Origin of the sequence: Dietzia sp. IN118, assembly GCF_032905965.1 — a bacterium.
GTDB classification, from domain to species: domain Bacteria; phylum Actinomycetota; class Actinomycetes; order Mycobacteriales; family Mycobacteriaceae; genus Dietzia; species Dietzia kunjamensis.
This window is the reverse complement of record NZ_JAUMSR010000001.1, coordinates 921,716-977,552: the sequence shown is the minus strand read 5'-3', so window position 1 is coordinate 977,552 and position 55,837 is coordinate 921,716. Positions and strand designations below refer to the sequence as shown.

Here is a 55,837-nt window from a genome sequence, read left to right as displayed (position 1 = left end):
GGCCGGCTGCGGGATGCCGTAGCTCGAGAACTGCTCGGCCACCCGGCTCAGGCCGAGGGTGAAGAACTTCTGCCACCCGTGGGCCGCGAACACCACCCCGAGCCCGACACGGGCCAGGAGGATCGCGGCGTCCCGGAGGGTCTCCATCCCCCTCACGGGAGGATGCCCCGGCCGGCCTTGGCGAGCCGACGGTGGAGGGCCATCATCGCGAGCCGGTACAACGGCGGGGCGAACTTCTGCGCCGCGAAGCCGATGCGGACGTCCGGGGAGGTGTAGACGAGGTAGCGCCCCTTGCGCACGCCCTCGAGCATCTTCTCGGCGGCTTGATCCGGGGTCACCGCGTGGCGCCGGAACTGGTCGACGGTCCTGACCACCTCGGGATCGGACCTGTCGACGCCCGCGATCTCGACGGTCTCCACGAGCGGGGTGTCGACGCCGCCGGGGCAGACGAGGTGCACGCCGATGTCGTACGGCGCCAGGTCGAAGCGCAGGACCTCGGCGATGCCGCGGATCCCGAACTTGGCGGCACTGTAGGCGGCGTGCCACGGCAGTCCGAGCAGACCGGCGGCGGACGAGACCAGGACGAGCGCGGCGGGCTTGCGGGCGGTCATCATCGCGGGCACGAACGCCTCGACCACGTGGATGGTGCCCATGAGATTGACCTCGACCATCGACCGCCAGATCCGGTGCTCGAGCAGATCCGGGCGGCCCCAGGCCGAGTTGCCGGCCACGTGGAAGATCGCGTCGGGCGCACCACTGTCGGCCACGACGCGCTCCCCGAACGCCATCACGGCCTCGTGATCGGTGAGATCGAGCGCCTCGGCCACGAGCACGGGCGCACCGGCGTCCCGGCAGGCCTGCTCGGCGGAGGCCAGCCCCTCGGCGTTGAGGTCGGTGAGCACCAAGCGGGCGCCCTCATCCGCGAGCCGGAGGGCCGCCGCGCGACCGATCCCGCTGGCCGCGCCGGTCACCACGCAGACCCTGCCCCGGTAGTTCTTGATCCGTCGCCTCGACATCTACTCCCCCACGTCCGGGCCCGGATCGAAAAGCGGCGGGCCACCCGATGTGATCACCGTAGCGGCCCGACGGGGCAGGTGAGGCGGGGACAGGCGGGCGCGTCCGCTCTACACGGGTGGCGTGGGGCTCGTCGCCTGGAGGGTGTCGTGGCCGCCGCGGGCGGGGATCGGCGGGACGTACTCGCGCAGCACGCAGCGGCTGCCGCTGTAGATGGTGGCCATACAACGGTTGCAGTGCACGCAGAGCGACCGGCGTCGGTCGTCCTCCTTGAGCTTGTTGGGCAGGTCGGGCTCACGCAGCAGGCCACGGCCCATGGCGACGAACTCGAAACCGGCCCCCATCGCCTTGTCGATGGACGGCCGGTCGACGATCCCGCCGAGCAGCATCATCGGCAGGTCCACGGCCTCGCGGATCTGCCGGGCGTCGTCGAACATGTACGCGTCGGTGTACGGGTACTCCTTGAACATCTTCGGACCCACGACCTTCATGCCCATCTTGATCACCGCGGGCTGGGTGGCGGCGAACTCCTCCAGGGGCGCGGCGCCCTTGAACAGGTAGATGGGGTTGAGCAGGGAGCTGCCGACGGTCATCACCAGCGCGTCGGCGGAGCCGTCCTGCTCGAGCCACTGGGCGACCTGGCGGGCCTCGTCGATCCAGAACCCGCCGGGCACGCCGTCGTCCATGTTGAGCTTGATGGTCACCGCGATCTTGTCGCCCATGGCGTCGCGGATGGCGCGGCCGATGCGGCGGGCGAAGCGGGCTCGGTTCTCCAGCGATCCGCCGTAGGAGTCCTTGCGCCGGTTGAGCTTGGGGCTGAGGAACTCGCTGACGAGGTAGTTGTGGCCGAAGTGCACCTCGATGGCGTCGAAACCGGCCTCATACGCACCGCGGGCGGCGCGGACGTGGTCGGACACGATCCGGTCGATGTCCGCCTCCGTGCAGGCCTTGGTGATCGCCAGGCCGGTGGGGGCCGGGATCCGGGACGGCCCGAGCGGGGGAAGCCCGTTGGAGGAACCGTTGGCGACGGCCCCGGCGTGACCGACCTGGGCGGAGATCGCGGCGCCCTCGGCGTGCACGGCGTCGGTGAGCTTGCGCAGCATGCCGCCGTCGTCCATGCCCCAGTGGTACTGGTGCTTGTCGGTGCGGCCCTCGGGGGAGGTCGCGAGGTAGGCCACCGTCGTCATGCCCACGCCGCCGCGGGCGTACTCGGCGTGGAACTCGATGAGCTCGTCGGTGATGCGCCCCTTGGGACAGCGCCCCTCGAAGGTCGCGGCCTTGACGATGCGGTTGCGCAGCGTCACGTTGCCGATCTTGCCGGGGCTGAAGACATCGGGTGCGGGTGTTCCGGGCGCGAGACTCATGAGCAGAACTATAACCTGTTCCACCCGCCCCGTCCCCTGTCTGGCCAGCGCATTTGTCGTGATTCGCCGCAGGCACCCTACGCCGGGCGGCGCTACCGCCCGCCACCTGCAGACCATAGGTTGGCCTTACCCGCTTCAGACGCCCGCACCGATCTCCACGAGCGATACGCCGCAGGCGGTCGTCACGATCCCCGATCCCATCAGTCCTCCCGTCGGGGATCCGAGGCACCGCCGACCGCGCTCCCGATGTGGACCGCGAGCACGGCCAGCGCTGAGGCGCCCTCCGGGGTGCCCGCCACGACCGGAAAGCAATGGATCATCCCGGGCCAGACCCTCAGGTCGATCGTCGCGCCACGCGAGCGACTGGCCTCGACGAAGCGGCGGACGTCGTCGACCACGAAGTCGTCGCCGCCGCACACGATCGCGGTCGGTGGCGCCGACGCGTCGAGGGGGCGCCGGGCGGGTGAGACCCCCGGGTCGTCGACCGGGACGTTCCCGGCATAGGCGTCGCGACAGGCGCGGGCCAGCCTCGGCGGCGTGCGCGGGTCGAACGCGCCACTCCACCGGGCCGCGCCGGCCTGCCGCCCCGGGCCGGTGCGCCCGGCCAGGTCGACCCAGGGGCTGACCAACGCCAGGGCGGCCGGACGCTCCCCACTGCGGCGGAGGCGGTCGAGCAGCCCGAGGGCGAGGGCGCCGCCCGCGGAGTCCCCGGCGACGGCGACGCGCGCTGCGCCACCGACACGCTCGGCGAGATGACGGAACGCCACCTCGGCGTCGTCGAGGGCGGCCGGGTACCGGTGCTCGGGCGCGAGTCGGTAGTCGGGGACGTAGGCGGTCGATCCGGACAGCCGGGCGAGCGTGGTCGCCATGGTGGCGTGCGTGTCCGCTGAGCCGGCGACATAGCCACCACCGTGCAACACGAGCAGCCCCGGGGCATCCGCCGGCCCGTCGATCCAGAGCCCGGGGACGGGAGCACCGTCGGCCGGTCGGGCCACCCGGCGGGATCCCGTGGCCCGCGACGCGCCCGTGGCCACCGCGCGCATCGCCCGGATCCACCTCCGGTCGAACGGTGCGACGGTCAGCACGGGGCGGATGACCAGCTGCAGGCCGAGGCGTTGGAGGCGTGCCGGGAGGCTCGGCCGGCGGGTGAGCGTGATCCGACGGTCGGCCTCGGTGACCAGACGACGCGCCAGCAGGGCGACGAGCGCCGCGATGACACGGGCGACGACCGTGCCGACGACCCGATCGGACGTCCGGATGGAGCACTCCCACTCGAGCTCGCCACCACCGCCTGGCAGGGCGCGCACGGTGACGGCGCCGGGGTGACGTCGGCCGAGCCCGCGCAACAGCGCAGGCGCCCACTCCTGCCACCGCGCGGCGTCGGAGGCGAGGGAGAGCACGTCACCGGGCTCGGCCGAGAAGCGCTCGACGATCGTGAAGGAGTGAACGGCCACTGCCCCAGCTCACCACAGCGCCAACTCACCACAGCGCCAACTCACCACAGCGCCAACTCACCACAAAGCGGAAAGGCCGTCCCCGCTTGCGCGGAAACGGCCTTGAGAACTCGTAGTCCTTGGGTGGAGCTAAGGGGAATCGAACCCCTGACCTTCTCGATGCGAACGAGACGCGCTACCAACTGCGCTATAGCCCCTCGCCGCCCTGGCGGGCGACGATGTCACCCTCGCGGGCGACGCTGCCGCCCTCTCGAGCAGCGTGGAATACCTTACCAGGATGGTCGGTCCCCCGACCAAACCGGGCCGCCGATCAGCCCACCGCGCGCCGCAGCGGTGCGTGCTGCCGACGCCGGTGATCGTGGTGCCCGGGGTCGGAGTCCAGATGATCGTCGAACGTATCGAGGACGTCGAACGCCGGGTCCTCGTCGTCGATCTCCAGCACGACCGCACCGGGACGCCGCAGGCGGGGCGGCACCACGGACAGCTCGTCGTCCTCGCGGGACTCCACACCGAGCCGGGCGCGACGCATCCTCTCCACGCGGCGCCGGCGCAGGCTCTCCTCGAGCTTGACCTGGCGGCGCAGGTAGGTCAGGTAGGCGGCGAGCAGCAGTACCGAGCCACCCGCGAACCACCAGACGGCGGGCACGGTGAGCAGCGCGGCGATCACGGTGACGACGGACAACGCCACGAGGATGAGCACGGTGCGCTGGCGCGCGTGGGCCCGCTGCTCGGCGGCCTCGCGGTCCGCCATCGGGTCGTAGGCCCCGCGCCCGCGACGCCGCTCGGCGAAGCTCAGATCGGCGTCGGTGAGCTCGACCTCGGGCTCGGCCGGGCGTCGGCGCCCACGATGGGTGAGCACGGCCTCCTCGTCGATGCCCGCGGCGTCCTCGGCGTGATCGGTCCGAGCCGCGGTCCGCCCCCCCGCCGTGCCCTCGACGAGCTCGCCGTCGACGACCACCGGTCGCCGGGTCTCGTCGTCCGCCTCTGCGCCCGACACGTCCGAGTCCGCGGCCGCCGCGCCCACGCCGTTCGAGCGGAGGTCGCCGACCCGGGCGCCCACGGCCGAGGCGGACCGCTCGTCCACCCCTGCGACCGCCCTGGCCGGGTCGTGCTCGTCGACAACGGGGACAGCCGGGATCTCGGAGGTGACCTCCTCGGCGGCCGGGTCCCCGGCCACCGCGGCGAGCCGCTCCTCCATCGCCCGGCGGACGGCCTCGCCCCGACGGCCGGCGGCCTCACGGCGCAGGGTCTGCTCGAGCAGGTGCTCCCACGTCTCGGTGTCGAGCAACTCGGCGTCCGTCGCGCCCGCCCCGGAGGGCAGACCGAAAAGGGAGTCCTCGTCCTCGGCCTGGACCGGGTCGGCGGCGGCACGGCCACGACTGGGTACCAGTCGGCCGGAACCGCCGGAGTAGAGCGTGCGCGTCTGGGCCAGTGCGTCACCGGTGCGGCGGATGGGATTCCGCGACCGGATGAGCATCGGCGCGAGGACGAACAGCCAGACCACCACCAGCAGGATGATCAGCAGCGAGCTCGACATCGATCAGGCCTCCTCGAGCGTCTACCCCGACACGGGACGTCGTGGTGAGGTCCCAACCGTATCGGGGCCCGAGCCCCGTCCGGTGACGGCGCGCCGCAGGTCACGATGCTCAGGACATACTCAGACGCGCGGTCACGCGCGTCGCGCCAGACCCGCCTGCACCAGAGCCGCGACGGCGCCCCGGCCGTGCTCCTCGCGGGTCCGTGCCACCAGGAGATGATCGCGCCACGCCCCGTCGACGTGGAGGTAGCGCCGCAGCAGCCCCTCCTCGCGGAAACCGCACCGGTCCAGCACCACGCGGCTGGCGGTGTTCTCCGGCCGGACGGTGGCGTCGACCCGGTGCAGTGCTCCCGGACCCAACGCGTGGTCGACACCCAGCGCCAGGGCGGCGGTGGCCACCCCGCCACCGAGGAAGGGTCGCCCCACCCAGTAGCCGATCCAGCCGGAGTGCAGCGCGCCGCGGACGATCCCGCCCACGGTGAGCTGCCCGCAGAAGCGGCCGTCCAACTCGATGGCGGCGGGCAGGCTAGCGCCGGCGCGGGCGTAACGCTTGAGCTGGGCGTGGATGGGGGGCCAGGCGCGCGCGGAGTTGTTCTCGTGCCAGCTCCCCTCAACGGTGGGCTCCCACGGTTCGAGGTGGTCCCGCTCGAACAACCGCAGCGCCGCCCAGTCCCGGGCGTCGCGGCGGCGGACCGGGCGCAGGGTCACGACCCCTGCGCGCACCCGCACCGGCCCGGCCTCGATCGGCCACCCGGGGCGGGTCACCGTGTCGGCGGCGAACGCGCTCCACGGTCCGCTCACGTCGCCGGCCCGGTCACCCGCGCTGGGCGAGGAACATCACGTCGACCTCGTCACCCGTACGCACCGCGGTGACGCCGGGGTCGATCACGACGAGGCAGTTCGCCTCCGCCAGCGAGGCCAGCAGGTGGGTGGACGACCCCTGGGCGCCGCCGAGGGCGCGGACCAGGTACTCGCCGGTGTCGGTGTCGCGCATCAGTTGTCCGCGCAGGTAGCCGCGCCGACCCTCGACCGACGAGATCGGCGCGACGGTCCGTGCGCGGACGGTGCGGCGCATGGGCTGGCGCTTGCCGAGGGCGATCCGGATGAGTGGGCGGACCATGATCTCGAAGACCACCAGGGCGCTCACCGGGTTGGACGGCAGGAGGAAGGTGGGGACCTCGTCGCGTCCGAGCCGCCCGAACCCCTGGACCGACCCGGGATGCATCGCCACCCGGTTGACCTCGATCTGGCCGAGCTCGGCCATGACCTGGCGGATGCGGGTGGTCGCCTCACCGCCGGCGGCGCCCGAGACCACGACGAGCTCGCTGCGCACGAGTTGACCCTCGAGGACCTCGCGCAGGCGGGACGGTTCGGTACTGGCGATGCCCACGCGGTGGACGTCGGCGCCGGCGTCCCGGCCGGCCGCGGTGAGGGCGTAGGAGTTGACGTCGTAGACCTGTCCGGTGCCGGGCCGGCCGTCGACGTCGACGAGTTCGTCGCCGACGGAGATGACCGCCATCCGTGGCTTGGGGTGCACCAATACCTTCGCGCGCCCGACCGAGGCGAGCAGGCCGACCTGCGCCGGTCCGATGATGCTGCCCGCGCGCACCGCCACGTCCCCGGGCTGCACGTCGTCGCCGACCCGTCGGACGTAGTCCCCGGTGCGGACGGCGCGGGAGGGGGTGATGTGACGCCCGTCGGCGGTGGCCCATCCGATCGGCAGGACCGCGTCCGCGAGCGTGGGCAGCGGCGCGCCGGTGTCCACCCGGACGGTCTGGCCGGGCTGGAGGCGGGTCGGCTGGCGGGATCCGGCGGTGATCTGACCGACCACGGGCAGTGTCGCCGGTCCGGCCGGACCGTCCCCGCCCTGGGCGGTGGACCCGCCGGCGCGCACGTCGACGCTGCGCACCGCGTACCCGTCGATGGCGGCCTGGTCGAACGCCGGCAGCGGCCGTTCCGCCACGACCTCCTCGGCGCACAACAAGCCTTGCGCCTCGGAGATCGCCACACGGACCGGGCGCGGGGCGACCGCGGCCGCCGTCACCAGCGCCAGCTGTTCCTCGACGGAGCGCACCCAGTGTCCCCTTCCCGTACCAGTCACCGCCCGCCGAGCGGGCCCGCCTCACCTACGGTGCTCGTCAGGAACCCAGTCGGTCCGAGAGCCACTCGCGGAGATCGTCCGCGTACGCCGGGTTGTCCAGCGCGAAGTCCACGCAGGCCTTGATGTAGCCGCCCGGGTTGCCCAGGTCGTGCCGCGTACCGTCGTGGACCACCACGTGCACGGGGTGTCCCTCGCCGATGAGCAGGTCGATCGCGTCGGTGAGCTGGAGCTCGCCTCCGGCACCCGGCTCGATCCGGCGCAGCGCGTCGAAGATCGCCCGGTCGAGCACGTACCGCCCGGCCGCGGCGAGGTTGGACGGAGCGTCCTCGGCGGCGGGCTTCTCGACCATGCCGAGCACCTTCTTCACCGACGGGTCATCGGTGTCCTCGACCCGGAACACGCCGTAGGACGACACGTCCTCCGGATCCACCTCGAACGCGCACAGCACGCTGCCGCCGCGGGCCGCGCGGACCGCCGACATCCGGCCGAGGATCCCGAACGGCAGGACGAGGTCGTCCGGCAGCAGCACGGCCACCGCCTTCTCCTCGTCGCCGAGCACCGACTCCACCTGCGCGACCGCGTGACCGAGCCCCAGCGGCTGGTCCTGGCGCACGTCCACGACCTCGATGAGCCCGGGGGCGCGCTGGACCTTGTGCAGCAGGACGTCCTTGCCGCGGTCGGACAGCGTGTCCTCGAGGACCTGGTCCTCGGAGAAGTGCGCCATCACGCCGACCTTGCGCTCGGAGGTGACGATCGCGAGTCGGCCGGCGCCGGCCTCGGTGGCCTCCTCGGCGATGAGCTCGATGCCCGGGGTGTCCACGACCGGTAGCAGTTCCTTGGGCACCGTCTTGGTGGCGGGCAGGAACCTGGTCCCCAGGCCGGCCGCCGGCACGACGGCGGTCCGGAACTGCGGGTCGACAGAGGTACTGGACGTCATGGCGACCACCTTAGACCTCGCACCCGCCCCCTCGGGGTGGCGCCACGCGCGGCAGACTGGGGTCATGCAGTCCGACCGGCCCGATCGTACCGACGAGACCGTCGCCCTCTCGGTCGCCAAGACGCGGTTGCGCCGCGAGGCCCTCGATCGCCGGGCCGCGGTGCCGGCGCCGGTGCGCGCCGAACGCGACCGGAGGATCCTCGGGCGCCTGGGGGGCGTCGTCACCGCCGGGATGGTGGTCTGCGCGTACGTCCCCGACGACGACGAGGCCGGCGGACGGGGTCTGGCCGAGGAACTCACCCGGTACGGTGCGCGGGTGTTCCTGCCGGTTTCGCCGGTGGTCGGCCCGTTGCAGTGGGCGGCGTACGCGGGGCCGGCGGACCTGGTCCCGGGACGGTTCGGCATCCCCGTCCCGTCGGCCCCGCCCGCCGGGCCGGAGTTCATCTCGGGTGCCGATCTCGTCCTCGTCCCCGCCGTCGCCGTGGACCGGTCCGGGAACCGGCTCGGCCGGGGCGGTGGCTACTACGATCGGTCCCTCGCGTTGACCGGCCCGCGCACGAGGATGCTCGCGCTGCTGGACTCCGAGAACGTCGTCGACCACGTCCCCGCCGAGCCACACGACCGGCCGGTCGACGGCGTCATCACCCCGGAGGCGGTTCTCGACTTCGGAACTTGGCACTCGCCGGAGTAGAGTGCCAAGGCGTTATCCGATACTCCTCGGGAGGCCCGATGCCCACCTACTCCTACCGGTGCCGCGACTGCGACGTCGCCTTCGACATCCAGCAGTCCTTCGACGAGGACTCGCTGACGGTCTGCCCCCGGTGCGACGGCACGCTGCGCAAGCTCTTCAACACGGTCGGCGTCGTCTTCAAGGGCTCCGGCTTCTACCGCACCGACAGCCGGGCCTCCGGCGACAGCGGCTCGGCCGGCAAGGGATCGGCCGGCAAGGGATCGGGCGGCAGTTCGTCCGGCAGCGGTTCCTCGGGCTCCGGCTCGTCGGACAGTAGCTCCTCGACGTCCGGCTCCTCGGGATCCGGCTCCTCGGGATCCGGCTCGGGCTCCGGCTCCGGCGCATCCACCGGCTCGGGCTCCTCCTCGGGGTCGTCGACCTCGTCGTCGTAACCGGCACCGTCGTCACCGGCACCGTCGTCACCGGCACCGCCGTCGTCACCGGCCGCGTCACCGCCGCCCACGGCCGGGGCACCGCCCGCCAGTTCTCCCCGCGCGGTTATCCACACCCCCGGCCGTCTCCACAGGCGTCGCACCTCCGCGCGCCCGGAGCGGCATGGCCGCCCCGCCGCGCCGCTACGGTCTGATCGAACGGCACCGGCCCGCCCGGCGCCCACCGACCCGGCGCTCGAGTCGAGCGCACCGACCGACGGGGGACCCCATGCGCCGCACCATCGCCTCGGTGACCACACCCGGGCGGTGGCGGCGGCGCCGCGCGGTTCGGATCGGGCTCGCGGCCGCGCTAGTGGTGGCCGCACCGTTCGTGGACCGATCCGGTGCCCCGGACCCGGCGGACCCCACCGCCCCGGCCGCCGCCGCGGGACCCGGCGACGATCCCGCTCGCGGGCCGGTCCGGGTGGTGCCCGTCCCGCTCGCCGACCCGACCGTGGCCGATCTGCTCCGGCCCGGCGACCTGGTCGATCTCGTCGGCACCACCGAACTCGCCCCGGGGCAACCGCCCGCGCTCGTCGCCCACGCCGCCCGGGTACGGGACGCCCCCGTGGGACGGTCGGGCGCGCGATCCCTCCTCGTCGAGGTCCCCGCGGCCGACGCCGCCCGCCTCGCCGCGACGGCCGCCGGGACCCCGCTGGCGGTCGTGGTCCACGGTTGAGATGCCCTGAAGCGGCACGGCCGGCTGGTATCGTCACCGGATCCGGTGAGAAGACCCGTCTGGGAAAGGGGCGCCACGAATGCTCAAGGGTTTCAAGGAATTCATCATGCAGGGCAACGTGATCGATCTGGCGGTCGCCGTCGTGATCGGCACCGCGTTCGCCTCCATCGTCGACGCGTTCACCAGCGCGATCATCAACCCGCTGATCGCGCTGCTCGGTGGGGACCGCGAGATCGGGTTCGCCGTCCAGCTCCTGGACGGCAATCCCGAGACGGTCATGGACTTCGGGATGCTCATCACCGCGATCATCAACTTCCTGCTGATCGCGGCCATCATCTACTTCGTCCTGGTCGGGCCGATGAACAAGATGAAGGAGGCCGCCGCCAAGCGCAAGGGCATCGAGGCCCCCGCATCGGACAACGACCTCCTCGTGGAGATCCGCGACCTGCTCGCCGGCCGCCCGCTCACGCACCCGTCCGAGCCGGACAGCCCGTCGAGCAACGCCTGATCGACTCCGGTCCGCGTTCCACGGTCTACGTCCCCCGCCCCGTCGGCGCCGTCATGGCCGGCGGGGCGTCGGCGTCTGCCGGAGGTGGCGCTGCGTCGCCGTGGAGTCAGCCGTGATGCGGCGGACGCTGATCGCGCCACCAGTCGTCGTCGATCCGACTGTCCGCGGTGCGCGCCTCGTCCGAGGTCGTCTCGGGCAGGATCTCCCCGAACACCTCGTCGAGTCGCGCCCGGTCCACCGGCCGCGGATCCGTCACAGTTCGTCGAAGGCGGACAACTGCGCCACCACGTACGAGACGAGCGGGCACAGGGTCGCCATCCCGTCGCGGATGGCCGCGCGGCTCGGCGCGAGGTTGGCGACCACCGTGCTTCCGGACACCCCCACGTAACCGCGCGAGACGATCGAGTCCACCGCGCCGGCCGTGAGACCCGACGACCGGATGGCCTCGGCGATGCCGGGCAGTCGCTGGTCGAGGATCTCCTCGGTGACCTCGGGCGTGATGTCCCGGGGACCGACCCCGGTGCCCCCCACCGTCACGACGAAGTCGAATCCACCGACCACCGCCGTCTCGAGGGCCTTGCGCACCTCCGCCTCGTCCGACGCCACGCCCACGACACCACCGACGAGGAACCCCTCCTCCTCGAGGAGCTCCGTGACCAGCGGACCGATGGAGTCCTCCCGCTCGTTGAGGCGGTCGGTCACCACCACGACCATGGCGCGTCCGGCGATCTGCGGCTCGACCGGCTCGACGGCCGCGGGGTCGAAGTCCATACCGGTGGGGAGCTTGCGGCCTCCGGGCAGAGCCCGCGGGTCAAATCTGGTGCTCATCTGGCCTCTCCCAGCATCACGTCTACGGTGTTCGGCGAATCGCCCTCACGAGAAGCATAGGTGACGGTCACGGTGTCCCCCGGCGCCTGGGACCGGATGGCCGCGACGAGCGCGTCGCCGCCCTCGATGAGCCGTTCCCCCACCCCGGTGATGACCGCGCCCTGCTCGATCCCCGCACGCTCGGCGGGTCCCCCCGGCTCGACGGCACGCACCAGCGCGCCGTCGCCCTCCGGCGAGTCGCTGACCGAGACCCCGAGCACCGCGCGGGTCGCGTACTGCTGCTTGATCAGCTGGTCGGCGATCCGCCTGGCCTGGTCCACCGGGATGGCGAAGCCCAGGCCGATCGATCCCGAATTGCCCGATCCCAACGACGCGATGGCCGAGTTGATCCCGACCAGTTCGCCGTTCATGTTGACCAGCGCACCGCCCGAGTTGCCCGGGTTCACGGCGGCGTCGGTCTGGATGGCGTCGATCACCGTGCTCTGGTCCGACTGGGCGCCGCCGGCCCGCACCGGGCGGTTCAGCGCGGAGACGATGCCGGTCGTGACGGTACCCGACAACCCCAGTGGCGACCCCACCGCGGCCACGGCCTGTCCCTCGGTCAACGTCGCCGAGGTGCCCAGGGCGATGGGGGTGAGCGGGCGGGAGGTCTCCGCCTTGATGACCGCGATGTCGGTGGCCGGGTCCGTGCCGACGACGCTCGCGGGAGCCTTGGAGCCGTCGTCGAAACGCACCTGGATCTGGCCCCCGGCGAGAGCTGCGCCGATGACGTGGCTGTTGGTGATGATGAGGCCGTCGGCGGTCAGCACCACCCCGGACCCCTCGCCGCGGCCCGTCTGGGAACGCACGTCAATCGACACGACGCTCGGCAGCACCTTGTCCGCCACCGCCTCGACGGTGCCGTCGGGCGCCGTCCCCTCGGGCTGGGTCGCGCTGATGGGCGAGGACAACCCCGCCGCGGACCCACCGGCGACCGTCGCACCGATCCACCCACCGAGCCCACCGGAGACGAGCATGGCGGCCACGATGCCGGCCGCGAGCAGGCCCCGGCCCGACTTCCGTTGGCCCTGCGGCGTCCCGGGCTCCACACCCGGCCCGGCCCCGGGGTGGGGCGACGGGCCCGAGGGGGGCATGGCGTCCGCGGGTCGCCACGGTCCGGCCTGCCCCTGCCCCTGCCCCTGTGCGGGGTGCTGCCCCTGCCCCTGCGCCTGTGCGGGGTGCTGCCCCTGCCCCTGCGCCTGTGCGGGGTGCTGTGCGGGGTGCTGTGCGGGGAAGGCCGTGGTGGGCCGATCGGTTCCACCCCACCCCTGGGCCATGCCGTAGGGATTCTCGGCGGCGTAGGGGTTCTGGCCGGAGGGTCCGTGTGCGGGTCCTTCGAGACCGGCACCCGATCTGCCGGCCCACTCGTCCGGGGACCCGGGTTCGCCCCTGCCCCGGCCGTTCTCGTTCTCGTTCTCCATGAGTCCCATGGTTCCCGATGGCGCTGTGTGCCCGCTGAGACGGTGCGCGCCACCCCGGGACTCACCCGGGCGGCTGCTCGCTTCCGGGGATGGTCACCCGCACCAGTGCGCCGCCGCCCTCGGCGTCGCTGATCTCGACGGTTCCGCCGTGTCGGGTCGTGACCTGTCGGACGATGGCCAGCCCCAGACCCGACCCCGGCATCGCGCGCGCCTCGTGCGAGCGATGGAAGCGTTCGAAGACCAGCTCGCGGTCCTGTTCGGGGATGCCGGGCCCCTGGTCGGCGACCGTCAGTTCCATGACCGCGTCGGAGACGGGCCGCATCCGCACCGTCACCGTCCCGCCGGTGGGACTCCACTTGGCCGCGTTGTCGCACACGTTCAGCACCGCACGCTCGATCCCGGCCGAGTCGCCGAAGGAGTACCAGGGCATCAACTCGACGTCGAAGTCCACGTCGTGCCGGCGACGCCGGACCCGCTCGAGGGCCCGTTCGACCGCGTCGGAGACGGCCACCGGCTCCAGCTCGACCTCCCCGGAGTCCTCCCGGGCGAGCTCGACCAGATCCCCGACGAGCTGACTGAGTTCCGAGATCTGCCCCACGACGTCTGCCTCGAGTTCGTTCCGGTCGGCGTCGGGGATCGTCCGCGCGCCGGGGCGACTGGCCGCGATGAGCAACTCGACGTTCGTCCGCAGACTCGTCAGTGGCGTCTTGAGTTCGTGCCCGGCGTCCGCGACGAGCCGCGCCTGTCTCTCCCGGCTCTCCCCCAGCGCGACGAGCATCTGGTTGAAACTGCTCGTCAGGCGGGCGATCTCGTCGTCACCGGCCACGGGGATCGGCCGCAGATCATCGGTGCGGGCGATGCGTTCCACGGCCCTGGTCAGCCGGGCCACCGGCGCCAACCCGGTGCGGCCGACGGCCGTCCCGGCCACCGCGGCCAGGGCGATGCCCGCTGCCCCGACGAGCGTGAGCACGATCGCCAGACGGTTCAACGCAGCACGGGTGGGGCTGAGGTCCTGGGCCAGGATGAGGGTCGAGCCGTCTCGGACCCCGACCGCGTAGATCTGCTTGCCCCCGGAGGTACGCAGGCTCGACTCGGCCTCGCCGCGCACGACCGCGATCTCCGGGCCACCGATCTGGAAGGGCTCCCCGGTCGCGGTGCGCACCCCGGAGGGAGCGACGATCTGCGCGTCCAGGTTCGGGTTGAACGCCCGCAGTGCGATCAGCGTGCTGCGCGACTGCAGGGCGAACTCGGAGGCGAGTTGGCTGTTGACCAGCTGGTCGGCCTGCTGCTGCAGGCGGTTGTTGACATCGCTGTACATCGACCCCGACACGACGAAGTACGCCGCGACGGCCATGAGGGCCACCGCGACACCCACCGAGCTCGCCGCCAGCAGCGTCACCCGCTGGTGCAGGGAGATCGGTGCGGACCCCGTCCGCATCGTGCGGGCGGGCACTACGGCGTCTCGCGCAGCACGTAACCCACACCGCGCACGGTGTGGATCAACCGGCTCTCACCCTCCCCTTCCGTCTTACGCCGTAGGTAGCCGATGTAGACCTCGAGAGCGTTACCCGAGGTCGGGAAGTCGTAGCCCCACACCTCCTCGAGGATGTGGCTCCGGGTGAGGACCCGGCGTGGGTGGTGCATGAGGAGCTCGAGCAGGGAGAACTCGGTGCGGGTCAGCTGGATCCGGCGCTCGCCGCGGGTGACCTCGCGGGTCGCGATATCCATCCGCAGGTCCTCGAACTCCAGCACCTCGTCGACCTCCTCGGCGTCCGTGCCGCGACGACGCAGCAGAGCCCGCAGGCGGGCGAGGAGTTCCTCCAACGCGAAGGGTTTGGGCAGGTAGTCGTCGGCCCCCGCGTCCAGACCCGCGACCCGCTCGGAGACGGCGTCCCTCGCGGTGAGCATGAGCACCGGCAGGTCGTCCCCCCTGCTGCGCAGGATCCGGCACACCTCGAGCCCGTCCCGACGGGGCATCATCACGTCGAGGATGACCGCGTCGGGCCGGTTGGTGTCGACCCTCTCGATCGCCTCGATGCCATCGCCGGCGAGCTCCACGTCGTAGCCGTTGAAAGTCAGGGAGCGCCGGAGCGATTCGCGCACGGCCTGGTCGTCGTCGACAACGAGAATCTTCATGACGGGATTCTCGCCCACCCGACTGAAGCGCGGCTGAGGATCCGCCCCGGAGGGCCGCCGCCACGCGCGCCACAGACGCCGACGAGCCCGACGGGTCCGTGTGGACCCGCCGGGCTCGTGACCGGGCGTGTGCGTGCGGCGCCCGCGGCGCCGCCGTGCTCAGCTGCGCCCCGGGGGCGGCAGCCGACGCGGCTCAGCGGTCGAGGTTGACCAGGCCGAGCTGAGCGGCCTTGACCAGACGACGCGGCAGCGCCACGGGGCGGCCGTCGATCTTGGTCTCCTGGAGGGCGACGTTGTCGGCCTTCCACTGGGACCGGCGGGAGTGGGTGTTGGCACGCGAGAGGCGGCGCTTCGGAACTGCCATGATTATCGTCCTCGGGGTCTAGGAGGGTGGTCGGGGCGCGGACGCCCCGCTGCTCACTTGCGGCGGGTGCGGTTGCCGTAGCGACGCTGGAACTTCTCGACGCGGCCGGCGGTGTCCATGACGCGCTGCGCGCCGGTCCAGAACGGGTGCGACTCGCTGGTCACGTCCACGACGATGAGCGGGTACGTCTGACCGTCCTCCCACTCGACCGTGCGGCTGCTGGTCGCGGTGGAACGGGTGAGGAACTTGGTGCCCGTGCCCGAGTCCTGGAAGACCACCGGGTGGTAGTCGGGGTGAATGTCGTTCTTCATACTGGATCCCTCTAGCTCGGTAGAAGTCTGTGGGTCTGGCGCTCGCTCCTGCAAGAGCGCGCAATTGCCAGTGGCCGAACCGGGGATCCCGGTGTCAGCACACGCATCGGTAGATCGTACCCGTAGGATGGCCGGGCACCCAATTCGTGCGGCGCGGACATCCGGCCGCCGGAGCCGGTCCGGCCGCCTTTATGCCCACTGACGTGCCGATTACCGTTTCACGCGGTCGGGCCGTAAACTAGACCATCGCTGTTGTCTGCACGTTTGCTATCGCCTCTCACGGTGCTCGCGACGTGGCGGTAAGCCCCCCGTACGGCCCAGGCCGACCGAGGGCGCCCCCTCCGCCGCGCGCCACCGCAGGACGGGGCGGAAGGAGAACCACGCCATGTCGGCGCATTGCCAGGTAACGGGACGGAAGCCGGGTTTCGGCAAGTCCGTCTCGCACTCACACCGCAGGACCAACCGTCGCTGGAACCCGAACATCCAGCGCCGTAGCTACTTCGTGCCCTCCGAGGGTCGTCGCGTCACGCTGACGGTCTCTACCAAGGGCATCAAGACCATCGACCGCGATGGCATCGAGGCCGTCGTGGCCCGCATCCGCGCCCGTGGGGAGAAGATCTGAGATGGCCCGTAACGACATCCGCCCCATCATCAAGCTGAAGTCCACGGCCGGTACCGGGTTCACGTACGTGACCCGCAAGAACCGTCGCAACAATCCGGACCGCATCGTCCTCAAGAAGTTCGACCCGGTCGTCCGTAAGCACGTCGAATTCCGAGAGGAGCGCTGACTCGTGGCCAAGAAGTCCAAGATCGCGCGCAACGAGCAGCGCAAGGCCAAGGTCGCCCGGTTCGCCGAGCGTCGCGCCGAGCTCAAGGCAATCATCAAGAACCCCGAGAGCACGGACGAGGCACGTATGGATGCCCAGACCGCTCTCAACAAGATGCCGCGTGACGCCTCGCCCGTGCGGGTGCGTAACCGCGACGTCGCCGACGGTCGCCCCCGCGGCTACCTCCGCAAGTTCGGCCTCTCCCGCGTCCGCATGCGCGAGATGGCCCACCGTGGCGAGCTGCCCGGTGTCACGAAGTCGAGTTGGTGAGTAGGTAACCATGGCTAAAGCACGTAGCACCCCGTCCAAGAAGATCCGCGCCCAGGAGGGCCGTCGACCCAAGAAGAACCCGTTGAAGGTGGCGGGTATCGAGACGGTCGACTACAAGGACGTCAACACCCTCCGTACGTTCATCTCCGATCGCGGCAAGATCCGTTCGCGTCGGGTCACCGGCCTCACGCCGCAGCAGCAGCGTCAGGTCGCCGTCGCGGTCAAGAACGCCCGCGAGATGGCCCTGCTGCCGTTCACCAGCCGCTGAGTCACCACTCGGCGCGGGTGAACCGGACCGCCCGTCCCGCCTGCGGCCTCTAGCCGCCGACTCAGGCAACAGCAACCCGATCGGGGTCGTGCCTCCTCACGCAGGAGTGCGCGACCCCGATCGGCGTTACCGCGTCTACCTCTCCCCCTCCCCTCCCCGACACCAGGAGTCCACCCGTGGCCGGCGTCCTCAACGGCTTCGCCGTCATCGTCGCGCTGGTCGCGCTGGGCTGGATACTCGCCCGCACCCTGGTCCTCGGCACGGACGCGCACCTGGTGCTCAACCGGCTCGTCTTCTACGTCGCCACCCCGGCACTGCTGTTCGACTCCCTCGCCCGCACCACCCTCGACCAGGTCTTCACCGGCGTGTTCGTGGTGTCCGCGGTGTCGGCGATCATCGTCGCGGTCCTGTACGTGGCGATCGCCCGGCTGTGGCTCAAGCGCCCGGCGGCGGACCTCGTGGTGGGTGCCCTGTCCGCCGGCTACGTCAACTCCGCCAACCTCGGCATCCCCATCGCGCTGTACGTCCTCGGGGACCTCGGGTTCGTCATGCCGCTGCTGCTCTTCCAGGTGGTGGTCCTCCAACCGGTCGCAATCGCCGTGCTGGAGCGGGCCGCGCGGGCCGAGGGGTCGGACGGCGGCGGGGACGGGGGCGCGCTCGGTGCGCTACTGCAGTCGGTCCGCACCCCGATCGTCCTCGCTGCGCTCGCGGGCGTCGTCGTCGCCGCCCTGCCCTGGACGCCGCCCGAGACTCTCCTGGAGCCCGTGCACCTGGTCGGCCAGATCTCCGTCCCCGGCGCCCTGCTGGTGTTCGGCATGTCGCTCTACGGAGTCAAGGTGCTCGAGGCCGGCGCCTCGCCCCGCCGGGAGATCTTCCTCGCGAGCGCACTCAAGCTCGTCGCCCACCCCGTGCTCGCGTACGCCATCGGCGCCGGGCTGATGGGCATGCAGGGTCACGAGCTTCTCACGGTGGTGGTCGCCGCCGCGTTGCCCACCGCGCAGAACGTCCTCGTGGTCGCGACCCGGTACGGACACGGGACACTGCTGGCCCGGGACTCCGCCGTCCTCACGACCCTCGGCGCGCTGCCGGTCCTCTTGCTGGTCTCGGCGCTACTGGCCTGACCCGGCGGCGATCACGCCGGTGAACACGATCGCGTTGTTGACGCCGTGGAGCACGATGCCGGGCACGATCGACCGGTACCACTCGGCCATCGCGCACAGTGAGATCCCCACCACCAGCAGGTACGGCAACGCCGGGGGCAGCAGGTGCACGGCGGCGAACACCGCTCCCGCGAGCGTGATCCCCGCGACGGCCCGCAGCCGCGCCCGCAGGGCCGGCAGCACGATGCCGCGGAACACGACCTCCTCCGCCACCGGGATGAGCACGGCGACGGTCAGCAGCCCGAGGGCGGCGAACACCGGCCCGCCGGCCGCCAGGTCCGCGATCGCCGCAGCGGCCTCATCCCCCGTCGACTCGGCGCCCGCCCCCAGGGGGATGAGCACGATCATCGAGGCGGTGACGCCGGCCGCCATCACCGCGGGGATCTGCCACGCCAGGTGCCAGGGTGAGCGGTCCGGTGGCCGGAGGCCGACGTCCGCCCACCCGAGACCGCGCCGGCGCAGGAGGTGGATCCGCACCGCGAGCAGCGCGGCCACGGCGGTGCCGGCGAGGACGACCAGGGCGAGGAGCGCGGTGTCGGGGCGGCCGGGCCCGAGGGTCCGTGCCGTGACCAGGCCGAGGAGGACGACGACGACGAGGGAGGCCCCGTACGCGAGGACCCACGCCAACGCCGACAGCGCCGCCCGGCCCCGGACCGGTGTGGTCCAAAGGCCGGGCGGCGCCGGCGGCGGGGTCACCTGAGGTGCTCGGCCACGCGGAACGGCGCGTCGGTGGCGGCCTCGATCTGTTCGAGGGTCACCCCGTCGACGAGCTCGATCAGGGTCAGGCCGTCGGCGTCGCGGTCGAACACGCCCAGTTCGGTGATGATCCGGTTGACGCAGCCCAACCCGGTCAGCGGCAGAGAGATCTCGGAGACGATCTTGGAGGACCCGTCCTTGGCGACCTGGTCCATGACCACGACGATCCGGCGGGCGCCCACCACGAGGTCCATGGCCCCGCCCATGCCCTTGACCATCGCTCCCGGCACCATCCAGTTGGCGATGTCGCCCGCGGGGTTGACCTCCATGGCGCCCAGAATGGCCACGTCGATCTTGCCCGAGCGGATCATGCCGAAGCTCATCGCCGAGTCGAAGATCGCCGACCCCGGGAGGGTCGTGACGGTCTCCTTGCCGGCGTTGATCAGGTCCGGGTCGACGTCGTCGGGGTGCGGGTACGGGCCGATTCCCAGCAGCCCGTTCTCGGACTGCAGGGTGACGTTGACGCCCTCGGGGACGTAGTTGGGGACCAGGGTCGGCAGGCCGATCCCGAGGTTGACGTACTGGCCGTCCTCCAGCTCCAGGGCCGCGCGGGCGGCCATGGCCTTGCGGTCGCGTCCGATCCTGCTCATCAGCGCTGTCCTTCCGAGGGCGGGTTGGTGGTGGTCTTCTCGATCCACTTGGTCTGGGCGACCTGCTCCGGGGTCAGTTCCACCAGGCGGTGGACGAAGATGCCCGGGAGGTGGATGTCGTCGGGGGCGAGCTCTCCGACCTCGACGATCTTCTCGGCCTCGACGATGCACACCCGGCCGGCCATCGCCGCGAGCGGCGAGAAGTTGCGGGCCGTGAGGTTGAAGCGGAGATTGCCGTTGCGGTCGGCCACGGCGGCGCGTACCAGCGAGTAGTCGGCCTCGATGGCCTGCTCCAGCACGTAGGTCTCGCCGCGGATCTCGCGGGTCTCCTTGGGCGGGGAGGCCACCGCGATCCCGCCGGCCGAGTCGTACTTCCACGGCATGCCGCCGTCGGCGACGAACGTGCCGACGCCAGTGCGGGTGAAGAACGCCCCGATCCCCGAGCCGCCGGCACGCATCCGCTCGGCGAGGGTGCCCTGCGGGGTGAGCTCCACCTCGAGCTCACCGGACAGGTACTGGCGGGCGAACTCCTTGTTCTCCCCGACGTAGGAGGAGACGATGCGCCGGAGTTTGCCGCTCTCCAGCAGGATGCCGAGGCCCTTGCCGTCGACGCCGGCGTTGTTGGAGAACACCTCGAAGTCCCCGACGTCGCGGGCGGCGAGGGCCTCGATGACGATCTGCGGGATCCCGCTCAGGCCGAATCCGCCGGCGGCGATGGACGCCCCGTCGGGGATGTCCGCGACGGCCTCGGCCGCGGTCATGATCTTGCTGGACATACACGCACTCCTTGGGTGTGGGGGCGGTCAGGCGATGCCGAGGATCTCGATCGCGCGCTTGCGCATGTCGACCTTGCGGACCTTGCCGGTGACGGTCATGGGGAACTCGTCGACCACGTGGACGTACTTCGGGATCTTGTGGCGGGCGAGCTTGCCGGTGGCGAACTCGCGGACCTCCTCGGCCGTGAGATCGTCGCGTCCCGGCTTGAGCCGGACCCAGGCCATGAGCTCCTCGCCGTACTTGGGGTCGGGCACGCCGATCACCTGGGCGTCGAGGATGTCCGGGTGGGTGTAGAGGAACTCCTCGACCTCCCGCGGGTAGATGTTCTCGCCACCGCGGATGACCATGTCCTTGATGCGGCCGGTGATGCGGACGTAACCGGCGTCGTCCATCTCCCCGATGTCGCCGGTGTGCATCCAGCCCTCGGGGTCGATCGCCTCGGCGGTCTTGTCCGGCTGGTCCCAGTAGCCCAGCATGACGCTGTAGCCCTTCGTGCAGAACTCGCCGGCCTCGCCGCGCGGCAGGGTGGCACCGGTCGACGGGTCGACGATCTTGATCTCGAGGTGCGGCCCGACCCGGCCGACCGTGGACACGCGCCGGTCCAGCGAATCGTCCCGACGGGTCTGGGTGGACACCGGCGAGGTCTCCGTCATGCCGTAGCAGATGGAGACCTCCTCCATGTTCATCCTGTCGATCACCTGACGCATGGTGGATTCGGGGCACGGCGAGCCGGCCATGATCCCGGTGCGCAGCGTGGACAGGTCGTAGGAGTCGAAATCCTCCAGCGCGAGCTCGGCGATGAACATCGTGGGCACGCCGTAGAGACTCGTGCACTTCTCCTGCTCCACCGCGCGCAGCGAGGCCGCGGGGTCGAACGCGGGCGCGGGGATGACCATGGCCGATCCGTGGCTGGTGCACGCGAGGTTGCCCATCACCATGCCGAAGCAGTGGTAGAAGGGCACCGGGATGCACACCCGGTCGACCTCCGTGTAGTTGACGAGCTCGCCGACGAAGTACCCGTTGTTGAGGATGTTCGAGTGCGAGAGCGTGGCGCCCTTGGGGAAGCCCGTGGTGCCGGAGGTGTACTGGATGTTGATCGGGTCGCCCGGCTGCAGTGCGGCGCGGATCGACGCCAGTTCCTCGGCGTGGGTGGGGCCCGAGACCAGCGACTCCCACTCCTCGTCGCCGAAGAGCACGACCAGTTCGAGGTCGGGGCAGTTCGGCTGGACCTGCGCGAGCATCCCGGTGTAGTCGGAATCCTTGAACTGGGGGGCGGCGACGACGGCCTTGATCCCCGCCTGCTTGAGCACGTACTCCAGCTCGTGGACCCGGTAGGACGGGTTGATGTTGACCAGTACGGCGCCGATCTCGGCGGTGGCGTACTGGACCATCACCCACTCCCACCGGTTGGGCGACCAGATGCCCACCCGGTCGCCCGCACGGATGCCGAGGCGGTGCAGTCCGGAGGCGAGGCGGCGGACGTCGGCGAGGAACTCGGCGTAGGTCCACCGCCGGTCGGCCTGCACGTCGACGAGCGCGTCGCGGTCGCCGAACCTCTCGACGGTCGCCGCGAGGTTCTCGGGGATCGTCTGGGTGAGCAGGGGGACGTCGGTCTCCCCGCGCGTGTGGGACCCGGCGGGGTCGAGGGGTGTGGAATCGAGATCGGTGGTGGTCATCTCGGTACTCCTTGGGGGTGGGGCCGGACGGCCCGCGACAGGGGGGCGCGACACGGGGATTGCGGTATCAGGTGGCGGCGGCCGCGGCGCGACGCATCGTCGCCTCGGCCTGACGGAAGACGGGACCGTCGACCATGCGACCGTCCAGCCGGAACACGCCCTGGTTGTGTTCCGCGGCGGCGAGGACCTTCCGGGCCCAGGCCACCTCGTCGTCATCGGGGGCGTAGGCCTCGCGGACCACCGCCACCTGGGACGGGTGGATACACGCGGTGGCCACGAACCCCAGCGCGACGGCGTCGAGCGCCTCGGCGCGCTGACCGGAGGAGTCGGCGATGTCCAGGTGCACGGAGTCGACCGCCCACCGACCGAACGCGGCCGCGGCGAGCGCGACCCGCGCCCGGGCGTGACGGGGCACGTCGCGGTACTCCCCCGCCTCGCGGGGGCCACCGGCCTCGGCGGAGGAGAACCGGCTGGTCGATCCGCCCATCGCGGCCAGGAGGTCCTCGGCGCCCCACATCATCCCGGCGCACCCGGGCGCGGCGGCGATCTCCTCCGCGCGGACGACCCCGAGCGGGGTCTCGACCAACGCCAGCACAGCGGCGCCGGTCGTCGAGTGCAGATCCGTGACCTGCGCGGCGGACTCGGTCTTGGCCAGCATCACGCAGCGGTAGTCCGTGTCGGCCAGGGCCTCGAGGTCGGCCACGTGGTCGTCGGTGCCGGTCGGGTTGACCCGCACGATCGTCCGGTCCGGATCGAGTGTCGAGGCCCGCAGCGCCTCACGGGCCGCGGGGCGGTCCGCCGGTGCGACGGCGTCCTCGAGGTCGACGATCACGACGTCCGCGCGGTCCGCCGCCTTGCCGTAGCGCTCCGGCCGGTCGGCCGGGCAGAACAACAGTGCCGGGCCGGGCGGGATCCAGGCGGGTGCGGGGGTCATGCCGTGGCCTCCCCGCCCGGGCCCGACTCCGTCGGCCGCTTGCGGACCAGCGTCTTGCGGACCGCCCTGGCCACGATGTCGCCGTGCTGGTTGCGGCCGATGTGCTCGAGGGTCACGATGCCCTCGCCCGGACGCGACTTCGACTCGCGCTTGTCGGTGCACACGGTCTCCGCGTACAGCGTGTCACCGTGCAGGACCGGCTTGGGGAAGCTGACCTCGGAGAAGCCGAGGTTCGCCACGATCGTGCCCTGGGTGAGCTGGGCGACCGACAGTCCCACGAGCGTCGAGAGCGTGTGCATCGAGTTCATGAGTCGCTCGCCGCCGAAGCCCGGCTGCTCGGCCGACCACGCCGCGTCCAGGTGCAGGGCCTGCGTGTTCATCGTCAGCGTGGTGAACAGGACGTTGTCCGTCTCGGTCATCGTGCGCCCGGGGCGGTGGAGGTAGGCGGTCCCCACCTCGTACTCCTCGAACCACAGGCCACGCTGGACGACCTCTCTGCGCTGCTCGGACATCGTTACAGCCTGATCACTCATAATCCGAGACCACGTGCGATGAGCATGAGCTGCACCTCGGTGGTGCCCTCGCCGATCTCGAGGATCTTGGAGTCGCGGTAGTGCCGCGCCACCGGGTACTCGTTCATGAAGCCGTAGCCACCGTGGATCTGGGTGGCGTCGCGGGCGTTGTCCATGGCCGCCTCGGAGGCGATCATCTTGGCGATGGCGGCCTCCTTCTTGAACTCCTTGCCGGCCAGCATGAGGCGCGCGGCCTCGTAGTAGGCGCAACGCGCCGTATGGGCACGGGCCTCCATGCGGGCGATCTTGAACGCGATGGCCTGGAACTCGCCGATCTTGCGGCCCATGGACTCGCGCTCACGGGCGTACTTCACGGACTCGTCGACGCACCCCTGCGCGGCACCGGTGGCTACGGCGGCGATCGCGATGCGTCCCTCGTCGAGGATCGACAGGAAGTTCGCGTACCCGCGCCCCTCCTCGCCGAGGAGGTTCTCCGCCGGCACCCGGGCGTCGGCGAAGGTCAGCGGGTGCGTGTCGGAGGAGTTCCACCCGACCTTGTCGTACGCGGGCTCCGCGGTGAATCCGGGGGTGTCGGCCGGGACAATGATCGTCGAGATGGCCTTCTTCACAGAACCGTCCGCGGCCCGCCGCTCTCCCGTCACCGCGGTCACGGTGACCAGCGAGGTGATGTCGGTGCCGGAGTTGGTGATGAACTGCTTGTTGCCGTTGACCACCCACTCGTCGCCGTCACGCTTCGCGGTGGTCTTGGTGGCGCCGGCGTCCGAGCCCGCACCGGGCTCGGTCAGGCCGAAGCCGGCGAGCGTGCGGCCGGCGGCCAGGTCCGGGAGCCACGTGGCGCGCTGCTCGTCGTTGCCGAAGTGGTAGATGGGCATGGCGCCCAGGCCCACGCCGGCCTCGAGGGTCATGGCGGTCGACTGGTCGACGCGGCCGAGCTCCTCCAGGGCGAGCGACAGCGCGAAGTAGTCGCCGCCCATCCCGCCGAACTCCTCGGGGAACGGCAGACCGAACAGGCCCATGTCGCCCATCTGGGCGACGACCTCGTAGGGGAAGGTGTGGTTGCGATCGTGCTCGGCCGAGGCCGGGGCGACCACCTTGTCGGCGAAGTCCGCGACCGTCGACTTGAGGTCGGCGTAGTGCTCTTCCAACTCAGGCATTGCCTTCTCCTTCGGATTCCTCGGTGGAGGGGTGGGGCTCGACGGTCGCGAGCAGGTGGTCGGCGGGCACCTGCTCGCCGGTGGTGACGTGCACGCGGACCACACCGTCGATCGGCGCGGGCAGTGCGTGTTCCATCTTCATGGCCTCGACGGCCAGGATGTTCTGTCCGGCGGTGACCTCGTCGCCGTCGGCGACGAAGCACGCGATCACCGAACCGGGCATGGGGCTGACGATCTGGCCGTCCGACATCCCGGCGTCGTGGATCCGGGAGTCGATGAGCGGGAGCATCCGCAGGTCCCAGGTCCCGCCGTCGCCGGCCACCCAGAAGGTGTCGGCGGCCTTGGGGTCCGCCGAGCGCACGACGGTCCAGCGCTGCTGGGTGCCGTCGACGGTCAGCCGGAGGGAGGCGCCGTCCCGGGCGACCCGCGCACGATGCCGGGAGGAGACCTCGGGCGCCTCGGTGGATCCGATCGTGGCGTCGGTGATGGTCACCTCGGCGTCGTCGGGGGTCCCCCGCAGTCCCACGGTGACCGCGTCGGACCCGGCGCCGGCGTCCAGGCGGGTCCACACCTCGGCGCGCCCGCCGATCCGCCACCCGTTGGGAACGTCCCACGGGCCGCGGCGTTGCGCGGGCACCCGGGCCCAGCGCTCCTCGGTGCGGTGCATGGCCACGGCGATCAGTCCGCCCTCGGGGGCGGGCGTCGCGGTGTAGTCGTCGACGGACCGGTCGAGCAGGCCCGTGTCCAGCTCGCCGGAGACGACCTCCGGCCGCGAGAGCAGGAACCGGCAGAAGTCGACGTTCGTGCGCAGACCCAGCACGTGGGTGCCGGCGAGCGCGGCGTCGAGCCGGGCCAGTGCCTCGGCGCGGTCGGCGCCGTGCGCGATGACCTTGCCGAGCATCGGGTCGTAGTCGCTGCCGACGACCGTGCCCACACGGAGGCCGGAGTCCACGCGGATGCCGTCGCCGGAGGGCTCCTCGAGCCCGACCACGGTGCCGCCGGTGGGCAGGAAGCCCTTGGCCGGGTCCTCGGCATAGACGCGGGCCTCGATCGCGTGGCCGGTGAGGGTGATGTCCTCCTGGCGCAGGGTGAGCTCCTGGCCCGCGGCGATGCGGACCTGCCAGTCGACCAGGTCGACACCGGTGACCATCTCGGTGACCGGGTGCTCGACCTGCAGGCGGGTGTTCATCTCCATGAAGAAGAACTCGTCCGGGGCGTGCGCGGAGACGATGAACTCCACCGTGCCCGCGCCCACGTACCCCACCGACCGGGCGGCGTCGCACGCCGCCTGACCGATGCGCTGACGGGTGACCTCGTCGAGCAGTGCGCTGGGCGCCTCCTCGATGACCTTCTGATGGCGGCGCTGCAGTGAGCACTCCCGCTCACCCAGGTGGATGACGTTGCCGTGGGTGTCGGCCAGGACCTGCACCTCGATGTGGCGCGGGGTGTCGACGAACCGCTCGAGGAACAGGGTGTCGTCGCCGAAGGCGCCTGCCGACTCCCGTCGCGAGGACTCCAGTGCCGCCGGCAGATCGGCGGGATCGGTGACGCGGCGCATCCCCTTGCCGCCACCACCGGCCGAGGGCTTGACGAGGACCGGGTAGCCGACCTCGGCGGCACCGGCGATCAGTTCGTCGTCGGTCAGTCCCGGACGCGAGATCCCGGGCACGGTGGGGACGTCACGTGCGGACACCGCCGCCTTGGCGGTGATCTTGTCGCCCATGGTCTCGATCGCCGAGGCCGGCGGTCCGACGAAGATCAGGCCGGCCTCGTCGAGTGCCCGCGCGAACCGCGAGTTCTCGGACAGGAAACCGTAACCCGGGTGCACGGCCTGCGCCCCGGTCTGGCGGCACGCGTCGATCACCTTGTCGATGTCGAGGTACGACTGCGAGGCCTGGGCCGGGCCGAGACGGACGGCGGCGTCGGCCACGCGCACGTGCAGCGCGTCGGCGTCCGCGTCGGAGTAGACGGCGACCGAGCGGATACCCGCTGCCCGCAGCGAGCGGATCACGCGGCACGCGATCTCCCCGCGGTTGGCCACCAGGACGGTGTGGAGTTTCTGTGACAGTTGTTCTGACATGGAGCTGCTCACATCCTGAAGACGCCGTTGTTGACCGGCTCGAGGGGGGCGTTGGCCGCGGCCGCCAGGGCCAGACCGAGGACAGTGCGGGTGTCTGCGGGGTCGATGATCCCGTCGTCCCACAGGCGGGCAGTGGAGTAGTACGCGGTGGACTGCTCCTCGAACTGCTCACGGATCGGCGCGGTGAACTCGGACTGCTGCTCGTCGGTCCACTCCCCGCCCGACTTGGTGACCTGGGCGGCACGGACCGACGCGAGGGTGTCGGCTGCCTGGGGCCCGCCCATCACGGCGATCTTGGCATTGGGCCACATCCAGAGGAACCGCGGCGAATAGGCACGGCCGCACATGGAGTAGTTGCCGGCACCGAAGGACCCGCCCACGACGATGGTGAACTTGGGGACCCGGGCGCACGCCACGGCGGTGACCATCTTGGCGCCGTTCTTGGCGATGCCGCCCGCCTCGTACTGCCGGCCCACCATGAAGCCGGTGATGTTCTGCAGGAAGACCAGCGGGATCTTGCGGCGGTCACACAGCTCGATGAAGTGGGCGCCCTTAAGCGCGGACTCGGAGAAGATGACGCCGTTGTTGCCGATGATGCCCACCGGGTGCCCGTGGATGTGGGCGAACGCGGTCACCATGGAGGTGCCGTAGTTCTCCTTGAACTCGGTGTACTCGCCGCCGTCGGCGATCGTGCCGATGATGTCGCGCACGTCGTAGGGCTGGCGCGAGTCGACCGGGACGAGGTCGTACAGGTCGGACTGCGCGCGGACGGGCTCGCGGGGCTCGAGCACCTCCCAGTCCGGCGCGGGCGCCGGCGGGCAGGTCGCCACGATCCGGCGGACCTTCATCAGCGCGTCATAGTCGTCGTCGGCAAGGTGGTCCACCACACCGGAGGTCTTGGCGTGCAGGTCGCCGCCACCGAGTTCCTCGGCCGTGACCTCCTCGCCCGTCGCGGCCTTCACCAGCGGCGGGCCGGCGAGGAAGATCGTGCCCTGGTTCCGGACGATCACGGCCTCGTCGCTCATCGCGGGGACGTACGCGCCACCGGCGGTGCACGAGCCCATGACCGCGGCGATCTGCGGGATGCCCTTGGCGGACATGTTCGCCTGGTTGTAGAAGATCCGGCCGAAGTGGTCGCGGTCGGGGAAGACCTCGTCCTGCTGCAGCAGCATCGCGCCGCCGGAGTCCACGAGGTAGATGCACGGCAGGTGGTTGGCCAGCGCCACCTCCTGACCGCGCAGGTGCTTCTTCACCGTCATCGGGTAGTAGGTGCCGCCGGAGACGGTCGCGTCGTTGGCGATGATCAGGCACTCGCGGCCCGACACCCGGCCGATCCCGGCGACGACGCCGGCGGCGGGGGCCTTGCCCCCGTACATCTCCTCCGCGGCGAGCGGCGAGAGCTCGAGGAACGGGCTGCCCGGGTCGAGCAGCACGTCCACGCGCTGGCGGGCGAGCAGCTTGCCGCGCTCGAGGTGGCGCGCACGGGCCTTCTCGCCGCCGCCCAGCGCGGCCCGCTCAAGGCGCTCGCGGAGGTCGGCGAGAAGTTCCTCGTGGGCCTGGCGATTGGTGGTCGCGGAAGTCATCGGTGCCGCTCCCTTTCAGTTAAGTCGGATTAACTGAAATCGACGATAGTGCTGCGCCTCACAAATGTCCAGACTGGATTCGGGATCACCCACCGGGACCCGGACCCGCGCTCCTCCACTCCGCGGACCCGACGACGCGCACGGCCGGCGACCCGACGGGGGACTACAACTCCCGGTCGTCGCGCAGCCGATCCGGCCGAGAACCCCGCGGGGGACGCCGACATTCCCGCCATCCGCGCAGGTAGACAGCCTAGGCTGGCCTGATTTAGCACAGCCTCAACTTGCTTGCAAGCCGGGGGGATCCGGTGTTGACTCTGGGGCACACCACGCCACCGTCATACGAGGAGCGATCATCATGGCCACACTCACCGGAATCAGCGCCTGCACCGTCACGGCGTGCTCGTTCAACAGCGAGCAGAGCTGCAACGCGGGCGCCATCACCGTCGCCGGAACCCCGGATCACGCCGAGTGCGGCACCTTCATCTCGCTGGACGTCCGCGGCGGCCTGCCCACCGCCAGCGCACACGTGGGCGCCTGCCAACGGGTGGAGTGCACCCACAACAAGGACCTGCTCTGCTCGGCGGATTCCGTCGAGATCGGTTCCGGCGCCGATACCGCCGACTGCCTCACCTACAGCCCGGCCTGATCGGCCCGGTCCGCGCTACCGCGGGAGGCTAGCTGGCGCGGGCCACGTACTGACCCATCTCGCGGACGACGTCGTTGACGCACTCCGCGCGGGTCAGGAACGGCAGGTGGATGACATCGGCGTGGGCACCGAGCGCCGTCAGCAGATGCAGGCCGTCGGGATCGACGCCCAGGACATACGGCGGCTGCGCCGGGTCTGCGGACCCGGCCAGCATGGCCAGGTCCGAGCCGAAGCGCGCCCGGATCTCGTCTGCGAGGCCCGGCGCCTCGCATGCCAGGGGATCCGACGGCACCGCGTCCAGGCAGCCCGCGTGGACGGTGCCCTCGTGCCCCAGCCGGCGGATGTCGAGGTCGCCGAGTTCGATCTCGATCTCGACCACCCAGCCCTCACCCTGCCGTGCCGCACGCGCCACGCCGAAGCCGTACAGGCTCGCGACGTGGACCTTGGCCTCGACGATCGGGGCGAACTCGTCGATCATGACGACCACCTCGACCGACTCTCCCGGCGCGACCATCAGTGCGGACCAGGGGGCCGGGGTCCCGGTGACGATGATCGCCCCCTCCCCGACCCAGCGATGGCCGGCGGAGACCATGACATCCGACCGGTTCTTGGTCCCGCGTACGGCGACCGTCGCGATGCCGGCTCCGTCGAGCAGACGGCGCGCGCCGGTGGTGATCGGATCCGACACGACCGGGTGCGCTGCCATCGATTGCCTCCAGAGACGGGCCCCGCCCGCCGATGCGTTAGGTGACCCTCGCCTTACTTAGGTACCCCTAAAGTGCCCGACGATGCGCAACCTGTCAAGAGGGCCACCGATTTTCACACCCCCTCGCCCTACAGTGGGGGGGGTGACCGACGCCACAACCGATGCCACAACCGATGACACCGCCCCTGCCCGGCCCCACCCCGACACCGCGCGGGTCCACGCCTTCCGTGACGACGCACTCGGGTACGACGACGCCACCGCCCTCGCCGAGCGGGTCCGCGGCGGCGAGGTGTCACCGACCGAGCTCGTCGAGGCCGCCATCGAACGATGCCAGCAGGTGGATCCGGCGCTCGGCGCCCTGGTCTTCACCGCCTTCGACAGGGCCCGCGAGCACGCACGCCGGACCGCGGACTCGCGCCTGTCCTCGCCGTTCGCCGGCGTGCCGTCGGCTTTCAAGGACGCGGTGCAGGTCGAGGGCGCCCCGATGCGGCTCGGCTCCCCCGCCGTTCCCGACTCCCCCGCCCTCCACGACGGCGACTACGCACGTGCGTTCCGCGCCACCGGCCTGATCCCGTTGGGCATCACCGCCATGCCCCCGTTCGGCTGGACCGCCGCAACCGAACGGCAGGGCGGCCTGGTGACCCGCAACCCGTGGAACACCGGCCGCACCAGTGGCGGCTCCTCGGGTGGTTCCGCGGCCCTCGTGGCCGCGGGGGCGTTGCCGATCGCGCACGCCAACGACGGCGGGGGGTCGATCCGGATACCCGCGGCGGTCACCGGGCTGGTCGGGTTCAAGCCGAGCCGGGGTAGGCACACCGACGAGAAGTTCTCCCGGGGCATGCCGATCCCCATCGTGTCGCAGTCGGTGGTCTCCCGGTCCGTCCGGGACACCGCCACGTTCCTCACCGCGTTCGAGGCGAGCCACCTCCCGGTCGGCGTCCCCCCGGTGGGCCCCGTCGCCCCCGCCCCGGCACGGCGCCTGCGCATCGGACTCGTGGAGCAGAGCCCGGCGGGCGGTGCGACCGATGCCGCGACCCTGGCGGTCCTCCGCGAGACCGCCGTGCGGCTGGCCGGACTGGGCCACGAGGTGGTGCCGACCGAGGCTCCCGTCCCGACGGGGTTCCGGGACGACTTCATCGCTTACTGGGGGCTGCTCGCGCTGAGCACGTCATCGTCCGGGCGCAGGCTCTTCGACCCCGATTTCGACCCGGCCGAACTCGACCCCTTCACGATCGGGCTCGCGCGGATGGCCCGACGGAACATCGCCTCGCTTCCCCTGCACCTACTGCGGTTGGCGAGGACCCGGCGGCAGTTCGACGCGAGGTTCGGCGACCTCGACGTGTACATCAACCCGGTGGTCGCCCACGAGACCCCGGAGGTCGGGTACCTGGACGCGGACCTGCCGTTCGAGACCCACCTGGAGCGGGTCTCCAACTGGGTCACCTTCACCCCGCTGCAGAACATCGCGGGGTCGCCGGCCGTCTCGCTGCCCACCGGTCACGCGCCGGACGGGATGCCCGTCGGCGTGCACTTCTCCGCCCGCAGGGGGCAGGACCGGCTCTTGCTGGAGCTGGCCTCGGAGTACGAGGCCGCCCATCCGTTCGCCCGGATCTGGGAGTGAGGCTCACTCCCCCAGCAGCTGGGTGACGCGCGGCCCGACCCGCTGACGCAGGATCACCTCGGTGCGGGTGCGCAGGACGCCGGGCGTGGAGATGATGGCGCTGAACACCTCCTCGAGGTGGGCGTGGTCCCGCGCGACGACCCGGCAGACGACGTCGAACTCGCCGGCGATGCTCACCACCTCGAGCACCTCGCGCACCTGCGCCAGCCCCGCACACGTCTCGTCGAGCCTGGCCTGCGCCACCTGGATGTGCACGAGCGCGCCCAGCGGGTACCCGAGGGCGGCGGGGTCGAGCCTCGGCGCCCACGAGGCGAGCACACCGCGCGCCTCCAACTTGTCGAGCCGGGCCTGGGCGGTGCCCCTGGCCACCCCGAGTCGTCGCGAGAACTCGCGGACCCCGACGCGCGGGTCGGACAGGACGATGTCAAGGAGCCGCCGGTCGGTGTCGTCCAGGTTGGGTGAAGGGTCCATGTGTCCACGGTATACGACGACGAGGTGGACAGATGGTCCAGTCATGACGCACACACGGGACCCCGAATGTGCAGACTGTTCGATCTCGGACTGGCCGCGTGACGCGCCTCACAGTTCGTCCTAGCCTGGGGGGACATCGTTCGTCTCGCGAAGGCCAGGTGTTGATCATGACCTCTCTCCTCCACCCCACGGACGGCACGCATGACGACCTGCCGCGGACCGGGCAAGCGGACGCCGGATCGTTCTCCCTCTCCGATCGCTACACGCGCGAGAGCGGCACGGTCTTCCTCTCCGGGATCCAGGCACTGGTCCGGACGGTCCGCGACCGGGCACGGCTCGACCGCAGGCAGAATCTGCTCACCGCGAGCCTGGTCAGCGGTTACGAGGGATCGCCGCTCGCGGGGTACGACCTCGAACTGGCCAGGCGTCGCGAGTTCCTCGGGCCGTTCGACATCGTGCACCGCCCCGCCCTCAACGAGGAGGCGGGCGCCACGGCGGTGATGGGGTCCCAGCTCGCCCGGCGCACGGGCACCCTGCGCGCCACCGCCAACACCGGCGGTGCCGCCCTCCAGGGGGTCGTGGGGTACTGGTACGGCAAGGCGCCCGGCCTGGACCGTGCCACCGACGCGTTGCGGCACGCCAACCTGATAGGCACCGATCCGAACGGCGGCGCGGTGGTGCTGGTCGGCGACGATCCGGGCGCCAAGTCCTCCACCGTGCCGTGCGCGTCCGAGTTGGCACTCGCGGACCTGTACATGCCGACGCTCTACCCCGCGGACCCGCAGGACGTCCTGGACTTCGGCGTCCACGCCGCGATCCTGTCCCGGGTCTCCGGCCTGTGGTCCGCGATGAAGATCTCGGCGCACGTCGCGGACGCCTCGGCGACCGCCCTCGTCGATCCCGACCGGATCCTGCCCGTGTACGGCGACCTCGGGACGAGCCCGCACGTGCCGTCCGGTCGGCTCCTGGGGGCCAGCCTCATGGAGCTCGAGCAGAACCAGCTCACCATCCGCCTTCCCCGCGCGCTGGAGTACGCCCGCCTCAACCGTCTCAACCGGATCGTGCAGTCGACCCCGGACGACCGGATCGGCGTCGTCGCGGCCGGGAAGACCTACCTGGACGTCCGTGAGTCACTGCGCCGCCTCGGGATCGGCGACGACGAGCTGGGCCGCCGCGGGATCCGCATCCTCAAACTGGGCATGATCTACCCCGTGGAGCGCACGATCCTCGACGAGTTCATGTCCGGTCTCGACGAGGTGATCGTGGTGGAGGAGAAGCGCGACTTCATCGAGACCATGATCCGGGACATCCAGTTCCGCAAGCCCGGGGTGGCGAACGTGGTCGGCAAGGCGCACGAGGACGGGTCCACCCTGTTCAGCCGGTTCGGCGAGCTCGACGTCGATTCCGTCACCCGCGGCCTGGCGCAGCGTCTCGGCCCGGTCCACGGAATCGAATCGGCTCGGGCCTGGCTCGACGGCCCGGGACGCGGACGCTCCCGGATCGCGCTGCCGCTCGCCACGAGCCGCACCCCGTACTTCTGCTCGGGGTGCCCCCACAACAGCTCGACCAAGGTCGCCGACGGCACGCTCGTCGGCGGGGGCATCGGCTGTCACGCGATGGTGCTCATGATGGACGAGGAACAGGTCGGCCACGTCACCGGAGTCACCCAGATGGGCGGCGAGGGGATCCAGTGGACCGGGATGGCGCCGTTCCTCACCGAGCGGCACATGGTGCAGAACGTCGGCGACGGCACCTTCATGCACTCGGCCTCCCTGGCACTCCGGGCCGCCGTGGCCTCCGGCGACAACATCACCTACAAGCTCCTCTACAACGGGACGGTGGCGATGACCGGCGGTCAGGACCCCGTCGGCGAGATGACCCTGCCCGAGATCCTCCGGCTCCTGCAGGCCGAGAAGGTCGCGAGGATCGTCGTCACCACCGACGACGTCAGGGCGACCCGGTCCCGAGGCCTGCCGAGGGGAGTGGAGGTCCGCGACCGGGTGGACACCCTCGAGGTGCAGCGGGAACTCGCGGCCGTCCCGGGGGTCACGGTTCTCGTGCACGACCAGTACTGCGCGGCCGAGAAGCGCCGCCACCGCAAGCGTGGCACCTATCCCACGCCGGACGAGCGGGTGGTGATCAACGAGCGCATCTGCGAGGGATGCGGGAACTGCGGCCGGAAGTCCAACTGCCTGTCGGTCCATCCGGTGGAGACCGAGTTCGGTCGGAAGACGCAGATCGACCAGTCCACCTGCAACTTCGACTTCTCGTGCCTGGAGGGTGACTGCCCCGCGTTCGTCACCGTCGTCCCCGGTGAGAAGTCCCGGCGGGTGACGTCCGCGCCTGCCCTGGCGGCCGACGCGATCCCGGAACCGGCCCGCGCCGGGGTCGCGCCCGACCGCGGTTTCTCCCTGCGGCTGACCGGGATCGGCGGCACCGGCATCGTCACCGTCTCGGCGATCCTCGCCACCGCGGCCGTCCTCGACGGCCACTCGGCGCGCACCCTGGACATGACCGGGCTCGCCCAGAAGGGCGGCGCGGTGGTCTCCGACGTCCGCGTGACCCGCACGCCGACCGAACAGCCCCCGAAGATCGGGGCCGGCGACTGCGACCTCTACCTGTGCTGTGACGGCCTGGTCGGCGCGGACAGCACCCACCTGAAGGTGGCCGCTCCCGATCGCACCACGGCGGTGGTGTCCACCACTCAGATACCCACCGGGAAGATGGTGATCGACACCTCCGAGCACTACCCGACCACCTCGGACATCCAGGCGATCATCGACCCGACCACCTCGCGCGGGCTGTACCTCGACCCGGGGGCGCTCACCGAGCAGCTCTTCGGGTCCACCCAGACCGCCAACATGCTCATGGTCGGGGCGGCGTACCAGAGCGGGGCCCTGCCGATCTCGGCGCAGTCGATCGAGCGGGCGATCGAGCTCAACGGGGTGGCCGTCGACGCTAACCTGCAGGCCTTCCGTCGCGGCCGGCAGGCGGTCGCCGAGCCGAACGCCCTGGCGGCGTTGGCGGCCGGGTTGCACCGCCCGGCCGGAACGGCCACGGCGGGCCGGCACGTGCCCTCCCCCGCGGCGGAGCGATTGCTGACCCACCTCGACGCCGACGCCTCCGACGAGCTCCGCGACGTGGTCGCGCTCCGGGTCGACGAACTGATCGGCTACCAGGACGAGGCGTACGCGGCCGACTACGTCCGGCGCGTAGAGGAGGTCCGCGCCGCCGGGTCCCTCGAGGACGGCGACCCGGCCGGGCCGACCTCCGAGCAGCTCAGCCTCGCCGTGGCCCGCAACCTGTTCAAGGTGATGGCCTACAAGGACGAGTACGAGGTCGCCCGCCTGGCCGTGGATCCACAGTTCGCGACGCAGGTCGACGAGGACTGGGGCGAAGGGGCGGTGGCCAGACTGAAGTTGCATCCCCCGGTGCTGCGCGCGATGGGAATGAAGAAGAAGATCTCGATCGGCCCGCGGGCCATGCCGACGATGAAGGCGTTGGCCCGGATGAAGCGACTGCGCGGCACGCGGATGGACCTCTTCGGCTACGCGGAGGTCCGCCGCGTCGAGCGTGAGCTGCTGGCCGGGTACCGGGATCTCGTCGCCGACCTGGCCTCGGAGTTGCGGCGCGCGGGCCCGGTGGGCAAGGACGCCACCTGGCGGGCGACCGCGGTGGCGCTCGCGGAGCTGCCGGATATGGTCCGCGGCTACGAGCACGTCAAGCTCGCGAACGTCGAGCGCTACCGGGAGGAGATGGCCCGCCTCCGGTCCGCCCTCACCTGATCGGCACACACCCGGGCAGGCGCTCAGGACCGCAGCGCCGCCGAGGCCATCGCCGTGAGCACGCGCCGAAGGTCGGCCTCGGCCATGGCCGGCAGCCGGGGGCTCGAGTTGAGGAGCCCGAACACCGCGTGGACGTGGGCCCGCGCCTCGATCGACGAGAGCTCGGGACGCACCCGCACCAGGGCGTCCACCCACAACTGCGCGTACTCCCGCTGCAGGGTGCGCACCTCGTGCCGGGGAGCGGCCGGCAGGGAACCGAGGTCACGGAACTGCACGCTGATGAGATCGGGCTCCGTGGCGACGAAGTCCACGTGCACCCCGAGCAGGGCATCGAGCACGTCCGCCGGCTCGCCGGCCCGCTCGACCGCCGCCCGCCCGCCGTCTCGCAGGCGCCGGGAGATGTCGAGCAGCATCTCGGCCAGTACGTCCTCCTTGGAGGTGAAGTACCGGTACATTCCCGGCCCGGAGATCCCGACCTCGGCACCGATGTCGTCCAGCCGCACGGCGTGGAATCCGCGCCGGGCCATGAGGCGGGCGGCGGCCACGAGGATCTCGTCGCGGCGCCGGGCCTTGGCCCGGGCGCGCGGGGTCAGCGGGGCCGCGGCGTCCTGCCGCTCGCCCACGCCGCTGCCCCCGGCCCCGGTCTCCGTCATCTCAGTGCCATCTCGGAAGCGCCGTCTCAGTGGAAGAAGTGCCGGGCGCCGGTGAAGTACATGGTGATCCCCGCCTTCTCCGCGGCCTCGATCACCTCGGCGTCCCGCACGGACCCGCCGGGCTGGACCACGGCGCGCACGCCGGCCTCGGCGAGCACCTCGAGACCGTCCGCGAAGGGGAAGAACGCGTCCGACGCGGCGACCGACCCGGTGACCCGCTCCCCCGCGCGCTGCACGGCGAGCCGGGCGGAGTCGACGCGGTTGACCTGGCCCATGCCCACGCCCACGGTGGCCCCGGACTGCGCGAGCAGGATGGCGTTGGACTTGACCGCGCGGCACGCGCGCCACGCGAACAGCAGGTCGCGCAGGGTCTGCTCGTCGGCGTCGTCGCCGCACGCCTTGGTCCAGCCGGCGACCACGTCGCCGTCCGCGTCGAGCGAGTCACGTTGCTGGACCAGCACGCCGCCGGAGATCTGCTTGCGCTCGAACTCGCCCTCGGCGGGCGCCTGCGCGGAGAGGATGCGGATGTTCTTCTTGCGCTGCAGGATCTCCACGGCACCGTCCGCGTAGGACGGGGCGATGATCACCTCGGTGAAGATCTCGGCGACCTGCTCCGCCATCTCCACGGTGACCTCACGGTTGGCCGCGATCACACCACCGAACGCGCTGACGGGGTCGCACTCGTGCGCGGCGCGGTGGGCGGCCGCGATGTCGGCGTCGATCGCGATCCCGCACGGGTTGGCGTGCTTGATGATCGCCACGCACGGCTCGGCGTGATCGAAAGCGGAGCGCCACGCCGCGTCGCCGTCGACGTAGTTGTTGTAGCTCATCTCCTTGCCGTGCACCTGGGTGGCCTGGGCGAGGCCGGGCGCGGCGGCAGCGTCCGTGTAGAGGGCGGCGCTCTGGTGCGGGTTCTCGCCGTAGCGCAGGGTGGCGGCGAGGTCGAGGCTCTGCCCCTGCCAGACCGGGAACTCGCCGGAGCCGCCCGCTGCCCCGTCGCCCGCGCCGTCCGCGGTCTGTGCGGTCATCCACGTGGCCACGGCGACGTCGTAGGCCCCGGTGTGGCGGAACGCGGCGGCGGCCAGGCTGCGGCGCTTCTCGAGGGTGAAGCCACCGGCCGCGACGGCCTCGAGCGCCTCGCCGTATCCGGCGGGGTCGACGAGCACAGCCACCGACGGGTGGTTCTTCGCGGCCGCGCGGACCATCGACGGTCCGCCGATGTCGATCTGCTCGACGCAGGCGTCGTAATCGGCGCCGGAGGCGACGGTGTCGGTGAAGGGATAGAGGTTGACGACGACGAGCTCGAACGGCTGCACACCGAGGTCGGCGATCTGCTCGAGGTGCTCGGGCTTGCGGGTGTCGGCGAGGATGCCGGCGTGAACCCGCGGGTGCAGGGTCTTGACGCGGCCTTCGAGGCATTCCGGGAACCCGGTCAGCGCGTCGACGGGCGTCACGGCGACCCCGGCGTCGGCGATACGCTGCGCGGTCGAGCCGGTGGAGACGATCTCGACCCCGGCGTCGGCGAGCCCCCGGGCGAGCTCGGTGAGCCCGGTCTTGTCGTAGACGCTGATGAGTGCGCGGCGGACGGGCCTGCGGGAATCGGTCACGTTAGGTGCACCTTTCGACCTTCGATGTGGAGTCGGCCACGGGCGGCGGCCGCGAGGACGTCGACGAGCATCTCGCGCTCGACGACTTTGATGCGTTCATGGAGGGTGGCCTCGGTGTCGTCCGGGTGGACGTCGACGGCACGCTGGGCGATCACGGGTCCGGTGTCGACGCCGGCGTCGACCAGGTGGACGGTGCTGCCGGTGACGGTCACCCCGTAGGCGAGCGCGTCGCGCACCGCATGGGCGCCGGGGAACGACGGCAGCAACGCCGGGTGGGTGTTGAGCACGCGACCGTCGAACCGTCCGAGGAACGCGGCGCCGAGGATGCGCATGAAGCCCGCCGAGACCACCCAGTCGGGATCGAACCCGCTCACCACGTCGGCGAGGGCGCGGTCCCAGTCGGCGCGGTCGGCGTGGTCGCCGGGCCGGACGACGGCCGTCGGGAGGTCGGCGCGGCCGGCCCTGGCGACGGCCTCGCAGTCGCGGTCGGAGACCAGCGCGACGATGCGGTACGGGCAGCCGGGGGCGTCGGCGGCGTCGAGCACGCTCTGCGCGAGGGTCCCGGAACCGGACGCCATCAGGACAACGCGGCGGGCACCGGCAGGGTCGGCATCAGGGGAGCCGGCGCTAGGTGGAGAGGCGCTGGGGGTCTCGCTACCGACCACGTCCGGCTCTCCTACCCGTCGATCCTCAGACCCACCGGGAGCGCGGGCCACGGCTGGGAGTCTAGTCGGCCGCCCCTCTGCCCTCGGCAGGCAGACCGGTCGGGTCGTCGGAGTCGGACTGTGCATCGCCGGGTTCGGCATCGTCGGCCACCGCGTCCCCACGCCGGGTGTCCTCGGACTCGCCCTCGTCGACCCGGACCTCCTCGGACTGATCCTCGGCGGGCTGACCCTCCGCGGGCTGCTCCTCCGCCGGCCGTGGGTCCTCGACCACCGCCGGTGATGGCGGACCCCCGGCAACCGTGGCGTCCTCGTCGGCAGCCGGGTCGAGGTCTGGCTGCGCGTCCACCTCGGCTTCCGCGGCGGTGTCGGAAGCGGCGACCTCGTCGTCGACCCCGGCGCTGTCGACCACGGCGTCCTCGACACCAGCGTCCTCGACACCGGACGTGCTGGCCTCGCCGACCTCGCCCACCCCGCTCCCGGTCGGGTCCTCGACCGGATACTCCGCCGGGTCCTCGACCGGGTCCTCGACCACCCGGGCGGTCCCGGCGCGGCGACGACGCCGCTCGAGTTCGCTCTCGGCCCGCTCGCGGCGCCGAGTCAGGCCCGCCAACGACAAGGCGATCGTCGCCGACCCGATGATGCCGAACAGCACCAGGGCCATCGACGCCGCGATGAGCGAGCCCGTCCCGACCATGCCCAGCATCCCCAGCCGACCGCCCGCGATGACCGGGCTCACCGCGATCACCAGGGCCACGATCCCGGCGGCCAACCACGTCGCCTTGACGGCGTCGCCCGTCGTGCGGAACCAGTGCGCGACCGACCTCGCGAGCCCGGCCACCACGAACACCGTCACGAGCAACAGGCCCTGCACGGCCCAGTGCGGGTTGGTGGTGGGCAGGACGGCCGCCAACGGCACCTCCGGCATCGGCCCTCGGGACACCGCGAACACGCTGTAGGAGGCCTCGCCCAGGTGCGCCTCCCCGCCCACCATGAGCGCGGCCCCGGTCATCACCACATTGGGCAGGTACGCCACCGAGATGCCCGCGAGCGCGGCCGCGCCCACGACGCCCTTGCCGATCTCCAGGACCGACCCCACCGGCTCCCACGCCATCACCAGTCCGACCAGCACCAGCAGTGTCGCGACGGCCCACGTCGCGGCGACGAACGCGGCGCCCAGGTGGATCCCCCCACGCACCCACAGCGGCAGTATCTCGCGCAGGTCGCGACGGAAGTACAGCCACACCCCCAGCCCCGAACCCACGATCCCCACACCCGCGGTCCACAGCAACGCCGTCGGCAGGGCCGACTCGCGCACCGCGAAATCCGAGGCGGCCGACCCGACCAGCAGCGTCGCCAGCCCGGTCAGCAACAGCCCCGCCAGCGTCACACCGGCCATCGCCGCCCCCGCCTCGCGCGGGCCCGGCTGCTCGACGTCCGCCAGCACCGCACGGGTCTGCCGGGCCAGGACCGCCACATAGATCAGCGCGGGCAACAACGGCAGGAACCCCAGCTCGACCCGGTCCACGGTCAGCGGCACCCGGTTGACCACCAGCCACTCCACCGCGACCACCGCGAACAGCGAGTCGAATCCGTCGGCGGTGAACAGCAGAACCGCCAGGGTGAGCGCCGCCAGCACCAGTACGGAGACGATGACGGGCAGCGCCGCGGCGGCCGCCGTCCACAACAACGAGCGGGCACCCGCGGGCGACCGTCTCGCAGCGGGCCGGATGACGCGTGGGGGACTCACTCTGACAACCGTAGATACCCGCCGGCGCGGGGCACCCCCGGCACGCCGCGACCCCCGCCATCCGGGGATGACGGGGGTCGCTGGGGCCTGCTCACTCGCGGTGGCCGGGAGGGCCACCGCGGGCGGATCACATGGCGTCGAGAAGATCCTTGGCCAGCTGCGCGGTCTCGGACGGCGTCTTGCCGACCTTGACGCCCGCGGCCTCCAGGGCCTCCTTCTTGGCCTGCGCGGTACCCGCGGAGCCGGAGACGATGGCGCCGGCATGGCCCATCGTCTTGCCCTCGGGGGCGGTGAAGCCGGCCACGTAGCCGACGACCGGCTTGGTGACGTTGGCCTTGATGTAATCGGCCGCACGCTCCTCGGCGTCGCCGCCGATCTCGCCGATCATGACGATGACCTTGGTCTCCGGGTCGTTCTCGAAGGCCTCGATGCAGTCGATGTGCGTGGTGCCGACGATCGGGTCGCCACCGATGCCGATGGCGGTCGAGAAACCGTAGTCGGCCAGCTCGTACATCATCTGGTAGGTCAGGGTGCCCGACTTGGACACCAGACCGACCGGCCCCTTGCCCGCGATGTTGGCCGGGGTGATACCGACCAGCGACTCGCCCGGCGTGATGATGCCCGGGCAGTTGGGGCCGATGATGCGGGTCTTGCCGCCCTTGGCGACGTTGTAGTTCCACGCGGTGGCGGTGTCCAGCACCGGGGCGCCCTCGGTGATGACCACGGCGAGCCCGATCTCCGCGTCCACGGCCTCAATGATCGCGTCCTTGGTGAACGGCGGCGGGACGAACAGAATCGTCGTGTCGGCGCCGGTGGCCTCCATGGCCTCCTTCACGGAACCGAACACGGGCAGCTCGACGTCGTTACCGTCGGCGTCCTTGTGGGACACCGTCGTGCCGGCCTTGCGGGCGTTGACGCCGCCGACGATCTGGGTACCGGCCGCGAGCATGCGGGCGGTGTGCTTGCTGCCCTCGCCGCCGGTGATGCCCTGGACGATGACCTTGTTGTCCTTGTTGAGGAAAATCGACATGTGTGTAAGGTCCTTTAGCTTCTTACTTGGCGGCCAGCTCGGCGGCCTTGTCGGCGCCGGAGTCCATGTTGTCGGCCAGGGTCACGAGCGGGTGGTTCGCCTCGGCGAGGATCTTGCGACCCTCCTCGACGTTGTTGCCGTCGAGCCGGACCACGAGGGGCTTGTTGGCCTCGTCGCCCAGGATCTCCAGGGCCTTGACGATGCCGTTCGCGACCGCGTCACACGCGGTGATGCCGCCGAAGACGTTGACGAACACGCTCTTGACCTGCTCGTCATTGAGGATGACGTCGAGACCGTTGGCCATGACCTCGGCAGAGGCACCGCCGCCGATGTCGAGGAAGTTGGCGGGCTTGACGCCGCCGTGGTTCTCGCCCGCGTAGGCGACGACGTCGAGGGTCGACATGACCAGACCGGCGCCGTTGCCGATGATGCCGACCTGTCCGTCCAGCTTGACGTAGTTGAGGTCGTTCTCCGCGGCCTTCTGCTCGAGCGGATCCGTGGTGCCCGCGTCGGCGAAGTCGGCGAAGGTCTCCTTGTGACGGAACTCGGCGTTCTCGTCCAGGGTGACCTTGCCGTCGAGCGCGAGGATCTCGTCATTCGGCGTACGGACGAGCGGGTTCACCTCGACCAGCGTGGCGTCCTCCTTGATGAAGACGTCGTACAGCTTGGCGATGGTCACCGCAGCGGCGTCCAGCACCTCCTCCGGCAGGTGGCCGGCCTTCGCGATCTCGCGGGCCTTGGCCTCGTCGACACCGACCGTGGGGTCGATGTTGATCCGGGCGAGGCGGTCCGGGGACTCCTCGGCGACCTGCTCGATCTCGACGCCGCCCTCGACCGAGCACATGGCCAGGTAATTGCGGTTCGACCGATCGACCAGGAAGGAGATGTAGTACTCCTCCGCGATGTCGCTGGCCTCGGCGACCAGCAGGTTCTTGACGATGTGGCCCTTGATGTCCAGGCCCAGGATGTCCTCGGCCCGGGCGCGGGCCTCCTTGGCATCCTCCGCCAGCTTCACGCCGCCGGCCTTGCCACGGCCTCCGACCTTGACCTGCGCCTTGACGACGACAGGCTTGCCGATCTCGGCCGCAACCTTCTCGGCCTCTTCCGCGGTGTCCGCGACGCGCCCCGGGGTGGTGGGCACGTCATGCTTCGCGAAAAGAGCCTTTGCCTGGTATTCAAAGAGATCCATCAGCTCACCATCTTGACGTGGGTAGATTCGCCCGGCCCTGTCGAAAGCCGAGTCCTGCCTCATCCTAGGCGCGTGGTGTGTCCCCCGTCGCACACTGGGGGTAGCTGTGTGTAGTGGATCACACCGGACGGCAGTCCGAACCGTCACACCCCACACATGCGCACCCCGGAGCCCCTCGGGCACCACGAGTCGCACCGGTGTGACGCACCCCTCCCCCACGCGCCGCCGACAACCTTGCGGCACCGTTGCCGATCCGTTACGTTGGACGACGTTCATCACGAAAAGATCACGGCGCGAACGCAGAGGGGAAACGACACGGTGCAGAAGTCGCAATTCGAGGAAGCCGCGACTCCCGTCGTCATCCCCCCTGTCGGTGCGCACCGGGTCGGCCGTCACCGGATGCCCGCGCCGCCGCACGCACTGCGCGGTCGCGCAGCCGTCCTGGCCGTCGCGGCCGGCGCCGCGGTGACCGCGGCTTCGGCCGGCTCCGCCATGAGCGACACGAGCACCCACTCGGCCGAGGCCGGGGACATCGCCCTGCTCGCCAACGGGGAGCCCGCCCCCGCCACCTCCGCGCCCGGTGCACCGTCGACCTCGGCGCCGGCGACGCCCTCGGCCCCGGCGCCGGTCGTCCTGCCGGCCGCTGCCGACGGCTCGTCCACCGATGACATCAGCTCGACGATGCTGTACGCGGGCACCGAGATCAACGCCCAGCGCGAGATCGCCGAGGAGCAGGCGCGACGGCCGAAGGTCGTCATCCCCGCGATCGGCGCGTTCACCTCCCCCTACGCGATGCGGTGGGGCGTGATGCACTCGGGCATCGACATCGCCAACGTCAACGGCACGCCCATCCTGGCTGCCACGGACGGCGTCGTGGTCGACGCGGGCCCCGCCCAGGGCTACGGCAACTGGGTTCGGATCATGTCCGACGACGGCACCATGACGGTCTACGGCCACATGGAGACCGTCGACGTCCAGAAGGGCCAGCGCGTCTACGCCGGTCAGAAGATCGCCGGTATGGGCAACCTCGGTTTCTCGACCGGCACCCACCTGCACTTCGAGGTGCTCGTCAACGACGGCCAGCAGCACGTCGATCCCGTCATCTGGCTGGCCGAGCACGGTCTCGACGTGCTCGCGGGCAGCGTCGCCTCCGCCTTCGGTAGCTGACAGTTCGACCTGTTCCGGCCGGGCCCACTCGATAGTTCGAGAGGCCCGGCCCCGGCGGCGCCATGACGCCTCTGCTCTAGAGCTTCTGCATGGGGACGCCCCCGATGAGCATCAGCCGGACCTTGCCCGACGCACCGAAGTCGATCGTCGCAGTGGCCCGCGGCCCACTGCCGTCGCAGGACAGCACCTTGCCGAGTCCGTACTTGTCATGGGTGACCCGGTCCCCCGGCGCCAGCTCGAGGGCGGGGGCGGACGCCTTCGCGCGGGGGATCCCGGACGACCGTCCACTCGCGGACCCGGCTCCACCTGAGCCGTACCCGCCCGAACCGTACCCGCCCGAACCGCCTCCGAAGCGGCGGCGCGGGACATACGAGTCGTCATCCCCGACACCGCCCCCACCGGCCGGCTCCTCGCGCTGCCATTCGATCGCCTCGGTGGGGATCTCCTCCAGGAACCGCGACCCGGGATTGGTCATGGGTTGCCCCCAGGACGAGCGCATCATCGCGCGGGTCAGGTATAGGCGCTTGCGGGCGCGCGTGATCCCCACGTAGGCGAGCCTGCGCTCCTCGGACAGCTCCGCCGGGTCCCCCAGCGCCCGCATGTGCGGGAAGAGTCCGTCCTCCATGCCGATGAGGAACACCACCGGGAACTCCAGCCCCTTGGCGGTGTGCAGGGTCATCAGAGTGACCTGCCCCTGATCCTCGTCCGGGATCTGGTCGGCGTCGGCGACCAACGAGACCCGTTCGAGGAACGCCGCCAGCGACCCGGGCTCCGCCAAACCCTCGTCGAGGTCGGCATCCGTCTGGTCGGGCACCGCGCCCGCGGCCTCCCCGGCGTCCTCGATCCCGAAGCCCTGCTCCCGCGCGGAGCGCTGCAGTGCGGCCTCCGAGGAGAACTCCCGGCCCACGCCGACGAGCTCGTTGAGGTTGTCCAACCGGGCGGCGTCCTGCGGATCGTTGGACGCCTCCAGCTCGGCGCGGTAGCCGGTGCTCTCCAGCACGGCCTCCACCAGTGCCCCGACATCGGGCGCCGAGTCCTCCCCGGCGGCGTGACCGCTGCCGTCCAGCCGCCCCCGCAGGTCGTCGAGCATCTGCACGAACCCGGCGATCGCCTTGACGGACCTCGTCGGCAGCAGCGCCACCTTTCCCTCGGCCGCGTCCCGCAACGCGCGGCCGAACCCGATCCCCCGCTGCTCGGCGTGGACCACTACGCACGCCTCGGCACGATCCCCGATCCCTCGTCGGGGGGTGTTGAGGATCCGGCGCAGCGCCACGGTGTCGTCCGGGTTACCCAGCACCTTGAGGTAGGCGACGATGTCGCGCACCTCCTTGCGCTCGTAGAACCGGGTGCCGCCCACGACCTTGTAGGGCAGGCCCAGTCGGACGAACACGTCCTCGACCACGCGGGAGGAGTTGTTGGTCCGGTAGAACACGGCCATGTCGGAGTAGGAGGCCTCACCCGAGTCGACCAACCTGTCGATCTCCCCGGCGATGAACCTCGCCTCGTCGTGCTCGTTGTCCGCCACGTAGCCGACCAACAGCTCACCCGCGCCCTCGGAAGTCCACAGGTTCTTCTCCCGGCGGCCCGGGTTGCGCGAGATCACGGCGTTGGCGGCCGTGAGGATGGTCTGCGTGGAACGGTAGTTCTGCTCCAACAGGATGGAACGTGCATCGGGGTAGTCGTGCTCGAAGTCCTCGATGTTCCTGATCGTGGCCCCGCGGAACGCGTAGATCGACTGGTCGGCGTCACCGACAACGCAGAGTTCGGCCGGGGGGACGCCCACCTCGTCGTCGTCGTTCCCGGCCGCCCCGCCGACGAGCGTGCGCACCAGGACGTACTGGGCGTGGTTGGTGTCCTGGTACTCGTCCACCATGACGTGACGGAACCGCCGCCGGTAGTACGCCGAGACCTCGGGGTGGGCACGCAGCAGCGCGACCGTCTCCCCGATCAGATCGTCGAAATCGAAGGCGTTGGCCGCCTGCAACCTCGACTGGTACTCCGTGTAGACGGCCGCGACGGTCTGCCCGGTGCGGTCGGAGTCCTCCATCGCCCGGTCCATCGCCTCGGACGGCTCGCGCAACTCGTTCTTGTGGTTGGAGATGGCCGTGGCCAGCATCCGGGGGGTGAACTTCTTGACCTCGAGCTGCTGCTCCTTGGCGATCATCCCCAGCAGCCGCCGGGAGTCGTCCGAGTCGTAGATCGTGAAGTTCGAGTTCCGCGTCCCGAGCAGCGCGGACTGGGCGCGAAGGATCCGCACACAGATCGAGTGGAACGTCGCCACCCACATCCGCTCGGCGTGCGGGCCGACCAGTGTGGCGACCCTCTCGCGCATCTCGGCGGCGGCCTTGTTGGTGAACGTGATGGCCAGGATCTGCCCCGGGTGCGCGCCACCCTCGGCCAGCAGGTACGCGATCCGCCGCGTGAGCACGCTGGTCTTGCCCGAGCCCGCGCCGGCCACGATCAACAACGGGCCGCCGCGGTGTGTGACCGCGGCGGCCTGCTGTGGGTTGAGCCCGTCCAGGAGGGGCGAGTGGGGCGTGGTCGGTCGGGCGGAAGCGTGTGCGGTGTCGGTCATCGTGGGTCCAATCTACCCACTCGGTCCGACACCCCGGGATCAGCGCTGACCGGCCCCCGTGAACTCCTTCACCTGGGACGCCGTGGCGGTCAGGCCCGGGTCGTTGTCCAGGTAGTGGCGCGTCTCGCGGACGATGAGGCCGGAGAGGACCAGGAGGCCGATGAGGTTGGGGATGGCCATGAGGCCGTTCATGACGTCGGCGAAATTCCACACCACCTCGAGCTCGGTGACCGCCCCCACGAACACCACGCAGGTGAACACCATGCGGTACGGGATGACGCCGCGCGCGCCCACGAGCCGTTCCATGCAGCGCTCGCCGTAGTACGACCAGCCGAGGATGGTGGAGAATGCGAAGAACGCGATGGACACCGCCACCAGCTTGTCGCCCTCGGGGATCGCGGAGCCGAAGGCGTCTGCGGTCATCGTCCCGGCGCTGTCGCTGCCCTCCTGCCACACACCCGTGGTCACCAGCACCAGACCGGTGAACGTCACGACGATGATGGTGTCGATGAACGTCTGGGTCATCGACACCAGGCCCTGCCGGGCGGGGTGCGTGGTCTTGGCGGCCGCCGCCGCGATGGCGGCGGATCCCATGCCGGACTCGTTGGAGAAGATGCCGCGGGCGACACCCATCTGGATGGCGTAGAGGATCGCCGAGCCGACGAAGCCGCCGACCGCCGAGGTGCCGGTGAACGCGTCCGAGAAGATCTGGCCGAACGCCGACGGGATCTGGCCGGCGTTGACCACGAGCACGACGGTCCCGCCGACGAGGTAGAGCACGATCATCAGCGGCACGAACCCGGCGGTGACGCGGCCGATCGCTTTGATACCGCCGAGGAGGACCGCACCGGTGAGGACGAACATCACGATGCCGGTGGTGACGTGCGGGACGCCGAACGAGTTGTCCAGCTGGGTGGCCACCGCGTTGCCCTGCGTCATGTTGCCGATGCCGAAGCTGGCCAGCACGGCGAACACCGCGAACACGACGGAGAGGACGAGACCGATCCTGCCGCCGGTGCGCCCGAAGAGTTCCGCGAACCCCCGGTGCAGGTAGTACTGCGGGCCGCCGGACTGCTCGCCGCGGGCGTCGGTGACGCGGAAGCGCACACCGAGGAACGCCTCGGAGTACTTGGACGCCATGCCGACGAGCGCGGTGATCCACATCCAGAAGAGGGCACCCGGTCCGCCCAGCGCGATGGCCGTGGCGACACCGACGATGTTGCCCACGCCGACGGTCGCGGCCAGGGCGGTGGTCAACGCCTGGTACTGCGAGATGTCACCCTCGCCGCCGTCGTCCTTCCGTTTCAGCAGCCCCAGCCTGAGGGCGGGGACCAGCTTGCGGAACTGCAGCATCCGCAGCCGGATCGTCAGGAACAGGCCGGTGCCCAGCAGCAGCGGGATGAGGACGAACGGTCCCCAGATCACCGATCCGATGTCGGCGAGAAACGTGTTGATATCTTCCACGGGCGGAAACATTAGACGGTCATTCGTCCGGTTCGGGGCGCAGTGGGATAATTCGGTCATGAGCATCGATCCCGCCGGCACCGACGACCCGCTGTCAGAGTCCGAAATCCAGGAACTGCGATTGGAGATCGACCGCCTGGACGCCGAGATCCTCGATGCGATCGTCCGCCGCAGCGAGATCTCCAAGCGCATCGGCCGCACCCGCATGAAGTCGGGCGGCACGAAGCTCGTCCACACCCGGGAGCTCAAGGTCTACGAGCGGTTCTCCTCGCTCGGCGAGGAAGGGCAGACCCTCGCCGGCATGCTGCTGCGTCTCGGCCGGGGCCGCCTGGGCTACTAGCTGTACTGACAACCAGGGCCCCGGCTACTCTTCCGGCCCGACCCTGCCCGCCGTGGACGCGAAGCCCAGCCAGGTGTGGTGGTTGTTCGCCCAGCACCATCCCACCTTGGGCGCGCCCTTGTTCTGCTTGCCGTCGCGGCCCGTACCGCCACTGATCCACAGTGCGGGCGTCCGCGAGTCCAGCCCGCCGCCCTTCTTGGGTTTGCGTGAGCCGATGCACATGAAGCACTTCCCGGGCTCCAGTAGGTCGGGGCGCTGAAGCAGCCAGCTGATCCCCTCGGAAACGGTGAGCGGGGTACGACCCCGGACGCCCATCTCGGTGTGGGCGTCGGTGGGCGTCCAGTCCAGCATGTCGTCGTCGCGTGTCACGTCCCCCACCAGGTATAACGGGGCGTCCGGGACGTGGACGTCGTCGGTGGGCACGAACTCGGCCAGGTCGGTCATGTCGACGACGACGAAGCCCGCCTTACCGTGGCGGCGCATGAGGGTGGCCAGTCGCGCGGTGGGCACCAGGGACGGGTGGACGGCCAGCACGGACCCGCCACCGCCTTCGCTGTCGCCGGGTCCGGCAGGCAGGGCGCGGGCGTGGGCCCGCAGTTGGTCGGCCGTGATTCCGGCGAGCTCGGGCACCCCGAGCTCGATGAGTCGCTCGGCCTGGCGGGCGATGGGGACGTCGGGAGGAACTCCGGGGGTCACATCGCCGGAACGGCCCGCGGCCCGCCGTTATTCCCGGTTAGCCTCGAAGCCATGACCGACATCAGCACGACGAAGCAGTGGGCAGCGGTGGAGAACCTGGTTCCGTCGATCGGCGAGGTGTCTCTGCGGGAGCTGTTCGACGCCGACCCGGACCGCGGCCGCCGGATGTCGGTCACCGCGGGCGATCTGCACGTGGACCTGTCCAAACATCTGGTCACCGACGAGATCCTGTCCGCCCTGCTCGAACTCGCCCACGCCGCCCGGCTGCCGGCGCAGCGGGCCGCGATGTTCCGGGGCGACCGCATCAACACGACCGAGGATCGCGCGGTTCTCCACACTGCGCTCCGTCTTCCGCCCGATGCCGAACTCGTCGTCGACGACCGGAACGTGGTGGCCGACGTCCACGCGGTACTCACACGCATGGCCGACTTCTCCGACCGCGTCCGCTCCGGCGAGTGGACCGGACACACGGGCGAGCGGATCGACACGGTGCTCAACATCGGCATCGGGGGCTCCGACCTTGGCCCGGTGATGGTCGACAGCGCCCTGCGGCAGTTCCGGACGGCCGGCATCAGCGCCAGGTACGTCTCCAACGTCGACCCCGCCGACCTCTCGGCCACCCTCGCGGAGATCAACCCGGCAACGACCTTGGTGGTGGTCGCCTCCAAGACGTTCACCACCCAGGAGACCATGGCCAACGCGCACGCGGCGCGCCGGCACTTCGTGGAGGCCCTCGGCTCCGAGGACGCGATCGCCTCGCACTTCGTCGCCGTCTCCACCGCCGCCGAGAAGGTCGCCGACTTCGGCATCGCGGCGGACAACATGTTCGAGTTCTGGGACTGGGTCGGTGGACGATATTCCGTCTCCTCCGCCATCGGGCTGTCGGTGATGATCACGGTGGGGCCACCGGCGTTCATCGAACTGCTCGAGGGCTTCCACACGATGGATGAGCACTTCGCCACCGAGGCGCCCGAGCACAACGCACCGGTCCTCATGGCGCTGCTGGGGATCTGGTACACGTGCTTCCTCGGGTCGCAGTCCAAGGCCGTGATCCCCTACACCCAGGACCTCCGACGGTTCCCGGCCTACCTGCAGCAGCTGACCATGGAGTCGCTCGGCAAGTCGGTCCGGCTCGACGGCTCCGATGTCACCTACCCCACCGGCGAGGTCTACTGGGGCGAGCCCGGCACCAACGGCCAGCACGCGTTCTTCCAGCTCCTCCACCAGGGCACCCAGCTGGTTCCCGTCGATTTCATCGGGATCGCCCGCCCGGGCACGGACCTGGACGCCCACCCCACCGATGGGTCGGACGCGGTGTCCATGCACGACCTGCTCATGGCCAACCTGTTCGCGCAGTCGCGGGTCCTGGCGTTCGGCAAGACCGAGGAGGAGGTCCTCGCCGACGGCGTCGACCCGACTCTCGCGCCCCACAAGGTCATGCCCGGGAACCGGCCGTCCACCACGATCCTCGCGCCGTCGCTCTCGCCGGGTGTCCTCGGCCAGCTCATCGCACTGTACGAACACATCGTGTTCACCCAGGCCGCGATCCTCGGCATCAACGCGTTCGACCAGTGGGGCGTCGAGCTGGGCAAGGCCCAGGCCGGCGAGTTGCTGGGCGCGCTCACCGCCGACACCCACCCGGGCCCCACCTTCGATTCCTCCACGGACTCCCTGGTCGAGATCTACCGCGAGGCACGCGGCCGGCGCTGAGTACGGGCCCTCTCCCCCTCGCGCGGCGCGCGCCACCGTGCGATTCATGAGCATGGCCACGATCTACTGCACCGCGACGAGCCTCGACGGGTACATCGCCGACGACGACGAAAGCCTCACCTGGCTTTTCACCACTCCCGGAGGCGCCGCGCCGGGGTCGACTGCCGGGGCCGATGACGAGTCGGCGCCCGAGCTCCACTTCGACCGGTTCTTCGCCGGCGTCGGCTCGATCGTCTGCGGTGCGAACACCTTCGAGTGGGTCCGCCGGGATCTCACCAAGGACGGCCAACCGTTCGTCTGGCCGTACTCACAGCCCACCTGGGTCGTCACCCACCGGGACCTCGACCCCGTCGACGGCGTGGAGTTCTTCGCCGGCGATCTCGCCGACCTGCACCCCCGCCTCGTCGAGGCCGCGGCGGGGCGGGACGTCTGGGTGGTCGGTGGAGGCGACCTCGCCGGCCAGTTCGCCGATCTCGGCCTGCTCGACCGGGTGTGGATCCACCAGTGCGCGGTGGTCCTCGGCTCCGGCCGCCCCCTGCTCCCCCGTCGGCTCCGCCTCCACCGTCGTCAACTCGACACCGACGGGCAGTTCACCGCCATGCTCTTCGACGTCGTCGGCCCGGAACCGCGCGATTCGGCCTAGCTGCTCGACCCCCGGCGCGTCTCCTGTGCTCCTCCGGTGCGTCGGGGGAAAACCCTTGCGTACTCGAATGTGTGTGCGTACTGTAGAACACAGATTCGATACCAACCAGACGGGCAGGGGGTGGGGCACATGGGCGGTAACGCAGACGCCGCGACCGGTGGCCCGTCCCCATCCCCGTCCGGTGGCCCCTCCTCGTCCGGTGGCCCGTCCCCGTCCGGTGGCGGCTCCGGTTCCGCGGCGCCCGTGTCGCTGTCGGGGCTGCGGGCGGCGGCGCGGGAGGGGTGGATGGGCGAGAATCGTGCGGCGGCGCGCCGGTTCGTGGCCTGTTACGAGTTGTTTGTCGAATGCCAGCGCCGGGAGGAGTCCGGTGCGGGCGGCGGTGAGTGTCGGCCCGGTCATGCCGTGCTCGATCCGATCGATGTCGCGGCCGGGTACGTGGTGTCGGCGATGGCGATCTCGACGGGCCGGGCCGAACGGATGATCACCTTCGCCCTCGATCTGCACCTGCGGTATCCGGCGATCCTGTCCGCGATGGCGCAGGGGCGGCTGGATCTGCAGGCCGCGAATATCCTGGCCTCGCAGATGGCCACCGTCCACGTCGATGTGCTCGAGGCGGTGCAGCGGCAGGTCGTCGAGGAGTATCTCGCCGCGATCGAGGGCGGGGTGCGCCTTGGTGAGAAAGCCATCCGCGGCAACGTCGATGCGATCATCGCCCGCTACGACGCGAACGGGATCCGCTTGCGCCGTCAGGAAGCGGCCCGCACCCGCGGGGTGCGGTTCCATAAGGGCGTCGATGGCATGTCCAGTGTCTCGGCGATCCTGGCCACCGAGGAAGCAGCCGTCCTGGCCGAGGCCCTCGACCAGCGCGTGAAAGACCACAAGTACGCCGACGCCCAAGCCGCCGCCAACACCCAAGCCGAGACCGACACCGCGGGCGCTGGGACTGGCGGCGCGACCACTGGCCACGGCACTGGCGCTGATGAGGTCGAGGACTACTCGATCGCCGAGCGTCGCGCCGACGCCCTGATGTCCCTGGTGTGCGGCGATCCCGGCCTAGCCGGCACCCCGGCCCGCCCCGGCCGGCCCGGCGCGCCGGGTGCCGGGGTGGCGTTGCGGCCGAAGGTCACCGTCATCGCCACCGGCAACACCGCCCGCGACGCCGGCGGCGCCCGAGTGGAGTTCACCCGCACCGGCCAGGCCGCCCTGCAGGCCCTGCTCGACATGCTCGCCACCAGCGACGGAGCCACCTTCGAACCCATCGACCCGCGCATCGGGGCCGCCGATGACGCCCGCACCGCCCTGAAATACCGGCCCGGTGCCCAGTTGGCCCGCCGGATCCGGCTGCGCGATGGCACCTGTCGCCACCCCGGCTGTGCGATCCCGGCCGAGGCCTGTGATCTGGATCATGTGGTGCCGTTCGATCACGCCGACCCCCAGCGGGGCGGGCACACCATCGAGGGCAACCTCGCCGCAATGTGCCGGCGCCATCACCGGTTCAAGACCTTCTCCGACTGGATCTACGACCTGCAGCCCGACGGCACCCTGCTGGTGCGCACCCCGGACGGTTCGACCATGCTCACCCGACCCTCCGGCCCACTGGCCGAGTACCGGCGTGAACAGGCCCGCGCCGAGACCGAGGCGTGGACCCGGCAGCAACGCCGCAGCCCCGGGCCCACCGGTGACGAGAAGGCCGACGCGGAGCCGACGTTCTGGTCGCGCCGCGCGGCCCGCCACCGCACCGAACGCCGCAAGGCCGAAAGCGCCCGCACCTTTGACCCCACCCCACCCGCGCCCGGCACGGGCGCCTCCAGCTCCACCACCGCCGCGGCCACCGGCACCACGCCCGAGAAAGCCACCCCCGCCAGCGCCACCCCTGAGAGCGCCAGCCGCTGGTGGGCCCGCAACAAGCCCCACCACAGCGACATCGAAAAAGGCATCCGCGCCCTACTCCACGAACGCCTCGACGAACTCATCGACCCGCCACCCTTCTGACACCACGAGGGCCGCGCCGGGCATGACGGCGCGGCCCTCGTCGGCGCCCGGGTGGGGCCACCAGTGGGTCAGACGAAGCGGCGGCTGATCTTCTCGGGCAGGAGCGTGAGCAGCGGCCCGATCGCCTTCCACGGCTTGGCGGGAACCAGCGCGCGGGTGGGCTCGGCGTCGATCGTCTTGACCAGCGCGTCGACGCCCTCGTCGAACTCGGTCATCAACGCGGTCTTCACCGACCGGTTGATGTCCGTGCGGATATACCCCGGGAGAATGTCCGTCACCTTGATCCGGCTGCCCGCACTGTCCAGCTCGGCGTAGAGACCCTGCGCCAGGGCCGAGACGAACGCCTTGGTCGCGCCGTAGGTGTTCTGCGCCTTCGGCATGCCGCGCAACGAACTCACCGACGAGATGAACACCAGGTGCCCCTCACCCCGGGTGAAGAGCCGCTCCATCGCCGCCTCGGCCTGGTTCAGCGTCCCCACCACGTTCACCATGGCGGTCTCCCGGTTGGCGTGTGCCTTCCCCGTGCCGATCGAGGCGCCCTTGCCCAGCCCGGCGTTGAGTACGAACCGGTCGATGCCGCCGAGCTCGGCGTCCAGCTCGCCGAACACCCGCTCCACCGCGTCACCGTCAGCCACATCGAGCTCGCGGACCGCCACCGTGATCGAGGGATTCGCCGCCAGCAGTTCGGCTCGGAGCTCCTCCAGGCGGTCCAGGCGCCGCGCGCACAGCGCGAGGTTCTTCTCCTGCGCGGCCCAGCGGCGGGCCATTCCCTCCCCGAGGCCAGAGCTGGCACCGGTGATCAGAATCGTTTTGCGGTCGGTCACGAGTTCTCCTCCGTTGGCGATGCGCCCAGTGTGGCACGACGCGGCTGGCAGGACGGGCAACGGTAGGCGATGCGATCCAGGGAGTCGCTCGGTTCGTCCGGGTCCGCGAGTCCTCCGAGACGGAACGTCTCCACCTCGGTCCCGCACCGGCGGCACGGCTTGCCGTCGCGGCCGTACACCCACAGCTCGCGCCCGCGCCGGGTGTCGCCGGTCGTCACCCGGACTGTGCGGTCGGCGTTGGCCACCAGCATCCGCCGCGCCAGTGTGACCATCGCACGGAGGTCCGGCACGACCTCGACCGGATCCCGCGGGTCCACCCCGCGCAGGAAACACAGCTCCGCCCGGTAGACGGTCCCGATCCCGGCCAGATTGCGCTGGTCGAGCAACGCCTCGCCGATCGTACGAGTGGGTCGCTCGCTGATCCTCCGCACGACCTCGTCTGTGCTCGTCACCGGGTCCCAATCCGCGCTGAGGAGATCGGGCCCGAGGTGGCTGACGGCGCGGTCGGCCTCGGCGGGGGTCAGTGCGCGGAGCAGTCCGAGTTCCGTGCCCACCACCTCGACGTCACCGGCACGCAGGAGCAGCCGGACGGTGTGCGCGGGGAACCGCCACCGGTCCCCCGCACGCAGGACGTGGATGCGGCCCTCCATCTTGAGGTGGATGTGGAGGGTGACGGGGTCACGGCCCTCATCGTCGGGGCCGACGACGACGAAGAGGTGCTTCCCCCGGGACCGGGCCGTCACCACCGACCTGCCCGCGAGATCGACGGCGGCGAATCTCGGTACACGGAGCTCGCTCCTGTCCAGGGTGCGGCCGGCGAGGGCCTCGCGGACCCGCGCCGCAGCCCGGTGCACCGAATCACCCTCGGGCACGGTTCACCACCCCAGTTCGCGGCAACCGACGACCCCGGCGGTCTCGATCTGCACCGTCACGTGCTCGATCCCGTGCTCCTCCAGGAGGACGCGCCGAGCCTCGCCGAGCACCTCTGAGTGATCTGCGACCGAGTCGACCACCAGGTGCACGGTACCCACGTCCATTCCCGAGGTCAGTGTCCACAGGTGCAGGTCATGGACCTCCTCGACGTCACGCAGGGCTCCGAGCTGGGCCTCCACCTCCACCGGATCGACTCCGACGGGTGCGTGCTGGGCGAGGACCGCGACCACCTGCCGTCCGAGCACCACCGCGCGGACCACGATGAACACGGCGATCGCCACCGCGACCATCAGGTCCCACACCGTCGACCCGGTCGCCCGCATGAGCAGCGCCGCCACGATCACACCGACGGACCCTGCCGCATCGGCGAGCACCTCGAGGTACGCGCCACGCACTGCCAGACTCTCGTCGGACCCGCTGCGCAACAACAGCAGGGAGATGACGTTGATGACGAGTCCCAGCGCGCCGACGACGAGCATCGTCCCGGTGGCGACGGAGGCGTCGGAGCCGAGCCGACCGACGGCCTCGATCAGGACGTATACGCCCATGCCGAGCATGATGAGCACCGCCAGGCCGGAGGCGAATATCTCCACGCGGTAGTGGCCGAACGTCCGGCGGCCTGATGCGTCGGGCCGGGTGGCGACCACCGTGGCCAGGAGGGCCGCGCCGAGTGCCACCACGTCCGCGCCCATGTGGCCGGCGTCGGAGAGGAGGGCGAGGGAGCCGGAGACCAGGCCGGCGACCAGTTCGACCCCGAAGAACGCCGCCGTCAGGGCGAACGCACCCCCGAGGCGCGCCCGGTATCGCCCACCGGCGTGGCCGGAGGGACGACCATGGGAATGGCCCGCACCCATTCGACAACACCCCTTCCAACACATGCACTAATGCGCATACTCTAACTATTCGCCGCG

The 55,837-nt window shown here is 70.9% G+C and carries 55 protein-coding genes and 1 tRNA gene (1 of these 56 only partly in view); 17 read left to right on the top strand and 39 right to left on the bottom strand.

Annotated elements, in window-relative coordinates; all coding sequences use genetic code 11:
• The 9 genes from Q2K20_RS04830 to Q2K20_RS04790 all read right to left on the bottom strand — a co-directional run.
• A protein-coding gene (locus Q2K20_RS04830) for a DoxX family protein (RefSeq protein WP_317176702.1) crosses the window boundary here: on the bottom strand, positions 1-147 show its start. Its footprint begins 252 nt before the window's first position; 147 of the gene's 399 nt are visible here — the first part of the coding sequence; the start codon lies at positions 145-147; the stop codon falls past the left edge of the window.
• A 5-nt stretch (positions 148-152) separates the two neighbouring features.
• Positions 153-1,016 (bottom strand): SDR family oxidoreductase, encoded by an 864-nt coding sequence (locus tag Q2K20_RS04825; RefSeq protein WP_317176701.1) that lies wholly within the window; start codon positions 1,014-1,016, stop codon positions 153-155.
• A 108-nt stretch (positions 1,017-1,124) separates the two neighbouring features.
• Positions 1,125-2,378, bottom strand: coding sequence for an NADH:flavin oxidoreductase (locus Q2K20_RS04820; RefSeq protein ID WP_067713288.1), 1,254 nt, complete (start codon positions 2,376-2,378; stop codon positions 1,125-1,127).
• Between the two features lie 200 nt (positions 2,379-2,578).
• A complete protein-coding gene (locus tag Q2K20_RS04815) occupies positions 2,579-3,832 on the bottom strand; it encodes an alpha/beta hydrolase fold domain-containing protein (protein ID WP_067713286.1) in 1,254 nt (417 codons plus the stop codon).
• Positions 3,833-3,956: 124 nt separating this feature from the next.
• Positions 3,957-4,029 (bottom strand) — tRNA-Ala (locus Q2K20_RS04810).
• Positions 4,030-4,142: 113 nt separating this feature from the next.
• Positions 4,143-5,369, bottom strand: a complete 1,227-nt coding sequence (gene glpR, locus Q2K20_RS04805; protein ID WP_067713283.1) for a gephyrin-like molybdotransferase receptor GlpR — start codon at positions 5,367-5,369, stop codon at positions 4,143-4,145.
• Between the two features lie 132 nt (positions 5,370-5,501).
• Positions 5,502-6,170, bottom strand: coding sequence for a GNAT family N-acetyltransferase (locus Q2K20_RS04800; protein ID WP_082923740.1), 669 nt, complete (start codon positions 6,168-6,170; stop codon positions 5,502-5,504).
• Between the two features lie 13 nt (positions 6,171-6,183).
• Positions 6,184-7,443 carry a gephyrin-like molybdotransferase Glp gene (gene glp, locus Q2K20_RS04795; RefSeq protein ID WP_067713280.1) on the bottom strand — a complete coding sequence of 420 codons (1,260 nt, stop codon included), beginning with the start codon at positions 7,441-7,443 and terminating at the stop codon, positions 6,184-6,186.
• Positions 7,444-7,507: 64 nt separating this feature from the next.
• Complete coding sequence (locus tag Q2K20_RS04790; protein WP_317176700.1) at positions 7,508-8,407, bottom strand: UTP--glucose-1-phosphate uridylyltransferase; 900 nt, start codon at positions 8,405-8,407, stop codon at positions 7,508-7,510.
• Between the two features lie 64 nt (positions 8,408-8,471).
• On the opposite strand from Q2K20_RS04790, the gene Q2K20_RS04785 reads away from it, so the two are divergent.
• The 4 genes from Q2K20_RS04785 (at position 8,472) to mscL (ending at position 10,755) form a co-directional block, all read left to right on the top strand.
• Entirely contained in the window at positions 8,472-9,098 is a 627-nt protein-coding gene (locus tag Q2K20_RS04785) for a 5-formyltetrahydrofolate cyclo-ligase (RefSeq protein WP_269529203.1), read from the top strand.
• 38 nt (positions 9,099-9,136) lie between these two features.
• Positions 9,137-9,529, top strand: coding sequence for an FmdB family zinc ribbon protein (locus Q2K20_RS04780; RefSeq protein ID WP_269505269.1), 393 nt, complete (start codon positions 9,137-9,139; stop codon positions 9,527-9,529).
• A 268-nt stretch (positions 9,530-9,797) separates the two neighbouring features.
• A complete protein-coding gene (locus tag Q2K20_RS04775) occupies positions 9,798-10,247 on the top strand; it encodes a hypothetical protein (protein WP_067713272.1) in 450 nt (149 codons plus the stop codon).
• 79 nt (positions 10,248-10,326) lie between these two features.
• Positions 10,327-10,755: a large conductance mechanosensitive channel protein MscL gene (gene mscL, locus Q2K20_RS04770; RefSeq protein ID WP_067713269.1), complete on the top strand. Its 429-nt coding sequence runs from the start codon at positions 10,327-10,329 to the stop codon at positions 10,753-10,755.
• A 106-nt stretch (positions 10,756-10,861) separates the two neighbouring features.
• On the opposite strand, the gene Q2K20_RS04765 is transcribed toward mscL, so the two are convergent.
• The 7 genes from Q2K20_RS04765 to Q2K20_RS04735 all read right to left on the bottom strand — a co-directional run bounded on the left by Q2K20_RS04765 (position 10,862) and on the right by Q2K20_RS04735 (position 15,854).
• The gene (locus tag Q2K20_RS04765) at positions 10,862-11,011 is read right to left on the bottom strand and encodes a hypothetical protein (RefSeq protein ID WP_172812104.1); all 150 of its coding nucleotides are present in this window, start codon (positions 11,009-11,011) and stop codon (positions 10,862-10,864) included.
• Entirely contained in the window at positions 11,008-11,526 is a 519-nt protein-coding gene (locus Q2K20_RS04760; RefSeq protein WP_200841576.1) for a molybdenum cofactor biosynthesis protein B, read from the bottom strand. Before Q2K20_RS04760 ends, Q2K20_RS04765 begins: the two co-directional genes overlap by 4 nt.
• Before the next feature lie 53 nt (positions 11,527-11,579).
• Positions 11,580-13,043, bottom strand: coding sequence for a S1C family serine protease (locus Q2K20_RS04755; RefSeq protein ID WP_283466138.1), 1,464 nt, complete (start codon positions 13,041-13,043; stop codon positions 11,580-11,582).
• A 61-nt stretch (positions 13,044-13,104) separates the two neighbouring features.
• A complete protein-coding gene (locus Q2K20_RS04750) occupies positions 13,105-14,496 on the bottom strand; it encodes a sensor histidine kinase (RefSeq protein WP_067713252.1) in 1,392 nt (463 codons plus the stop codon).
• Positions 14,496-15,179, bottom strand: a complete 684-nt coding sequence (locus tag Q2K20_RS04745; protein WP_069388691.1) for a response regulator transcription factor — start codon at positions 15,177-15,179, stop codon at positions 14,496-14,498. Before Q2K20_RS04745 ends, Q2K20_RS04750 begins: the two co-directional genes overlap by 1 nt.
• A gap of 193 nt (positions 15,180-15,372) precedes the next feature.
• Positions 15,373-15,543: a 50S ribosomal protein L32 gene (gene rpmF / locus Q2K20_RS04740; protein WP_067713249.1), complete on the bottom strand. Its 171-nt coding sequence runs from the start codon at positions 15,541-15,543 to the stop codon at positions 15,373-15,375.
• 53 nt (positions 15,544-15,596) lie between these two features.
• Positions 15,597-15,854, bottom strand: a complete 258-nt coding sequence (locus Q2K20_RS04735; protein WP_067713246.1) for a type B 50S ribosomal protein L31 — start codon at positions 15,852-15,854, stop codon at positions 15,597-15,599.
• A 385-nt stretch (positions 15,855-16,239) separates the two neighbouring features.
• On the opposite strand from Q2K20_RS04735, the gene rpmB reads away from it, so the two are divergent.
• From rpmB to Q2K20_RS04710, 5 genes are all read left to right on the top strand, one after another.
• Positions 16,240-16,476 (top strand): 50S ribosomal protein L28, encoded by a 237-nt coding sequence (gene rpmB, locus Q2K20_RS04730; protein ID WP_010542299.1) that lies wholly within the window; start codon positions 16,240-16,242, stop codon positions 16,474-16,476.
• A 1-nt stretch (position 16,477) separates the two neighbouring features.
• Entirely contained in the window at positions 16,478-16,642 is a 165-nt protein-coding gene (rpmG, locus tag Q2K20_RS04725) for a 50S ribosomal protein L33 (protein ID WP_010542298.1), read from the top strand.
• A 3-nt stretch (positions 16,643-16,645) separates the two neighbouring features.
• A complete protein-coding gene (rpsN, locus tag Q2K20_RS04720; RefSeq protein ID WP_017836289.1) occupies positions 16,646-16,951 on the top strand; it encodes a 30S ribosomal protein S14 in 306 nt (101 codons plus the stop codon).
• Between the two features lie 10 nt (positions 16,952-16,961).
• Positions 16,962-17,219 carry a 30S ribosomal protein S18 gene (rpsR, locus tag Q2K20_RS04715; RefSeq protein WP_007632792.1) on the top strand — a complete coding sequence of 86 codons (258 nt, stop codon included), beginning with the start codon at positions 16,962-16,964 and terminating at the stop codon, positions 17,217-17,219.
• 176 nt (positions 17,220-17,395) lie between these two features.
• Entirely contained in the window at positions 17,396-18,340 is a 945-nt protein-coding gene (locus tag Q2K20_RS04710) for an AEC family transporter (protein ID WP_069388689.1), read from the top strand.
• On the opposite strand, the gene Q2K20_RS04705 is transcribed toward Q2K20_RS04710, so the two are convergent.
• The 9 genes from Q2K20_RS04705 to Q2K20_RS04665 all read right to left on the bottom strand — a co-directional run bounded on the left by Q2K20_RS04705 (position 18,329) and on the right by Q2K20_RS04665 (position 28,462).
• Entirely contained in the window at positions 18,329-19,075 is a 747-nt protein-coding gene (locus Q2K20_RS04705) for a CPBP family intramembrane glutamic endopeptidase (RefSeq protein ID WP_268099873.1), read from the bottom strand. The two genes, Q2K20_RS04710 and Q2K20_RS04705, sit on opposite strands and share 12 nt — an antisense overlap.
• On the bottom strand, positions 19,072-19,725 hold the full coding sequence (locus tag Q2K20_RS04700; protein ID WP_069389900.1) for a 3-oxoacid CoA-transferase subunit B: 654 nt from the start codon (positions 19,723-19,725) through the stop codon (positions 19,072-19,074). The genes Q2K20_RS04705 and Q2K20_RS04700 overlap by 4 nt, the downstream gene beginning before the upstream one ends.
• A complete protein-coding gene (locus tag Q2K20_RS04695; protein WP_067713235.1) occupies positions 19,725-20,501 on the bottom strand; it encodes a CoA transferase subunit A in 777 nt (258 codons plus the stop codon). The genes Q2K20_RS04700 and Q2K20_RS04695 overlap by 1 nt, the downstream gene beginning before the upstream one ends.
• Positions 20,502-20,528: 27 nt before the next feature.
• Complete coding sequence (locus Q2K20_RS04690; RefSeq protein WP_067713232.1) at positions 20,529-22,178, bottom strand: AMP-binding protein; 1,650 nt, start codon at positions 22,176-22,178, stop codon at positions 20,529-20,531.
• Positions 22,179-22,245: 67 nt separating this feature from the next.
• The gene (locus Q2K20_RS04685; protein ID WP_067713230.1) at positions 22,246-23,112 is read right to left on the bottom strand and encodes an HpcH/HpaI aldolase/citrate lyase family protein; all 867 of its coding nucleotides are present in this window, start codon (positions 23,110-23,112) and stop codon (positions 22,246-22,248) included.
• Positions 23,109-23,624 (bottom strand): MaoC family dehydratase, encoded by a 516-nt coding sequence (locus tag Q2K20_RS04680; RefSeq protein WP_067713227.1) that lies wholly within the window; start codon positions 23,622-23,624, stop codon positions 23,109-23,111. Before Q2K20_RS04680 ends, Q2K20_RS04685 begins: the two co-directional genes overlap by 4 nt.
• A gap of 17 nt (positions 23,625-23,641) precedes the next feature.
• Positions 23,642-24,799, bottom strand: a complete 1,158-nt coding sequence (locus tag Q2K20_RS04675; protein WP_067713224.1) for an acyl-CoA dehydrogenase family protein — start codon at positions 24,797-24,799, stop codon at positions 23,642-23,644.
• Complete coding sequence (locus Q2K20_RS04670; RefSeq protein WP_067713222.1) at positions 24,792-26,879, bottom strand: acetyl/propionyl/methylcrotonyl-CoA carboxylase subunit alpha; 2,088 nt, start codon at positions 26,877-26,879, stop codon at positions 24,792-24,794. The genes Q2K20_RS04675 and Q2K20_RS04670 overlap by 8 nt, the downstream gene beginning before the upstream one ends.
• An 8-nt stretch (positions 26,880-26,887) precedes the next feature.
• The gene (locus Q2K20_RS04665; RefSeq protein WP_317176699.1) at positions 26,888-28,462 is read right to left on the bottom strand and encodes a carboxyl transferase domain-containing protein; all 1,575 of its coding nucleotides are present in this window, start codon (positions 28,460-28,462) and stop codon (positions 26,888-26,890) included.
• A gap of 355 nt (positions 28,463-28,817) precedes the next feature.
• On the opposite strand from Q2K20_RS04665, the gene Q2K20_RS04660 reads away from it, so the two are divergent.
• Entirely contained in the window at positions 28,818-29,108 is a 291-nt protein-coding gene (locus tag Q2K20_RS04660; protein ID WP_067713210.1) for a DUF1540 domain-containing protein, read from the top strand.
• A gap of 28 nt (positions 29,109-29,136) precedes the next feature.
• Here the strand turns inward: Q2K20_RS04660 and Q2K20_RS04655 are convergent, their stop codons facing one another.
• Positions 29,137-29,814 (bottom strand): hypothetical protein, encoded by a 678-nt coding sequence (locus Q2K20_RS04655; protein ID WP_067717344.1) that lies wholly within the window; start codon positions 29,812-29,814, stop codon positions 29,137-29,139.
• 142 nt (positions 29,815-29,956) lie between these two features.
• Between Q2K20_RS04655 and Q2K20_RS04650 the strand changes: the two genes are divergently transcribed.
• Complete coding sequence (locus tag Q2K20_RS04650) at positions 29,957-31,435, top strand: amidase (RefSeq protein ID WP_227022051.1); 1,479 nt, start codon at positions 29,957-29,959, stop codon at positions 31,433-31,435.
• 3 nt (positions 31,436-31,438) lie between these two features.
• Here Q2K20_RS04650 and Q2K20_RS04645 read toward each other — a convergent pair whose 3' ends face one another.
• Entirely contained in the window at positions 31,439-31,906 is a 468-nt protein-coding gene (locus Q2K20_RS04645) for an Lrp/AsnC family transcriptional regulator (protein WP_067717341.1), read from the bottom strand.
• Positions 31,907-32,073: 167 nt separating this feature from the next.
• Here Q2K20_RS04645 and Q2K20_RS04640 point away from each other — a divergent pair, with 167 nt between their 5' ends.
• Entirely contained in the window at positions 32,074-35,691 is a 3,618-nt protein-coding gene (locus tag Q2K20_RS04640; RefSeq protein ID WP_317176698.1) for an indolepyruvate ferredoxin oxidoreductase family protein, read from the top strand.
• Between the two features lie 23 nt (positions 35,692-35,714).
• Here Q2K20_RS04640 and Q2K20_RS04635 read toward each other — a convergent pair whose 3' ends face one another.
• The 6 genes from Q2K20_RS04635 to sucC all read right to left on the bottom strand — a co-directional run bounded on the left by Q2K20_RS04635 (position 35,715) and on the right by sucC (position 42,582).
• On the bottom strand, positions 35,715-36,344 hold the full coding sequence (locus tag Q2K20_RS04635) for a TetR/AcrR family transcriptional regulator (RefSeq protein ID WP_096907087.1): 630 nt from the start codon (positions 36,342-36,344) through the stop codon (positions 35,715-35,717).
• A 26-nt stretch (positions 36,345-36,370) separates the two neighbouring features.
• A complete protein-coding gene (purH, locus tag Q2K20_RS04630; RefSeq protein WP_096907086.1) occupies positions 36,371-37,951 on the bottom strand; it encodes a bifunctional phosphoribosylaminoimidazolecarboxamide formyltransferase/IMP cyclohydrolase in 1,581 nt (526 codons plus the stop codon).
• Positions 37,948-38,529, bottom strand: coding sequence for a phosphoribosylglycinamide formyltransferase (gene purN, locus Q2K20_RS04625; RefSeq protein ID WP_067717350.1), 582 nt, complete (start codon positions 38,527-38,529; stop codon positions 37,948-37,950). Before purN ends, purH begins: the two co-directional genes overlap by 4 nt.
• A 148-nt stretch (positions 38,530-38,677) precedes the next feature.
• Positions 38,678-40,363, bottom strand: coding sequence for a DUF6350 family protein (locus Q2K20_RS04620; protein ID WP_317176697.1), 1,686 nt, complete (start codon positions 40,361-40,363; stop codon positions 38,678-38,680).
• A 127-nt stretch (positions 40,364-40,490) separates the two neighbouring features.
• Entirely contained in the window at positions 40,491-41,393 is a 903-nt protein-coding gene (sucD, locus tag Q2K20_RS04615) for a succinate--CoA ligase subunit alpha (protein WP_067717326.1), read from the bottom strand.
• A 22-nt stretch (positions 41,394-41,415) separates the two neighbouring features.
• A complete protein-coding gene (sucC, locus tag Q2K20_RS04610; protein ID WP_067717323.1) occupies positions 41,416-42,582 on the bottom strand; it encodes an ADP-forming succinate--CoA ligase subunit beta in 1,167 nt (388 codons plus the stop codon).
• Between the two features lie 318 nt (positions 42,583-42,900).
• Between sucC and Q2K20_RS04605 the strand changes: the two genes are divergently transcribed.
• Complete coding sequence (locus Q2K20_RS04605) at positions 42,901-43,749, top strand: M23 family metallopeptidase (protein WP_227022049.1); 849 nt, start codon at positions 42,901-42,903, stop codon at positions 43,747-43,749.
• A gap of 76 nt (positions 43,750-43,825) precedes the next feature.
• Here Q2K20_RS04605 and Q2K20_RS04600 read toward each other — a convergent pair whose 3' ends face one another.
• Both Q2K20_RS04600 and Q2K20_RS04595 read right to left on the bottom strand, forming a co-directional pair.
• Positions 43,826-46,324 (bottom strand): UvrD-helicase domain-containing protein, encoded by a 2,499-nt coding sequence (locus Q2K20_RS04600; RefSeq protein WP_069388778.1) that lies wholly within the window; start codon positions 46,322-46,324, stop codon positions 43,826-43,828.
• Between the two features lie 39 nt (positions 46,325-46,363).
• Positions 46,364-47,800: an alanine/glycine:cation symporter family protein gene (locus tag Q2K20_RS04595; RefSeq protein ID WP_119192004.1), complete on the bottom strand. Its 1,437-nt coding sequence runs from the start codon at positions 47,798-47,800 to the stop codon at positions 46,364-46,366.
• A gap of 46 nt (positions 47,801-47,846) precedes the next feature.
• On the opposite strand from Q2K20_RS04595, the gene Q2K20_RS04590 reads away from it, so the two are divergent.
• Complete coding sequence (locus Q2K20_RS04590) at positions 47,847-48,128, top strand: chorismate mutase (protein ID WP_069388780.1); 282 nt, start codon at positions 47,847-47,849, stop codon at positions 48,126-48,128.
• A gap of 24 nt (positions 48,129-48,152) precedes the next feature.
• On the opposite strand, the gene Q2K20_RS04585 is transcribed toward Q2K20_RS04590, so the two are convergent.
• Positions 48,153-48,824 (bottom strand): DUF5701 family protein, encoded by a 672-nt coding sequence (locus Q2K20_RS04585; protein WP_317176696.1) that lies wholly within the window; start codon positions 48,822-48,824, stop codon positions 48,153-48,155.
• 51 nt (positions 48,825-48,875) lie between these two features.
• Between Q2K20_RS04585 and pgi the strand changes: the two genes are divergently transcribed.
• The 3 genes from pgi (at position 48,876) to Q2K20_RS04570 (ending at position 53,169) form a co-directional block, all read left to right on the top strand.
• Positions 48,876-50,534 (top strand): glucose-6-phosphate isomerase, encoded by a 1,659-nt coding sequence (gene pgi / locus Q2K20_RS04580; RefSeq protein WP_317176695.1) that lies wholly within the window; start codon positions 48,876-48,878, stop codon positions 50,532-50,534.
• A gap of 46 nt (positions 50,535-50,580) precedes the next feature.
• Positions 50,581-51,177, top strand: coding sequence for a dihydrofolate reductase family protein (locus tag Q2K20_RS04575; protein WP_235027780.1), 597 nt, complete (start codon positions 50,581-50,583; stop codon positions 51,175-51,177).
• Between the two features lie 129 nt (positions 51,178-51,306).
• Complete coding sequence (locus Q2K20_RS04570) at positions 51,307-53,169, top strand: HNH endonuclease signature motif containing protein (RefSeq protein ID WP_317176694.1); 1,863 nt, start codon at positions 51,307-51,309, stop codon at positions 53,167-53,169.
• Between the two features lie 68 nt (positions 53,170-53,237).
• On the opposite strand, the gene Q2K20_RS04565 is transcribed toward Q2K20_RS04570, so the two are convergent.
• From Q2K20_RS04565 to Q2K20_RS04555, 3 genes are read right to left on the bottom strand one after another with little or no spacing between them, the layout of a single operon-like run.
• A complete protein-coding gene (locus tag Q2K20_RS04565; RefSeq protein ID WP_069389274.1) occupies positions 53,238-53,993 on the bottom strand; it encodes an SDR family oxidoreductase in 756 nt (251 codons plus the stop codon).
• Complete coding sequence (locus tag Q2K20_RS04560; protein WP_069389275.1) at positions 53,990-54,865, bottom strand: DNA-formamidopyrimidine glycosylase family protein; 876 nt, start codon at positions 54,863-54,865, stop codon at positions 53,990-53,992. Before Q2K20_RS04560 ends, Q2K20_RS04565 begins: the two co-directional genes overlap by 4 nt.
• Positions 54,866-54,868: 3 nt before the next feature.
• Complete coding sequence (locus Q2K20_RS04555) at positions 54,869-55,780, bottom strand: cation diffusion facilitator family transporter (protein WP_069389276.1); 912 nt, start codon at positions 55,778-55,780, stop codon at positions 54,869-54,871.
• Positions 55,781-55,837 lie beyond the last annotated feature (57 nt).

Excerpts from the sequence above, each read along its gene's own strand:
- Q2K20_RS04570 (WP_317176694.1), top strand. The coding sequence starts at position 51,307 with ATGGGCGGTAACGCAGACGCCGCGACCGGTGGCCCGTCCCCATCCCCG.
- rpmF (WP_067713249.1), bottom strand. The coding sequence starts at position 15,543 with ATGGCAGTTCCGAAGCGCCGCCTCTCGCGTGCCAACACCCACTCCCGC.
- Q2K20_RS04575 (WP_235027780.1), top strand. The coding sequence starts at position 50,581 with ATGAGCATGGCCACGATCTACTGCACCGCGACGAGCCTCGACGGGTAC.
- Q2K20_RS04780 (WP_269505269.1), top strand. The coding sequence starts at position 9,137 with ATGCCCACCTACTCCTACCGGTGCCGCGACTGCGACGTCGCCTTCGAC.
- Q2K20_RS04760 (WP_200841576.1), bottom strand. The coding sequence starts at position 11,526 with ATGGACTTCGACCCCGCGGCCGTCGAGCCGGTCGAGCCGCAGATCGCC.
- rpmB (WP_010542299.1), top strand. The coding sequence starts at position 16,240 with ATGTCGGCGCATTGCCAGGTAACGGGACGGAAGCCGGGTTTCGGCAAG.
- Q2K20_RS04695 (WP_067713235.1), bottom strand. The coding sequence starts at position 20,501 with ATGTCCAGCAAGATCATGACCGCGGCCGAGGCCGTCGCGGACATCCCC.
- Q2K20_RS04675 (WP_067713224.1), bottom strand. The coding sequence starts at position 24,799 with ATGCCTGAGTTGGAAGAGCACTACGCCGACCTCAAGTCGACGGTCGCG.
- Q2K20_RS04640 (WP_317176698.1), top strand. The coding sequence starts at position 32,074 with ATGACCTCTCTCCTCCACCCCACGGACGGCACGCATGACGACCTGCCG.
- Q2K20_RS04680 (WP_067713227.1), bottom strand. The coding sequence starts at position 23,624 with ATGTCCGAGCAGCGCAGAGAGGTCGTCCAGCGTGGCCTGTGGTTCGAG.
- Q2K20_RS04785 (WP_269529203.1), top strand. The coding sequence starts at position 8,472 with ATGCAGTCCGACCGGCCCGATCGTACCGACGAGACCGTCGCCCTCTCG.
- Q2K20_RS04645 (WP_067717341.1), bottom strand. The coding sequence starts at position 31,906 with ATGGACCCTTCACCCAACCTGGACGACACCGACCGGCGGCTCCTTGAC.
- Q2K20_RS04690 (WP_067713232.1), bottom strand. The coding sequence starts at position 22,178 with ATGACCACCACCGATCTCGATTCCACACCCCTCGACCCCGCCGGGTCC.
- Q2K20_RS04655 (WP_067717344.1), bottom strand. The coding sequence starts at position 29,814 with ATGGCAGCGCACCCGGTCGTGTCGGATCCGATCACCACCGGCGCGCGC.
- Q2K20_RS04660 (WP_067713210.1), top strand. The coding sequence starts at position 28,818 with ATGGCCACACTCACCGGAATCAGCGCCTGCACCGTCACGGCGTGCTCG.
- sucD (WP_067717326.1), bottom strand. The coding sequence starts at position 41,393 with ATGTCGATTTTCCTCAACAAGGACAACAAGGTCATCGTCCAGGGCATC.
- sucC (WP_067717323.1), bottom strand. The coding sequence starts at position 42,582 with ATGGATCTCTTTGAATACCAGGCAAAGGCTCTTTTCGCGAAGCATGAC.
- mscL (WP_067713269.1), top strand. The coding sequence starts at position 10,327 with ATGCTCAAGGGTTTCAAGGAATTCATCATGCAGGGCAACGTGATCGAT.
- rpsR (WP_007632792.1), top strand. The coding sequence starts at position 16,962 with ATGGCTAAAGCACGTAGCACCCCGTCCAAGAAGATCCGCGCCCAGGAG.
- Q2K20_RS04820 (WP_067713288.1), bottom strand. The coding sequence starts at position 2,378 with ATGAGTCTCGCGCCCGGAACACCCGCACCCGATGTCTTCAGCCCCGGC.
- Q2K20_RS04790 (WP_317176700.1), bottom strand. The coding sequence starts at position 8,407 with ATGACGTCCAGTACCTCTGTCGACCCGCAGTTCCGGACCGCCGTCGTG.
- Q2K20_RS04665 (WP_317176699.1), bottom strand. The coding sequence starts at position 28,462 with ATGACTTCCGCGACCACCAATCGCCAGGCCCACGAGGAACTTCTCGCC.
- Q2K20_RS04555 (WP_069389276.1), bottom strand. The coding sequence starts at position 55,780 with ATGGGTGCGGGCCATTCCCATGGTCGTCCCTCCGGCCACGCCGGTGGG.
- Q2K20_RS04825 (WP_317176701.1), bottom strand. The coding sequence starts at position 1,016 with ATGTCGAGGCGACGGATCAAGAACTACCGGGGCAGGGTCTGCGTGGTG.
- Q2K20_RS04595 (WP_119192004.1), bottom strand. The coding sequence starts at position 47,800 with ATGTTTCCGCCCGTGGAAGATATCAACACGTTTCTCGCCGACATCGGA.
- Q2K20_RS04685 (WP_067713230.1), bottom strand. The coding sequence starts at position 23,112 with ATGACCCCCGCACCCGCCTGGATCCCGCCCGGCCCGGCACTGTTGTTC.
- Q2K20_RS04700 (WP_069389900.1), bottom strand. The coding sequence starts at position 19,725 with ATGAGCAGGATCGGACGCGACCGCAAGGCCATGGCCGCCCGCGCGGCC.
- Q2K20_RS04755 (WP_283466138.1), bottom strand. The coding sequence starts at position 13,043 with ATGGAGAACGAGAACGAGAACGGCCGGGGCAGGGGCGAACCCGGGTCC.
- Q2K20_RS04635 (WP_096907087.1), bottom strand. The coding sequence starts at position 36,344 with ATGACGGAGACCGGGGCCGGGGGCAGCGGCGTGGGCGAGCGGCAGGAC.
- Q2K20_RS04600 (WP_069388778.1), bottom strand. The coding sequence starts at position 46,324 with ATGACCGACACCGCACACGCTTCCGCCCGACCGACCACGCCCCACTCG.
- Q2K20_RS04735 (WP_067713246.1), bottom strand. The coding sequence starts at position 15,854 with ATGAAGAACGACATTCACCCCGACTACCACCCGGTGGTCTTCCAGGAC.
- Q2K20_RS04670 (WP_067713222.1), bottom strand. The coding sequence starts at position 26,879 with ATGTCAGAACAACTGTCACAGAAACTCCACACCGTCCTGGTGGCCAAC.
- Q2K20_RS04745 (WP_069388691.1), bottom strand. The coding sequence starts at position 15,179 with ATGAAGATTCTCGTTGTCGACGACGACCAGGCCGTGCGCGAATCGCTC.
- Q2K20_RS04590 (WP_069388780.1), top strand. The coding sequence starts at position 47,847 with ATGAGCATCGATCCCGCCGGCACCGACGACCCGCTGTCAGAGTCCGAA.
- purN (WP_067717350.1), bottom strand. The coding sequence starts at position 38,529 with ATGGCGTCCGGTTCCGGGACCCTCGCGCAGAGCGTGCTCGACGCCGCC.
- rpmG (WP_010542298.1), top strand. The coding sequence starts at position 16,478 with ATGGCCCGTAACGACATCCGCCCCATCATCAAGCTGAAGTCCACGGCC.
- glpR (WP_067713283.1), bottom strand. The coding sequence starts at position 5,369 with ATGTCGAGCTCGCTGCTGATCATCCTGCTGGTGGTGGTCTGGCTGTTC.
- pgi (WP_317176695.1), top strand. The coding sequence starts at position 48,876 with ATGACCGACATCAGCACGACGAAGCAGTGGGCAGCGGTGGAGAACCTG.
- Q2K20_RS04775 (WP_067713272.1), top strand. The coding sequence starts at position 9,798 with ATGCGCCGCACCATCGCCTCGGTGACCACACCCGGGCGGTGGCGGCGG.